We start from the raw sequence: 57,671 nt of genomic DNA, 5'->3' as shown, positions 1-57,671 counted from the left end.
CAGCCGGCTGAGGGGTGATGCTTTGCGATTGCTGTGCCGCAGCTTTCGCGATGGTAACGTCATCTACGTCATCCTCTCTTTTTCCATCCTCTGTTTCAAGTAGAGAGCTTGAATCAGGTCAATCAAGGCATGGGCCGCAACGGGAACGATCAATCCGCCAGTTGCGTCAAACAGCATGCCCAGTACATAACTGATGGCAAATACACCGATAAATAAGACCGGCTTTTTTATGTAACGAATGTGTAGCAGTGTAAAGACAGTGCTTGTCCATCCATTGCCGATTAGCGGCTGCAGTCCGCCGCGAAACAGCCATTCTTCGCAAAGTCCGACCAGAAAGCACAAAAGAACGATCTCTTTGCGAGATAACAAGGAAAAAACAAACTTGTTGATCCCGCCATCATCCATCCAATTTTCCGGCAGCAACCGCTCCAGCATCATGCTGCAAGAAGCGACCGCAATTGCGATGAGCACTGCCCAGACGATCTGTGAAAACGAGGGGATTTGAAAATAGGCAGCGTTTTGTGCGAGCCCATGTAATGAAAGGCTGAGCGAGAGCGCCACTGCCAATATGATGACCTGCGTCAAATATAAATTGAGCCGGATCATCCGACGGTCTGACCCTTGTTGATTATCAAGTGACATTGCCTTCTTCCTTCCCCGGTGGGTAAACAGGCAAAAGCAGACGCAGCGCTTCTTTCATGTCCCACGGTCGGACAACTTTTGCTTGTAACGGTTCACGCACAGATTCATAGGCGATGCGGTCAACACCGCAAATGCTGCAGCAAGGCAGCGTCCCTTCTTGCTGGCCATCCTCGTCAAAATAGCGTAGCAATCCTTGCCGCAAGCACTGTTGGGACGATAGCCATTCCGTCATCTGCTGCAATTTATGCAGCTTACTCCACTTGGCATTTTGAATAAGCCTGCTAATTTGTCGAACCGTTTCTGGCGTTACCGTTTTTCGCATCTTAAATAGGAAGCCGGCTCGGTTTGGCGCCAGCCCGTCGAGTAGACCGCATTGCTCGGCATAAAAGAAAATCAACTCGGCCTGGTTTTCTGACAGGTCAAATCCTTCGGCCAATTCCTGCAGACCGATGCTCTCACGCTGGTGTGCGCCAAGCCATGTGAGCACCTGAGAAATTCGATTTTCTTCCGGATATTCGGCTCCTAGCATATGATAGTGAATATGTACATCTTCTTCTAGCATGTACAATCTTGCATACCCCGGCTGGCCGTCGCGGCCGACGCGGCCCACTTCCTGCACATATGCTTCCAGACTTGCCGGCGCATGATAGTGAAGCACATAGCGGATATCCGGCTTGTCAATGCCCATCCCGAAGGCGTTCGTGGCGACAATCACATCAAGCTCGCCTCGCAAAAACTGCTCCTGAACCAGCATCCGGTCCAATCCGTTCATCCCGCCATGGTAGCCGTGCACCCGATCGATGCCAGAAAGCCTGCACTGCAAAACAAGCGTTTCCACTGCCTGCCGCGTCGAGCAGTAGACGATTCCCGGTCCAGTCAGCTTGCGCAAATCATCGAGCAAAAGCTCCCTTTTTTGCGCTTCATTCTCCACCGTAACCCGCTCGAATGCGATATTAGGGCGGTTCATGGACTGAACAATGCGATTGTCGGGATGAATTGAAAACAGCTCAGCAATCTCCCGTTGTGCATCCATCGTGGCGGTGGCGGTTACGGCTAATACGGGCGGACTTCCTAACTGCTCAACAATGGTGGGCAATCGCATATAGTCGGTGCGAAAATCATGGCCCCATTGCGCGATACAATGCGCTTCATCCACGGCAAACAACGAGACACCCCGCGCTTTCAGCATTGCTCGCACATACGGCTGCTGCAATTTTTCCGGCGACAGGTACAACAGCTTATATTTGCCGCCACGGATCTCCTGCAGTGTTTGTTTCATCTCGGCAGCATCGCACGTACTGTTGAGGTAGACTGCATATTGTTTGCCATTTTGCTTCAATCGCTGCACTTGGTCGATCATCAATGAAACAAGCGGAGAAATGACGACTGTCATGTGCGGCAAGGTGAGCGAAAGCAATTGGTACAAGACCGATTTGCCACCACCTGTCGGCAATACCCCCAGTGTATTTCGTCCAGAAAGAACACCGCCGATGATCTCCAGCTGTCCGGGCCGGAACGTGGAATGGCCGAAAGACTGCCGTAGAATCTCGGTCAATCGGCGCTCGTGCACTTCATCCATCATCCCGTTCCTCCTTCTGCGCGCCCCGTAAGCGCCAATCTGATTTGCAAGTAATTGTATTTGGTACCAAAATGGTCTTTGATTATCCGAAGGCGCCGTGTCTTCAATTGCTCGGTGGCTTGCATAATCGCCGCCATGTCTTCTGGCTGCAAATATTCTGACATGTCCCAATCAGGTACCCGCAAGGCAATTTCGACCAAATGATCTTCAATCGTATTCGCCCGCAGCTGCCGTGCCGCGGCAATTTCCGCGATGCCGAGGCCTTGTTCAAGCATGGCAAAGGTTGCCTCCGCGCTTGAACTGAGTAGTATGGAACCTTTTCCTGCGTTTCCGTCTTTTCGTTGCTCTACCAGGCAGGCAAGCAAAGGGAATTGCCGGGCGTCTCCTGCTTGAAGCTGCTTTTTACACAATGCCAGCGCCGACATCATCATCACGACCACAAGTGATGGCGGACATTCCTCGGATATCGCAATCTGCTGCATCGTCATACCTGTTTTCCGCGCCCCGCTCCACTGTCCGATGAGGAGCCTTTGTAGCTGAGGATCGAGTCCGTCCAATAAAAGGGTAAGTTCGTCAAACAGCCCCTGTTTCCATTCCTCCCGCTTTTCTTTATCGCGCAGCTGCAGCTTCACCCATGCTTGTATGGTACGCTGTCCGACCTGCGGAAAAAACGAAAGCTCTTCTTCAATGAGCTGGGATACGGTTTGAATCAACAAATGGAGTCGAAGCCACATTTCCTGCAGTTCGGGTCCTTGAGTACTCCCCTGCAAAGGAGCCAACCATTTTGACAATTCGTAGCGTTCCCAACCTTCCGCGCGGCTTGCCTCTCCTTCCTCCGTCAACGTAAACGTCATTTTCGGCGTTGTCCCGCTCATTTTTTCTAGTACGATTAATTTACGCTCTACACAAGTTTCAATCGTTTTTTGCCAATGCTCTCTCGAAAGGCGAGGAAATAACCGATAATACGGGTAAAGCTGAAAAATCTCCACATCCTGATAGGTTTGATTCGCCCGTCTGCCCTGAAAAATATGATAGAGCGCCTGTGTCGTACGTTCACCAGCTAAAGGAGCCAGTCCGCCCATGACAAATGTTTGAAAAAAATCAGCTTCCGCATGATCCAAATCCCACATAATTACTCCTTTGTATTCACGAAACCTGAATTTGTACGCTATACTAGAACATGATTCTTGACGCACGGATGCGTTTTATTGAGCACGGAGGTTCTTATGTCCAATCGATTAACTCGTTCTGAATACCTTGTCACGTATATGATTATCATAACACTTGCCTGCTTTGTTGGTGGATTTTTTTTAGGCGCAGGTGTGATGAAAGCCCGTATTCAATCGGATTTGCAGGCATCTGCGAAGGCCGAGCAGGAAGCGCTCGAAAAAGAACGTCTGCTGAAGGAGCAGAAGCTGTACCGCGACCAAGATTTTATCCGGTACTACTATAGCATCACCGTACATATCCAAGAGCTGAAGGACAAGCACTTCAGCACAGCAGCGCAATTTTCGGGCAAAACAAAATCGGAGCAAAAGGCGCTCATGAAAGAACTGCAAGAATTGGCTCAGACGACGCGAAAAGAATTGGAAGGTGCCAACATCGCATCGACCTCACAGCTTCTTGTGGACTCCAAATACGCATACATCAACAGCCTTGACGCGTATCGGGCAGGCCTCGATCAGCTGCTGGAAAAACTCTCGCTCGGATCGCTTACGCCAGACGACTTGTTGACGATGCGTAACCAGACCGGTTTCATCAACCAATGGAATGCAGCCACTGCTCTGCAATACCAAGCGATGGCCACATGGGAAGCCGTATATGTAACAAAGCAGCAAGCTGTGCCAAAAGTGCAGCCAGCTCAGGTGTCCCCCGCTCAATGGAAAGCGTATCCTTACCATATGCGCAATTTTTTGGCTGCGGAAGCTTTGGTGAAAAGCCAGCAATTTTATCCGTTTTATCCGGAAGATTTAACCGCGCGCATCGATAGCGTGCTGCAAGGGGAAACTGCTACTACGTTCGGATGGAAGGACATCGATCAGGCTGCGCGCATGCTTGAGGCAACCGATGCTGTTCGGCTCGGCGATTTTCAGTCGATGCGGTCGCAATTATACCCTGATTTGAAAGCTCCAGAAATTCCGACCTTTTCAAAATAAACACTTTCTTGCATTTGTGACAGATTCATTCTTGAAATCTGACTAAACAAGGAATACAATGGGATGTGCAAGGGACGTACCTTTGGATTGGGAGGTGAATTCGCAATGACTACATGGGTAGATAAAGATACCTGTATTGCATGCGGAGCTTGTGGTGCTACAGCTCCTGACGTGTTTGATTACGATGATGAAGGCTTGGCTTTCAACAAAATTGATGATAACTCCAATACAGCGGAAATTCCGGACATCCTGTTTGACGATGTTCGTGATGCTGCAGATGGTTGCCCAACCGACTCCATCAAGGTTGAAGAGTAATCTTCTAGAAAACCACTCATTGCTTTTTGCGTGAGCGGTTTTTCTCTATCGACGCTTTTCTTTCAGAAAAGTGTACATAACGGTTTTGGAAAAAACACGAGCTATTCATGCTCGTGTTTTTTCGTCTTGTCGCCCCCCCCCTATTCTCCTAGCACTTCACGTCGCATTCATGACCAAATTTTACACCTAGCAAATGTTCAAATATGGTAAAATAATTGAAAAAGATGGATTGAAAAATGGACGATAAGGCAGGGACACCAGGATGAAAAAATTGAATATCAGCGCTGTGAAGCCGGGTGATATCATTGCCAGAACCATTTTTACCGAGAGTGGAAATGTGCTGCTTGGCCATGGGATGGAATTGTCAGACCGATACATCGAGCGCTTGAAGCGGATGGGGATTGACACGGTATATGTAGAGGACAAGCATACCGGTGACATCATCCCGGAAGAAGTTCTGCGTGATGAAACGCGCAAGCTGGCAGTGGAAACCGTTTACAAAACCATGACCGGTCTCATGGATCAGCCCAAAATGGCCGGCAGGTGTTCATTGCCTGATCTCGGAACATCGTTTCGAAAAATTTTTGGCGAAATCATGGTGGATGTCAGCGCCCAAAAAAACGTCGTAATCAACCTAAGCCATCTTTACGGAATGGATGGTTACTTTTTTCACCACGCCGTCAATGTCGCTGTTTTGGCCGGTATCCTCGGCATGGCAAAAGGCTACAACCGGAATCAAATGATCGATTTGGGGGTCGGCGCCCTTTTATTTGACATCGGAATGACGCAGCTTCCCAAAGAACTCTGGAACAAACGCACTAGCCTCAATGACGAGGAACGTCAGCGGATTCGTTTTCACTCCGAAGAAGGCTTCAATATGCTACGTAACCAACCGAATATTTCGGTCGTCTCTGCCCACTGTGCACTGCAGCACCACGAACGCTATGACGGTTCAGGCTATCCCCGCAATTTGAAAAAAGACGAAATTCACGAATTTGCCCAAATTGTCGGCTTGGCTGATTTTTATGATGCACTTATCTCCCCTCGTCCATTCCGCACGGGTTATATGCCGAATGAAGCTGTCGAGTACCTGTTCGCTTGCGGAAACCAGCTATTCGAGTTGGAACTCGTGAAAAAGTTTCTTGGACACATCGCCATTTACCCGGTAGCCACGACTGTGCAGCTCAATACGGGACATGTTGGAGTCGTATCCTTTGTCGATCCTCTCTCCGTGCATCGGCCTACGATCCGCATTATTGTGGAGCCAGACGGATCACCTACCACCTCTCCCTACGAAATTGATTTGAAAAAACGCGAGAATATGAGTATGATAATCAGTAAAACATTGTGAGGCATACGCTGTGAGTGGGACACTCTATATACACCACCGTTTGCTAAAACGCAACAATACCGATGGCTACATTTGTGTCATTTATGTAAAAACCGAACAATAAATTATTTTTTTTCGAGATTGTTAAGATTTTTTGGGTTCAACTCTATTGACGCGGTAAAAACTCCGTGGTAAAGTAGGAAGCACATCAAGCAAAACAAATACAACGTAACGTTGAAGAAGAGAAGCTGGAGCAAGGAAACCCTCAGAGAGCCGATGGTCGCTGTGAATCGGTGGTTCCTCTTACAGATAAGCACTTCTGAGTTTTCAACCGAACGCGCAACTGCGTAAGTAGGCTTGAACGGGTGATCCGTTATCTCACAAGGTCTTGACCTGTTAAGGTTTTCTCTTGCGAAAGAGAAAACAAACAGAGGGTGGTACCGCGGAACTGATGATTTCCTCTCGCCCCTCACTACAGCCGTAGTGGGTGGATCGAGAGGTTATTTTATTTTCTAGACAAAAATGGAGGTTGAGAAATCATGTTTCAAGACAAATTGATTTTGCGTATTCCAGGTCCTACACCAATTCCCCATCGCGTACAACAAGCGATGAATCATCCGATGATCGGTCATCGCAGCGGCCAATTTTCCAAGCTGTTCGCTGATGTTGCCAAGCGCCTGAAGCCGTTTTTCGGCACGACGCAAGATGTGTACATCCTCGCAGGTAGCGGTACAAGCGCTTTGGAAATGGCTGTCGTCAACACGGTTGGGGCTGGCGATGAAGTCGCTGTCCTGGTAAGCGGCGCTTTCGGTGAACGATTTGCAAAAATTTGTGAACGTTATGACATTACGGCTCATCGTCTGAATGTTCCGTGGGGAGAACCAATCCGCGGCGAGCAGCTGGAAGCATTCCTGGCTGAGCATCCGCAAGTTAAAGCGGTATTCGCAACTCAATGCGAAACATCCACAGGTATTATCAACCCGATCGAAGAACTCGCACAAGTTGTTCGCGCGAAATCGGATGCGCTGTTCATCGTTGACGCGGTAAGCTGCCTTGGCGCGGTTCCAATGGAAATGGACGCATGGGGCGTCGACATCGCAGTAACTGGCTCGCAAAAAGCGTTCATGCTCCCTACCGGCCTCGCGTTCATCGCTGCGAGCGAACGTGCTTGGAACGTGATCGACAACCGCAAGCCACAAGCCTTCTATCTTGATTTGAAAGCATACCGCAAAAGCTTGGCTGAACAAACTACACCTTACACTCCAGCTGTTTCGCTGATTTTCGGCCTGGAAGAAGTTTGCAACATGCTCGAAGAAGAAGGATTGGAAAACATTTTCAAACGCCATGAGCTGATGCGTGATATGACACGCGCCGCCATGAAAGCATTGGGAATCCCGCTCATGACTGCAGACGAATTCGGTTCGGCAACCGTCACCTCGCTCGATCCGCAAGGCAAATTTGATGCTGAGGAATTGCGTAAAATTTTGCGCACCAAATACAACATGATCGTCGCAGGCGGTCAGCAACACCTGAAAGGCAAAATCTTCCGCATCGGCCATATGGGCTATTGCGAACCACTCGATGTGATCACCGTAATTTCGGCGATTGAAATGGCACTGAAAGAAATGGGCGTCGACATTCCATTCGGAGAAGGCGTTAAAAAAGCACAGGAGGTATACATCAACCATGTTTAAAGTACTCATTAGCGATCCACTCAGCGAATTCGGGATTCAAAAACTGTTAGATGCACCAGACGTTGAAGTCGTACAAAAACCAGGTCTCTCCCCTTCCGATCTGCTCGCGGAAATCGGAGACTACGATGCACTCCTCGTGCGCAGCCAAACACAAGTAACCACTGACGTTTTGGCGGCTGGCAAAAAGCTGAAAGCCATCGGCCGCGCCGGCGTAGGTGTCGACAACATCGATATCAATGCCGCAACACAAGCGGGTGTGGTTGTCATTAATGCACCAGACGGTAACACAATGTCCACTTGTGAGCATTCGTTCGCAATGCTGATGGCGGTTGCCCGCAACATCCCACAAGCTCACAAAAAGCTGACGGATGGCAAATGGGACCGCAAAAGCTTCCAAGGTGTTGAATTGAACAACAAAGTGCTTGGTATCATCGGAATGGGCCGCATCGGTACAGAAGTGGCAAAACGTGCAAAAGCGTTCAACATGACCGTCATCGGCTACGATCCATTCTTGACCGAGGAGCGCGCGCAAAAATTGGGCGTCATCCACGGTTCGGTAGAAGACATCGTTTTGCAAGCTGACTTCATCACCGTTCACACGCCATTGATTAAAGAAACCCGCCACATTCTCTCGACGCGTGAATTCGAGAAAATGAAAACAGGCGTCCGCGTCATCAACTGCGCACGCGGTGGTATCATTGATGAAAAAGCGCTTTATGAAGCGATTCTGACTGGCAAAGTAGCGGGCGCGGCCCTCGACGTATTCGAGGTAGAACCACCTGTCGACAATCCATTGATCGGTCTGCCACAAGTCGTTGTGACCCCACACCTGGGCGCATCGACATTGGAAGCACAAGAAAACGTTGCGATCGACGTTTCGGAAGAGATCATCAAAATTTTGCGTGACGAGCCTTTCAAAAACGCGGTTAATCTGCCATCGATCCCAGCGCATGTCATGGAAAAAGTGCAACCATATTTCGTCCTTGGCGAAAAGCTTGGTCATTTCATCGCACAAGTGACGGTTGGCTCGATCCAAGATGTGACGATCGCTTACAGCGGCGAGCTGGCTGAATTCGATACAGCACCATTGACCCGTACGATTCTCAAGGGCATCCTGTCCTTCCACTTGGGCGAGGAAGTGAACTACGTGAATGCGCCGCATTTGGCAAAAACCCGTGACATTCATGTAACGGAACAAAAATCGTCCAGCAACAAAGGCTTCACTAATCTGATTACCGTTAGCCTGAAAACAAATCAGCAAACCCGCCTCGTCGCAGGCACGCTGCTGAACGGCTATGGCGCACGGATCGTCAAAATCGACGATTTCGCGATCGACGTGGCACCGAACGGTCACCTGCTCTACGTGCACCACAACGACCGCCCTGGTGTAATCGGACGCGTTGGTACGATCCTGGGTACAAACGATGTCAATATCGCAACCATGCAAGTAGGACGCCGCGATGTAGGCGGAGATGCAATCATGATGCTCACGATCGACAAAGCCGTTACTGCGGAGATTCTCGATACCCTTGGCGAGATGTCCGAAATCAAAAGCGTTACCCAAATCGATCTGTAAACATGTGAAAACCCCGGACGCTGTGCCGGGGTTTTTCTTTATTGTATCGACTCTAAATGTGCTGTCTCGTTCAATTTGCTAATTGTTCGTTCTCCCCATTCGTTGATCGTCAATCGCGTAATGCTGCAATGGTCGATCTCGTACGAATCCTTGCGCACATGAAAAAGCCCTGCGGCATTAATCCACAGGGCATATCTGTACTCAGTTAAAAATTTGCATGATTTCGCTCACATCATTGAGGATGTAATCGGCTTTCTCTTTTTCCATCGTCGAACGCGCTGCCTGACCGGACAATCCGGTCAAAGTCGCAGCAAATTGACAGCCGATAGCGCGAGCGGCCAACAGATCAGCGAGTGAATCACCCACAATCAAGACCTCCCGCGGATTTTCGATGGGCAGGTTTTGCAGTAAAACCGATTTGTCATCCGAATCTAGACCCGCCAAACCTTTCAAATAACAGAATGGGTGCGGCTTCGCCAATGGCGCATACTCTGGGTACGAGGTTTCTGCATCCAGCACGTGGGAGGCAGAAATGACGCGATTGGGGTCAAATACGTCCAGCAGATGCAATTCTGCGAGCGGCACGTGCGTTTCGATCGTCGGGCGACCGGTTCCGATGCCGAGCGTAATCCCTTTTTCCTTCAGCTGCAGCAGCAGTTCACGCAGCTTCGCTGGATCCACGAGCGGAATTTCATCAGCCAGAAACCCTTTTTTGCCTTTCTGGAAGCTTTCCCGACCGATCGATGACGTCACACGCGCATCTCCCAAATACCACTCCTGGAACGTTTCTTGGCACAGCTCCCACAAGTCGCTAGTGCGCGAAAACATCTGCGTATCGACACCAATCCGCTCTTTCGCGATTTCATTCAAGTATGTCAGCATTTCGGCCTTTTGTGCGTTTCCTTTTGCAAAATCGCCGGTGAAAGCTGCGTAATCGATGACAAAATCAGCGGCCTCATGCCGAGCCCAATCGCGCAGCAGCGCAAGACCGTCCCGATCCAGCTGATTTCGCAATAACTCCTTCACCTCTGCGCCTTTTGCCGGCAGCAATCGTTCGCACAGACGAATGATCTGATAGGAGTAAGCGAGGAACACCATATCCCAGTTGCTATTGATTCCGCGCGATTTGATCAGGTCCAGCACTTTGTCCTGGTCAAATACCGTATCGCGCACACAGCGAATCACCGGCTCTTGTGGAGCAGGATCAAAATCATCGCCTGCAAGGCCCAGGTACGCATCGCTGTGAATCATTTCCCACACGGTCAATGCGGAGGCGTCAAAATAACGCTCCTCGCTCAGAATAACCCCATCCACATCAAACAGAATTGTTTTGATCATCGTCTCCACCCTATTCCATTGATTTTTCTTTCTCTATCTAGGAAGCATTATGGTAAATGTGGTTCCTTCTCCTCGTTTGCTTTGCACGTTAATCGTACCGTTGTGCGCCTCGACAATGTTTTTGGCGATCGCTAAGCCAAGTCCCGTACCCGCCCGGCCGCGCGTCCGAGCTTTGTCTGCTTTGTAAAAACGCTCGAACACGAATGGCAAATCCTCTTCCGGAATGCCGCTGCCCGTATCGCTTACTTCCAGCCACAGCTCATCCTCGCCGTACGCGCGAATTTTAACGACTCCGGCTTGCGGGGTATGACGCAGCGCATTATCAATCAAATTGGTCAGAACCTGCTCCATCCGGTCCGGATCGAGATCGAACATCTCTTGTGTCGTATCTTCCTGCAGCTGGATATGGACGCCCTGCTCTCGAGCCAAGTTCGTGAACTTGCGCAAAATGCGTTCGAGATACGGACGCAGCCGGATCGTTTCCTGATGCAGCTCGATATGCCCCGCCTCCATACGCGCTAGATCGAGCAATTCATTTACCAGCTTGGTCATGCGGACCGATTCGTCGTATATGATTTGCGCCAGTTCCTTGTGCTCTTCCGGTGTGGAAGCGATGCCGTCCACAATCGCCTCGCTGTAGCCTTGCAACATCGACAGCGGTGTACGCAGCTCATGGGAGACGTTTGCGACAAAGTCTTTTCTCAATTTATCCATTTTACGCTCTTTGGTGACATCACGCAAAATGGCCACTGCTCCACGGATTTGATCCTGATCGTAAAGCGGTGCCATGACGACGTGCCAGATGCGACCTTGGATCGGCACATCGGCCGACACCTCATGGGCGAAACGGACTACTTGTTGATACAGCTCATGCATCGGAAGGATTTGCCGTTCATATTTCCAGTCGCGAAGAAAGTGGTCCGCAGGTGGGTTAGTCACAACGATTTCGCCCTCTGCATTGATCATGATGACTCCGTCAACCATGCTTCGCAATACGCTTGATAGCTGCTCTTTTTCATTTGAAACCGCGCGAATGAGATTGTTCAGCTTGCTTGCCATCGTATTGAAAGAGGATGCCAGCTCGCCGATTTCATCCGTCGTCCGGATCGGAATCGCCGCATGGATATCCCCTTCTGCGATCCGATGAGCCGTCTCTTTCATTTTTCGCAGCGGATAGGCGATCCGCGATGACAGGAAGAATGCGAACACGGTCGTCAGCACGAATCCGATGACACCAACGACGTAAATCAGCTTCCGGACCTCTGCTACCGTGCCATCGTAATCTTCACTCGCCTGATACATGATCACGGCACCGGTTTTTCCTGACGAAAGCGGGTGCGGCACGGCAACCGCCAGCACCTGCACCCGATCTTTCGCGTTCGCATTGCTTGGAAAATTAATTCGTTCGGGATTAGGGTGCTTACCCGCAAGCGCTTCCTCGATCTTCAATCCCGAACTTTTCAACAGCTGATCCAAGGTGACATCCGGCATATTCTCATCCGGCTCCGTGCTGGCAATCAGCTGTTTCTTTTCATCTACCAAATACATTCTTGTATGATACGCCTTGCCGATCGCAGAAGCCGAATCAAGATAGCTACCCTGATTGGTCGCGTGCTGCAAATTGACCGATATTTGCTCGGTCATCGCTTTTAATCCTTCTGTCTGCTTGCGGAAATAGTAGCTGTCGAACGATTGCACCAATAGCAAGCTGAACAGCGTCAAAATAAAGGCAAACAGCGCGATGATCGTTAACCAAAGCTTGCCGACAACACTGCGGAACATCATATCCACGTTATTTCGGCACCTCTAGCTTATAACCTACGCCCCAAACGGTCGAAATCATTTGGGCGGCATCAGGCGATACTTTGTTCAGCTTTTCGCGCAGACGCTTGATATGGGTATCAACTGTACGGAGATCGCCGAAAAAGTCGTAATGCCAGACATCTTTCAGCAGCTCTTCACGGGTGAACACCTTGTCAGGCGATTGCGCCAAGTAGTGCAGCAGCTCGTATTCCTTCGGCGTCAAATTGACCTCTTGCCCGCTCGCCAGCACTTTATGCGCGTCATGGTCGATCGTCAACTCCGGGAACACCAGAATGGAATGGCTGGTAATCGTATCGGTCTTGAGGTAAGCGGTAGCTGAGGCGCGGCGCAAAATCGCCTTTACCCGATACACGACCTCACGAGGGCTGAACGGCTTGACCACATAGTCATCCACCCCGGCTTCAAAACCTTGGACACGGTTCATCTCTTCCCCTTTTGCCGTCAGCATCACGATCGGTGTTGCTTTATGCTCACGGATGCGCTGGCAGACTTCAACCCCGTCCATACCTGGCAGCATGAGATCAAGCAGAATGATATCGTAATCGGAGTTAAGCGCCATTTCCAGCGCTTGTTCCCCACGCTCCGCCTCATCGATCAAAAAGTTTTCACGTTCCAAATACATTTTCAGCAGACGGCGAATGCGTTCTTCATCATCCACCACTAAAATTTTATGCGTCTTTTCCATGTGCCACCTCTTCTTCTCCCTTACATGCTATTTCGATACGCTTATTATACACCAGCATAAGAGTGAAGGCCTACTAGAACTAGATTCACTACGACAAGCGTGATCAAAATGATAACAAAGCCGACTACGGAGAGCCATGCCGATTTGGTTCCCAGCCATCCACGCGAAAGGCGCAAGTGCAAATACGCACTATAATAAAGGAACACGATGAGTGCCCATACTTCTTTCGGGTCCCACCCCCAGAATCGTCCCCATGCTTCCGCCGCCCAAATCATCGCGAAAACTAGTGCACCAAGGGCAAAAACCGGATAACCGATCGCAATTGCACGATAGCTCATTTCATCCAGAAGCTCCGGATCAATGCTCGACAAGGAAGGTTGCATGACAGCCCCGAGTCGTTTGCGGAGAATCAGGCGTAGCAGGCCGTAAAGGACAAGGCCGGAAATAACGGACCAAATCATCGTGTTCAGCTTGCGTGCCGCATCTTTGCCTTCCATCCAGCCCGGCGCTTCGAACAGCGGCTTCATCGGACCTGGCTTTGTGATCGTCGCCTCTGTCGGAGCTACGATAGCCGGCATGGTGTATTCCACGGACAATGTTTTCTCTACCGTATTGGTTCCTTGCGCATATTGCGGGAATTCGAAGCCGGTTTTCATGTCCAGCTTGCTGAACGTGCTTTCCATGATGATGAAGCCGACCAGCATCAGGAGAACCGACATAACGAATTCTAACCAAAAGGTGCTCTTGCTCGGTTTGCTCTGGTCGATCGTACGGACCAGATACATCAAGCCTGCAGCGAAGCCGACCGCGAGAATCCCTTCGCCTAGTGCAGCGGTCGTCACGTGAATGTGCAGCCAGTAGCTTTGCAGCGCAGGGATCAATGGCGTTACCTCATGCGGGAATACATACGCATAAGCGAGCATGATCAGCCCGAGTGGCATGACGAAAGCGCCGAGCACGTTGATTTTGTAAATGCGATAAATCAGCAAATAGCCCAGAATGATACAGAAATCAAGGAAAGCCATGAACTCGAACATATTGCTGGTCGGACTGTGCCCGCCGACGATCCAGCGAGTTACGATGTAGCCCGCGTGCGCCAAAAAACCGATGATGGCAAGCACATAGGCGCGCTTTCCGATACGCATTTCCGTTTCGATCGGATCCGCTTTTGACCACTTTTTACCGGTAAGGGAGACGATGAAAAAGATTGACGACAGCAAGTATAAAATAAAGGCAATATCAAGCAGCCAGTCACTCACATGAAGCAGAGTCATAGCTCTTTGCCCCCTCTCTATTCTTTATTTTTCTTTGCTTTCAATTCGAACGAGACTGGCAAGCTTAGGTGCGCCGTCAGCGCTTCCATTTCTTTGGTGATGCCAAACCAGTTTTTATTCGTGTGGGCAGCCACGTGCAGCTGCTTATCCGTCACTTGCAGCCAAATCCGGCGATGCTGCCAGTACGAGCCCATCGCAACCCCGATGATGAAAATGACGCAACCGAAATAAATGTAAGGAATAGCGGTATCCACACGCGCATTCAGACCACTGATGTTGATCAGGTCGGGTTTGTGAAAATCAAGTGTGTACCGCCCCGCATCCGTCTGCGTGATCACTGAACCGGAAACGTACACCATTTTCTCAGGGGTAGCTCCGTTTGCAATCACTTCAAAAGCAACCATCGGGTTGTTCGGAATGCTGGTTTTCGTTGCAGGTTTTTTCGTCGTTTCATCCATAATAAAGTCAGGGTAATAATCCAGCACTCTGATGACGACGCCATTTTCGAGCTTGACTTCCTTTTGCGGATCATACAAGTCGATCTTGAACGATCCAACTCCTTTATTTCCGGCTTGCTTGTCCAACAGCTCGAAGTTAAGCGCGCCCAACATCATCTCTTGTCTACTTGATTGATAGAGTAACAGCCCCTCGTATTCCATGGGATGGTTCACGATAATCGGGCCACGCTTCACTTCTTCCAGCTCCGGCTTTGCTCCCGGCAAGCCTGCATTTTTGTTCAGGTACAAAATCGCATCGGTCTGGAAGCTTTTTGGGATGACCTGTCCCTTCAAATCCAGCTTCTGCGCCATTTCGTCCTCTGAATAATACTCGGTAGTATATTTCAGGTTTTTGACGTAGTAAGGCGTATCGGGGACCGGAACCGTCTGCCCTTCCCGCACCCAGATGAAATCGTCCAAATAAAAGCCCGGCAAATTGCGGATCAGAACCGCGCCAAGGAAAATGATCAGGCCAATATGATTGATATAAGGACCCCATCGACTAAATCTTGCTTTTTCAGCTAGCAAGGAATCGCCTTCGCGGAACACGCGGTATCCTTTTTTCTTCAAAAAAGCGCTCGCCTGAACAAACGTGTCATCAGACACGCCAGCCTCTACAGCTGCAACTTCTGCATGCATGCGCTGGCCGCGCAAAAAGGACGCGTGCTGATTCAGCCTCGGCTTGTTCAGCGCTTTGTAGAGCGGAATAATCCGGTCCAAGCTGCAAATAACCAAGGACGTCCCCAGCATCACCAGAAGCGTGACGAACCACCAGGAGGAATAAAGCTCGTGGAATCCAAGCGCATAGTATACTTTTCCAAGCCAACCGTATGTCGTTTCATAGAAATTTTGTACGTCGGTTTCAAGCGGAACCGGTACAGGTATGTACATTTTTTGCGGAAAAATCGTGCCGATCGCCGACGCGATCAAAGTGACGAGAATGATGTAGATCGCTACTTTTACGGATGAGAAAAAATTCCAGGTCTTGTCAATAAATGTGCTTGAATACGTTTGCGACCGCCGCGCCATCCCCTCATACCGCATGTCGGGGAAAGAAGGTGCGCTTTCGTTTGCCTGTTCCTGCTCGCTTTCTAACGGTCTCCCGCACGATTCGCACAGCTGGGTACCTATCGGATTCGGATGTCCGCAGGCACACTTTCGATCGTCCATGCTGTTACCTCGCTTACGGTTTGATTTTGTTGATTTTTTGGATAATCGTCGATTCGCTCATCTGGCCGATGAATTGGTCCTGGACGACCCCATCCTTATTGATGAAGAAGGTGGTGGGAATCGGGCCAATTTGGTAAATGCGCGTAATCTCGGATTGACGGTCCATTAAAATTGGGAAGCTGACGCGATATTGATCAACAAATTGCTGGATCGCCAGTGGTGTCTCACTGATATTGACGCCCACAATCTCAATGCCATCGGCTTTATACCGTTGAAACTGTTTCTCCAATTCCGGGAATTCCGCTTTACACGGTTCACACCAGCTTCCCCAGAAGTTAAGCACGACCCCTTTCCCTTTCAGATCGGACAGCTTCAATTCCTTGCCATTCGCATTCAGCTGCTCCAGACTGAAGTTGGGAGCCTGCATGCCGATCTTGATTTCTTTGTTGTCTTTGGCAAAACTTGAATAGACAGCAAATACGAGCGCCCCTAAGAGGACGCCTAAAATTGCCACCCGCATCCATAATCGTTTCCGTTTATCCATCATCTATGTCCCCAGTCAAAATGAATGTCCGATTTTATTATAGCGCTACAAATTTCCTTCTATCGTGTCATTATTTGAACAGATTTTGAACGATGTGCTAGGTTAACTATTTGGCCTGGCGTGGTTTGCGCGTTTGCAAGCTGTTTTTCAGCTGCTGCACTTCCTCCGGCGTCAAATGACGGTATTCTCCCCGCCGCAGCTTGCCAATCGTCAAAAAAGCGATGCGGATGCGCTCTAATGTGACCACCGGATGACCGATCGCTGCGCACATGCGCCGGACTTGCCGGTTGCGCCCTTCATGGATGACGATTTCGAGCAATGTTTGGTTTTTTTGCGGATCATAGTGCACGATTCGCGCCTCACCCGGCGCCGTCATGCCGTCTTCCAGCAGGATGCCTTTGGCCAGCTTCTTGACGTCTTCCGGCTCCGCTTGCCCTTTTACGCGAGCGCGATACACTTTATCCAGTTCATAGGAAGGGTGTGCAAGCCGGTTAGCCAGATCGCCATCATTCGTCAAGAGCAAAAGGCCGGAGGTATCGAAGTCAAGCCTCCCGACAGGATAAACCCTTTCTTCAATGTCTGGCAATAAATCGGTCACTACTTTACGTCCTTCCGGGTCTGCCAAGCTCGTGATCACGCCGATCGGCTTATATAAAAGCAGATAGACCAGCTTCTCCCGAGCGATCGGTTGCTGATCTACGGTAATGACATCCGATGCGGGGTCAACTTTTGTACCCAATTCGCGGATTGTTACCCCATTTACTTGTACGCGCCCTGAGACGATCAATTCCTCGCAGCTGCGGCGCGACGCCACCCCTGCTTGGGCGAGTACTTTTTGCAAGCGTTCCATAGCTGTTTCACCTCTTTACCATCATACCCATTATTGTCTAGCTGGACAAGGAAACATGAAAAAACTTCCCAATTTCGTTGGGAAGTTTTGTCGAATTATGCCACTTAGTAGAAAATCATGTAGACGACAATAAGTGAAGCGACGACCCCGAATAGGTCCGACCAGAGGCCGACCTTCAAGGCATAGGAGCTGTTGCGGATACCAACGGCGCCGAAATACACCGTCAACACATATAGCGTCGTGTCCGTACTGCCCTGGATCGTGGAGGCGAGTCTGCCAATTAGCGAATCAGGCCCATACTGGGCGATCAAATCGGTGGCCAGCGCTAGCGAGCCTGTCCCCGATAGCGGGCGCAGCAGGGCGAGCGGGACCACCTCGGCAGGTACGCGAATATAGTTCAACAGCGGTGCCATCCAACCGAGCAGCAAATCGAGCGCTCCTGATTCGCGGAAAAGCGTAATCGCCACCATCATCGCGATCAAATGAGGCATGATCCGGATCGTCGTCACCAAGCCGCCCTTTGCCCCATCGACAAATGTCTCATATACCGCTACTTTGCGCACATAGCCATATACCAATATAAACGCAATCAGAAGCGGAATACTCCAAACGGAAAGAAGCGAGACAATATTATACATGCCGCTCCCCCTTAACCCGTCTTTTGCTTATGCACCATTCGGTACCAGCGGTCCAGAACCAAGGCAAAGATCGTCGCGGCAAACGAGGCTATCAAGGTTGTCCCCACGATTTCAGCCGCATTGGCCGAGCCGAATTGAAAACGGATGGCGATCATCGTCGTGGGAATGAGCGTAATGCTTGCCGTATTGATCGCAAGCAAGGTGCACATTGCTGGTGTCGCTCGCTGCTTGTCTGGGTTGAGCTTTTGCAGCTCCTCCATCGCCTTGATACCGAATGGCGTCGCAGCGTTGCCGAGTCCAAGCAGATTGGCACTCATGTTGGACAAAATATAGCCAATCGCCGGATGCCCTTTTGGCACATCAGGAAATAGTCGCTGTACGAGCGGAGACATGGCTCTGGCGACAAGTTCAAGCAAACCGGCCTTTTCCGCGATGCGCATGATTCCCATCCAAAAGGCAAGGATGCTGAGAAGGCCAAAGCACACCGTCACGCCTGATTTGGCCCCTTCGAACATAGCCTGGCTGATGATTTCAATCCGTCCATTGAACATGGCAACTCCGATGCTTACGACGATGAGGGCGAGCCAAATGACGTTAAGCATCCCACAGGCCCCCTATCATCAGCGTCCACAGTACGCCCCAGAAGGACCCGGCTTCAACCGATTGCGCAACTGTCGCCATAGAGGTCTCCTGCTTGCTTGCCGTGAGCGGAATACGACCGATAAGCTGATCTCCCTTATAAAACTCTACGAACCCAATATGCTTGCCCACCAATTTGACAGTCAAATTCTTTTCTAGCATCTGCACCTTCGTGTGCACCTGGTCCTTTTCACCGTCCATCAGCGGGTAGGAGAAGTCGTTTAGCGCCGTTACGCGCAAATGGTCTTCGTTTTTCATCCCTGCGAACTCGCCTTGAACCGCGTCACCTTTGTGAAGGAGTGGGGTCGCTTGGAAAGTAGAGAAGCCCCAATCCATCAAGGCCATCGAGTCATCCCAATCATCCGGCGCGTTCAGCGTGATCACGGCAAGCTGTCTACCGTCGCGGGTGGCCGAGGATGCGAGGCAGCGCTTTGCCAGCTTGGTATAGCCTGTCTTGACGCCGTCAGCCCCTTTGTACAGGTTGAGCATCTTGTTTTTGTTTTGTAAACGGCGCTCCCAGCTTTCGCCTTCCCATGCGATGTTTTTAACCTTGGTCGAGACGATTTGACGGAAAACCGGATTTTTCAGTGCATAGGCCGACAAGCGAACCATGTCATCAGCGGTGGAATAGTGCATGTTGGAATCGTCCAGGCCGTGCGGATTCATGAAATTCGTGTGGGTCATGCCGATCATCGCTGCTTTTTCGTTCATCATCTGCACAAAACCCGGGACAGAGCCTCCGACGTGCGTCGCAATCGTGACCGCCGCGTCATTGCCGCTCCTCAGCATGAGTCCGTATAGCAAGTCTTCAAGTGTCAGCTTTTCGCCATTTTTCAAATAGATGGAGGAGCCCTCGACCCCTACAGCCTCCGGCGGCACCGTCACACTATCCGAGAGGTTGGACGATTCGATGGCGACGATCGCCGTCATCGTTTTGGTTAGGCTGGCGATGCGCATCTTCTGCTCGCCCTTCTTCTCATACAGGATGCGGCCAGACGCGACATCGATTAAGGCAGCCGCTTCCGCTGAAATCGATGGCGGCTTTGGACTTGCAGATACACGCTGCATTGGAACCAAGAGCTGGAGAAAAAGAAAAACGACGAGTCCGCCGGAAAAAAGCTTCGATACTTTCATAACGTCCTCCCCATTACCTGTAAACAGTGGTTTGTACAAGTATATGGGGACGAGGCTTCTGATAGTACCGAACTATTCCGGAGACTGGTCGTTTCCGTCTTTGCCAAACAGCGCGGAGGCTTCCTGGCGAATTTCTTCCATATTGAGATGCACAGGCGGTTCTGGCAGTTCGGAAAGCTCCCGCAAGCCAAAATGCTCGAGAAATTCCCGCGTCGTCCCATAAATAATCGGACGTCCGATTCCTTCCGCCCTTCCTGTTTCGCGGATCAGCTGCTTGGAGAGCAATGTTTGCAGCGCTTTTTCGCATTTCACGCCGCGTATTTCTTCAATGTCGGATCGTGTGATCGGCTGCTTGTACGCAATGATTGCGAGCGTCTCCAACGCTGCCTGGGACAAGGTGGAATGACTCGGGGAGGTTGCCAGCTTTTCAAAATAGCTGATATGTTCCGGCAGCGTCGTCAATTGATACGCTTTCGCCACCTCGACGATCTGGATGCCCCTGCCGCTTCTGCGGAAATCCGCTTTCATATCTTCCAAAATGTCGATCGCAGTTTCTTCATCCACCTCGATGATCGTGGCGATTTCCTTGGCCTCTAGCCCTTCATCACCTGATAAGAACAGCAATCCTTCGATGACGCTTTTCAATTGATCATAATCCACCCGGCTCCCCTCCTTTCCCATTGGCTTCGATGATCATGATGTCTTGGAACAATTGGTTCTGCACGCAGCTGATCTGCTTTGTTTTCATCAATTCCAGCAACGCCAAAAATGTCGTGACGATCTCGGTCCGGTTCGTCGCTTTGGTGAACAGCTGTGTAAACCGGATCATGCCGCCGCCAAATGACAAGAGCTGGCGAATTTCCTTCATCCGGTCCTTAATAGAGATCTCATCGCGAGACACTTTGGCCATCGGCTCCTTCACTTTCAGCCGGCTGACCATTTTTTCTAACGAAGCGATCAGATCGTAGAGAGTCACGTCTTTAATTGTGTTCTCTTCCTCTTTCACAAATGGGCTCAAATCTTCTGGCGGTCGCGTAAAAATCTGGTTGCGCCCGATTTCTTTTTCGCGCAATTCCTCTGCCAGCATTTTGAACCGCTTGTATTCCAACAGGCGCGCGACCAACTCGTCACGCGGGTCGATCTCATCCGCATCCATATCCAGGTGCGGCTGGAATACGTGCTCTTCTTTTTTCGGCAAAAGCATTTTGCTCTTGATCGAGAGCAACGTCGCTGCCATAACCAAAAATTCGCTCGCCACATCCAATTGCAGCTCCTGCATCTCATGAATTTTGGCCAAATACTGCTCGGTGATCTCTGCGATCGGGATGTCGTAAATATCTAACTCTGCTTTGTCGATCAGATGGAGCAAGAGATCGAGCGGTCCTTCGAATGAATCTAGTTTGATTGAATATGCCACGCTTCTATCGCCTTCCTGCGGTTATGTAAAGGCTGTTTTTCATAATCGTTCCCATCAATACCCGAGGGTACGTGCTGCCAGAGTTTGAATCACATTCAACAGCAAAACGAGCGGCGTCCCTAAAATGTAGGTACTGAGCCCCGGAATGAAAATCATTAAGAGCAACACCCAAGGTCCATACATTTCAAGCTTGTAAAAAAACGGCTCCCAGCTGCGAGGTGCGAGAAAACGGAAAATTTTAGATCCATCCAATGGTGGAATCGGGAGTAGATTGAACACGAACAAACCGCAGTTAATTGTAATGCATGCCCCTAACGTATACATGACTGCTGCTGCCCATTTATCAGATAAGCTGTAAACCCAAGCAGAATGATCTGCCGCAATGAATAGCAAACAAAACAAAAACGCCAAAACAAGGTTTACAATCGGGCCTGCAGCTGATACATACACAATCCCCAACCGCTTGTTCCCGCGAAAATGTAGCGGATTAATCGGCACCGGCTTCGCCCATCCGAATGGTCCGAACAAAATCAAAATCAATCCAAACGGGTCAATATGGGGAATCGGATTGACCGTCAGCCTCCCTTCATTTCTCGCCGTGTTGTCACCCAACCGCCAAGCGACAAAGGCATGTGCCCACTCGTGGAGCGAAAAAGCAATCACAAACGCAATCATGCGAAATGGAACGGTGCTCCAATCAAAATGAAACAGGTTGGAAAAATCCATAGAAAACCTCCTGACCAAAAACGACTACCTATTAGCATACCAAGAGTTCCGTATTGAAACAAGCAGGAACCCGTTACGTAAAACAGCGAAGGCATCCGCTGTTTATAGCAGATGCCTTCACCAATTCTCGTAACTATGATTAGAGAACTTTTACTTCTTTCATTTTGTCGCCTTGTTTGATGGCATCTACGTGCTCAATGCCTTCTCTCACTTGGCCAAATACAGTATGTACGCCATCCAGATGCGGGAATGCATCGTAGCAGATGAAGAATTGGCTTCCGCCTGTGTCTTTCCCAGCATGAGCCATGGAGAGCGCACCTTTTACGTGTTTGTTCGGGTTGCCAGCTGTTTCACATTTGATCGTGTAACCAGGGCCGCCTGTGCCTGTACCATGAGGGCATCCGCCTTGTGCGACGAAGCCTGGGATGACGCGGTGGAAAGAAAGGCCGTTATAGAAACCTTCGTTTGCCAGTTTTTCAAAGTTGGCTACGGTTCCAGGAGCCGCTTCATCGAACAGATCAAGCGTTACTTCTTTGCCGTTTTCCAACGTGATTTTTGCCGTTTTCATGGATAAACCTCCCTTTGCTTTCACATCTTCTCTATATTAGCCGACTACTCGCCTGCAAGCAAGCCCGCTTCAACGCTTCGGCGGTATTCCGGATAATCCGTGACAAAAGAAGTGCCCGGCAACTGTTTGGCCCTTTTCTTTAAAACCGCTGCCTGTTCCGCGATTTCTTCCACACTCCGATAGCGCTCCGGGTGGACGTACAGCCCTGCTAGAGAAAGGGAGAGGATTGGCAATTCGCCCGTACATTTGCGCCTGCGCTCATACAAGTCGGCCATCGATGTATCGAAGCTTTCCATCAGGTAGCTGGTGACCTCGAGCATCCGCTTGTCAGTGGTGATAATGATGAAATCATCGCCGCCGATATGGCCGATGAAATCGTCGCGATTGCCGACCGCTTGAATGGTGTTCTTCAGCAGCTGTGTTGTGCTCCGGATAATTTGGTCCCCTGTTTCAAAGCCAAATTGATCGTTGAACCATTTGAACCGGTCGAGATCACAATAAATGACGATGAACGGCTCACGCCCATACAGCCTTTTGCCCAGCTCCCGCTCAATCTGCACGTTCCCCGGCAGCCCAGTTAACGGATTCGCGAAAGTGGCGAGCTCCAGCTTGATGGATGCCATTTTATCCAGCAGGCTTTGCACGGACACGATCCCAGCATATGCCCCTTCTTGATCGGTTGCGATGACCACATCATACAGATGATACGCGTCACGCGCCATCGCGAGCTTTGCCACCTCATCGATCGCCTGCGATTGCTCCACAATCAGCGGATTATAATTCATCACCTGTGAAACGGGGCGCTCATAATACAAGGCAATCCCGTACTGCCCACCCAAAATTTGATACAGCTGGAACCTCATCAGCATCCCTACCGGCTTTTCGCCATCCAGCACCACAATGCTGTCGATTCGCTGGTTTTGTTCAAACAATTGGTGCACCTGACGCACACGCATATCCTTTTTGGCCACGACCGTCTTCGTGGTGATTTCGCCTACCGTGGCAAAATGGCCGCGATGAAAATACGTCCGGTTCTCTTCACGGCTGCTCACGGCATCAATGAAGGTCAGCGCGTCGCCCTTGATTTTGGTCATCCCCTTGGCCGGCTTTCCGAGAAAATATCCTTGACCATAAGGAACACCGATTTCCATCAGCGTGTTCAGCTCTTTTTCGGTTTCGATGCCTTCCGCAATGATCTTGCACTTCACTTTTTCAGCAAATTGCACGATTGTCTCCAAAAGCGCCTGCTTGATCGAATCCGTGTCAATGCCGCGAATTAGGGACATATCGAGCTTGATGTAATCGGGGTAAATTTCGGTGATGGATTCGAGGCTCGAATATCCTGCCCCTGCATCGTCTACTGCGATTAAATACCCTTTTTTCCGATACTCTTCAATGACCTTGCGAAAAACCTGATAGTTGGTGATCGCATGCCGCTCCGTAATTTCAAACACGATGTTACCCGGGTTTAGGTTGGATTCCTCCAACATTCTGAGCGCTTGACCTCGCAACAAAAACGGGTCGTCAATGGCACGCGGATCGAGATTGATGAACATTTTTTGATGAGGTTGCAAATAGCGCAGCTGTTCAAACGCACGCTTGCGGCACAGCTGTTCCAAACGGAAAACCGAATCAGTTTCCTCGGCGTAGGAAAACAGTGCTGCCGGCGAATAGAATTGACTGTTCTCCGGCCCTCGTGCAAGCGCTTCCCACCCGAGAGGTTCGCCGTCTTTGAGCGACGCGATCGGCATGAACAGCATCTGCACTTCTTCCTGCTTCAAAATGTGATGAAATTGCCGAATCTGGCTGTACTTATCGGTCGTTAACCCGTATTTAGCCATTTGAATCGCATGCTTCATCGACGTGTACATCTCTTTCGTCACATCGCGGCCCGCTAGCTGCGCGTAACCGATGCGGACACGCAAGTCTTCCCGATTCACCAGTTTGATCTGCTGATTCATTAAGCTTTCCACCCGATCCTGTACGCTGATGGAAAGAAGCCGATACTCTTCCTCGCTTGTTCCGTTCGGAAAAGAAGCATAGATGGCGAAATCATCGCCCCACAGCTTCACGATGCCAAGCACCAAGCCTTTTATCCCGAGAATCGACTGTGCGACCTCGGGAAGAAGCTGTTCGTACCGGGTCAAGACGCGCTTCGCGGTCATATCCCCGTATCTGTTTTCGATTTCCGTCAGCCGAACGATATCGACATAAAACAAGATTACCGCAGACTCTTTCCGCAGCTCTTGCGCGATTGCGTTCTTGAATTCAACTCTATTTTCACGTAAAAAAACGGGCCATTTTTGTAAGGATCTCATCCAGGAAAAGAACATGGGGAATCTTTCCTCCTCTAAGCCCATTATCTCAGGTCAGTTTAAACCAATTGTGAAGGTTAGGTTAAGCTTACATGAAAGAAATGGCACCAAAGTCCCATCGAAACATAAAAAACCCTTCGCCGCCATCGGCAAACGAAGGATTTTCGATTCATGTTTAACGGTTTTGTTTTTGCAGCAGCTTGTCGTTTTTGACCAGATCCTGCATCGTTTCGCGGGCAACCACTTCAGTCGCTTCCCCGTCTTTGACGAAAATGACAGCTGGGCGTGCGATCCGGTTGTAATTGTTGGACATCGCATAGCCGTATGCACCCGTGCTGGATACGGCCAAAATGTCACCGGCTTTCGGCTCGGGCAGGGATACATCCCAGATGAGCATGTCGCCCGATTCACAGCACTTTCCGGCAATTGAGACAATTTCCAATTCAGCCTCATTCATCCGGTTCGCCAGTGCGGCTTCATATTGTGCCTGATAAAGCGCTGGACGCAGATTGTCGGTCATGCCTCCGTTTACTGCCACGTATTTGCGCAATCCCGGAATGGTTTTGCTCGATCCAACGGTGTACAGTGTCGTGCCAGCATCGCCTACAATGCTGCGGCCTGGTTCGATCCACAGCTCAGGAAGCGACATATTGCGGCTTTCACATTCGGTTCTGACCGTCGAGGTGATGGCACGCACGTAATCACCCGGCTCCAATGGCGTATCCCCATCGACGTAACGAATACCAAAACCGCCGCCTACATTCAGAACGGTCGGCTCGAATCCGTCCTTTTCTTTTGCATCCGCAAGCAGCTCGATCAATAGCTTGATCGCAATGACAAAGCCGTCTGTCTCGAAAATTTGCGATCCGATATGCGAATGGACACCTAAAAGGTGGAGACCCGGCAAAGCGAGGGAGCGACTAATCGCTTCAATGGCTTGACCACTCTTAATATCGAAGCCGAACTTGGAGTCTTGCTGACCAGTCGAAATGTATTCATGCGTATGCGCTTCCACACCTGGTGTCGTGCGAAGGAGGATATCGACGCGTTTGCCGCGCTCACAAGCCAATGCATTCAAAAGCTCCAGCTCATAAAAATTGTCGACAACAAAACAGCCGATGTTCGCATCGAGAGCCTGAACAATTTCGTCCGGCGATTTGTTATTGCCGTGGAAGTGAATTTTATCCGCTGGGTACCCTGCTGACAGAGCGGTATACAATTCACCGCCGGAGACCACATCGAGCGACAGGCCTTCCTCTTCGATCAGCGCACACATCGCCATGGTACAAAAAGCCTTGCTTGCATAGGTTACCTGAAACCGGAAGCCGCTCTCCTGAAAAGCTGTTACATAGGCGCGGCATTTGTTGCGAATGAGTTCTTCATCATACACATAAAGCGGCGTTCCGTAATCCTGGGCCAGTTTAACAGCATCGCATCCGCCAATTTCCAAATGCCCCAGTTGATTAATTCGACTCGTACCATGTAAATACATCCTCTGGCTCCTCCTCTATGTCTCCCTTAACCGCAAAGAAAAACAACTGACGCAAAACAAGCGCCAGTCACAACTCTTTACTTGAGTAAATTATTTCTTAATATATCACACAAAATCTACGCTTGACAATGGGCCACGGCTATTGTCGCTGCGGATTTTGCGACTTTACAATGCTTGGTCGCTTGTTCATCGCTGGAACCGCCAAACGGACGAAAATTCCTTTGATGGCTTTGTAATTAAACGGAATCAACGGCCAGAGATAAGGGGTATTGAGCGAACGTGTGCAGGCTAAGAGCAGTAAGACCGCCCCGAAGCCGATCATCAAGCCGACTAATCCGAACAGACCTACCATGATCAAGAGGAATATCCGCACAATCCGGTTGGCAAGCGACAGTTCATAGCTTGGTGTCGCAAACGTTCCGATTGCAGCAAGTGAAAGGTATAGAATGACTTCCGGCGAGAACAGTCCTACCTGAATCGCCACCTGCCCCACCAAAATCGCAGCAACCAAGCCCATTGCAGTTGCCAGCGGTGAAGGTGTATGAATCGCTGCCATCCGCATCAGATCTAACCCAATCTCTGCCAGCAAAAACTGGAATAAAAGCGGGATACTGCCTTTTTGCTTAACCCCGAGGAAGTCAAGCGTATCTGGTGTCAATTCGGGGTGCAGCACCAGCAAGAGCCACAGCGGCAAAAGAATCAACGATGCGATAATGCCAATGAAGCGAACCCACCGCAGATACGCACCCACCACAGGCGTCTGACGGTACTCCTCGGCATGCTGCACATGGTGGAAGTAAGTGGTCGGCGTAATCATCACACTTGGAGACGTATCGACATACACGAGGACATGCCCTTCCAACAAATGGATCGCCGCCACATCCGGTCGTTCCGTATAGCGTACCATCGGGAACGGGTTCCATGTTTTGCCGATGATGAACTCTTCAACCGTTTTTTCCGCCATCGGGATCCCGTCGATATGAATGTTTTGCAACTTCTCCTTGATTGTGTCCACCAGCTTCGTATTTGCCACATCTTGCAAATACGCAACCGCCACATCCGTTTTAGACCGTTCGCCAATCTGCATGATCTCAAAACGCAGTCTCTCGTCCCGTATCCGTCTTCTCGTCAATGCTGTATTGATGACGAGGGTTTCCGTAAACCCGTCATGTGCGCCGCGAACTACCCGCTCTGTATCCGGTTCCGCAGGAGACCTTCCCGGAAACGCTTTGGCATCTATCAGAATTCCTTGCGCCTCTCCATCGATGATCAGACCAACCTGCCCAACAAGGAGCTTATCTAGAAATTCATCAATCTTTCCAACTTTTGTTAATTGGAAATACGGAATGTATTTGTGATACAAGTGTTCAAATACATTGTTCTGCATTTCCCGCTCCCGTAAATCATTCAAGTCCTTTAAAATCTCAGTGATAAGAATACTGTCAGCAAAACCATTGATATAGTAAAGAAGCACTTTGGTATGCCCGATTGAGAAGTCATGTACACCGATGTCAAAGGTGACGCCGATGCCGAGCATATCGTCGAGAACCGCTTTGTTTTCATCAAGATGGGAACCGATGAGCCGTTCCTTTTGCCTGTAACCCGTCTGTTTCTCCGCGATCATGGCGTTCACTCCTCTGCAAGATCCACTGCACGGCTTTCAATGTGACAGGGCAACCGTCCAAAAGTCGGTCTCTGCCCTCCATTTTGCCGATGTCACCTATTCCAATTACATTGGGAATGTGATAGCGATTGATGATGTCCACTGTATCTCCGTAGATGCGGTGCTGTAGCCTTTTATCGCTGTGTCCTTCTTTATCGACCGCTTCCTCCACGATCTGTCCTGCCTGGTCGATGGAATAAAGCACTCTTGCGCCATGCACCCATCTCGTGTTGGAGGCGACAGCGATCGCGCCGATCACTTCGATGTCAGGATGCTTCAGCACGTATTCGATCGCTTGCTCGCCGCGACCGCGACCGTAATTGCCGTTGTCATCACACATGACGAGCACCGGATCGTTCGCCGCCATTTTAATCAAAGCGACCATTTGCTTGCCAGACAAAGAGGTTGGGTTCCCCGCTGAAAGTGTAATGCAGCGTCCGCCAACTTCGCGGGCCACATGCTCCACCGCTTTTTGAGCGACATAGTCCCCATCCGTTATGATGATGACGCGTCTTTTTGCCTCTGCCACGCGAATTCCTCCCGCTCTAGCAGCATGCTCAGCCTTTTGGTTTGAAAACGAGGGAAGCTAGGAAGCCAAACACGATGGCTGCGGAAATACCTGCGCTCGTCACCTCAAAAATTCCGGTTATGACACCAATCAAGCCGTCCTGATCCGCTTCCTGCATGGCGCCGTGATACAGCGAATGACCAAAGCTTGTGATTGGCACCGTTGCGCCTGCACCTGCAAAATCGATAAACGGATCATAGACCCCGATAAAGTCGAGTACGACACCTGACACGACCAAAATGCTCATGACATGCGCAGGCGTCAATTTCCCCACATCGAGCAGCAGCTGACCTACGACACAGATCAAGCCGCCGACGATAAACGCGATGACATACTCCATTATGCCCCTCCTCCTTCCAATGCGACCGCATGCGCAATGCAGGGGATCGCATTTCCTTGCAACGTACTGATCGGGCTGAGCAGGGCCCCCGTTGCACATACGAGCACCCGCTTGAGAAATCCTTTTTGCAATTGGTCCAAGATGTAGCTGTATGTTACGGCCGCGCTGCAGGCACAACCGCTTCCGCCTGCAAAAACGTCCTGATCGGACGAGAAAATCATGAGGCCGCAGTCGTTATAAACGTTGCCCAGTTGGTATCCTTCCTGCTCCAACAAATTTTTGGCGATTGCATAGCCAACCGAAGCAAGGTCGCCGGTTACGATCAGATCGTAGTCCTTCGGCTGCCGATCCGTATCGTGAAAATGTGTGATCAAAGTCGAGACCGCAGCCGGTGCCATCGCCGTGCCCATGTCTTGCGGATCGTGAACCCCCATGTCGATCACCTTGCCAACTGTAGCATGTGTAACACGCGGTCCGGTGCCGCCGAGGCCAACAAGCCCTGCTCCTGCGCCTGTAACGGTCCACTGTGCTGTCGGAGGCTTTTGTCCTCCATATTCCGTCGGGTAGCGAAACTGCCGCTCTGCTGTCGCGTTATGGCTGCTGCATGCTGCGATGGCATAGTTCGCATACCCGCCATTGACCATAGCTGCGGCATTGGCAAGCGTCAGCATCGAGGTCGAGCAAGCGCCATACATTCCCATTAACGGAACTCCCATCGTTTGTGCAGAAAATGTAGCCGTGATATTTTGGTTCAGCAAATCACCTGCCAGAATAAGATCCACTTCTTGCGACGTAAGCTTCGCTTTTGAGATGGCGAGGCTGATTGCCTCCTCCAGCATGGCTCGCTCTGCCTCTTCCCACGTTTTCTGTCCGGCATACATGTCGCCATACACTTTGTCGAAGAGAGAGCCAAGCGGCCCTTCCCCTTCCTTGGGACCCACGACGACCGCAGAACCGTGAATGCGCACGTCTTGGGTAAATTGCCAGGTTTGCCGGCTCAATCGGGCCGTTGGTGCCGCTGCTGCAACTGCCACCTGTCATTCCCCCTCGCTTCTCGCTCGTTCCGATAACATTTTCGCTGTCCTTTTGTTACGTCACCATTTTATAGATGACTTTTATGATCGCAGCGACAAATGCGGCTACGACCCCAAAAACGATGACTGAGCCTGCTAGTTTGAACATGTTACCGCCAACACCAAGGACATATCCTTCGCTTTTATGCTCGATTGCAGCTGATGCGATCGAGTTGGCGAAGCCTGTGACCGGAACAGCTGAACCAGCCCCCGCGTATTGGCCGATGTTGTCGTAGATTCCAAGCCCAGTCAACAGCACGGAAATGAAAATAAGGGTAGCCACTGTCGGATTCCCAGCCGTTTTTTCGGTGAAATGAAACACACTGATATAAAAATTTTGGATCGCCTGTCCCAAAAGACAAATGGCCCCGCCTACCCAAAACGCCCGTATCGAATTGAGCAGCACATTTCGCTTCGGTTTGAACTTGTTCGCCTGCTGCTGATACAAGGCTTGCGACATCTCAAAAGAGGGACGTTGCTTTACTTTCGTCGCCATCTCTTTCCTCACACCTTTCCTTGTCACCTATCTGTAGGTTCTCAGAAAAAACTGGGTTCTATGAGTAGCGAATTTTGCCATCACAGTTGAAGCAGCCACTGAAGTAGCGAACCGATCATTTTACCGAACACCATCGCCATCAATAACCACAGCATTGACTCCTGCAGGCTAATCCGTTTGGCCAATATCGGAAAGACATTGAGAACCTCGGTCAGACCAGCGGCCAACGTCCCGACGAACAGACCGGCAAAGACCCCGAAAACGGCAGTCACTATTGCCGGAAGGTGCACCACCCAAACGAAAAAATCGATCAGCGTGAAAAAGAGGACGCCTGTGATCAGCGCCCATTCATAGGAACGTATATAGGAAGCGGAGCTGGTCAGCTGGGTGAGCCGCGGGATGATGTCCAGCACAGTAATAAACGCGACAAAGCCGCTGCCGACAGCGATCCCCCCTGATAGACCGGTGACGATGAGCGCGAAATCCTGTAGCAGTTTCATAGCTTCGTTTTTTCATTCTCCTTGTTTTCATGTTGGATGTAATATTGATCAAGGCTTTGCTGATACAAAAACAGCTCAACCTCCAGCGGGCTTGGCTCTTCATTAATCCGCTTTTTGAAAATGTGATTAAAAAACAAAATCATCCCTAGCCCGATGCCGATCGAGTACGGGATTTGCAAAACCAAAGGCTGCAAATTCGTTTCGCCAGTGAGCAAGTAATAGATGCGCTGATGCACCTGAAGCATGCTAACATCGGTATGGAAATTCATGATCGCAAGGCCTGAGCCGATGAACAGGACGAGCCAAACCAATGCGACCAAAAGCAGGTTTGGTTTTTTGCGCGGACTCAGCACCTCGACGATGATTTGTGAGGCCCCCTGCACCTCCAGCGAAAGCTCTGGATAGATCGAGCGGAGCTTTTGGATCACCTGCATCACGTCGATAATGACGAGGTTTCCGTCTGTTGGCTTCACCTGATAGATGGGGATTTTGGCCAAGTTTCGCTCTGACTCGCCATCCATGAACAATTGGCAAATGTCGCCAAGCGAGATCGTCGCCCCCGGACTGACCGATAGGCGCTTCCGCAGGCGAAAATACAACAAATCTGCCATCGCACACGCAGCCTCCCTTCCAGCCAGAATAACGCTAGTATGCGCGGTCGCGGCGTGGGGCATGCGTTTGGTTTGGTGAACAGACTTTTGCGGGCGATCTTCTGCATTCACTAAACGCAGGTTTTATCACAAAAAAACGACCAGATGAGCTTACTGCTCAATCTGGTCGCGAATGGTCTGCAAGATGCGTTTTTCCAATCGGGAGACTTGCACCTGCGATATGCTTAAGCGCTCCGCTACCTCGGACTGTGTCTGATCTTTATAGTAGCGGAGATAGACGATCAGCTTTTCGCGATCGCTCAATTTGTCGATGGCTTCGCGCAAAGCAATTTTGTCGAACCATTTGCCCAAACTGTCATCCGCAATCTGATCAATCAAGGTAATCGGATCACCGTCGTTTTCGAAGACAGTCTCATGTATGGACGACGGCGCTCGACTCGCTTCCTGGGCAAATACCACTTCCTCCGGCGTAATACCGATCGCCTCAGCCACTTCCGCGATCGTCGGCGACCGCCCGAATTGCTTATACAGCTCATCCTTGGCCCGTCTCACTTTGTTGGCGGTCTCCTTGAGCGAGCGGCTGACTTTCACAGTCCCGTCGTCGCGCAGGAATCGTTGAATCTCCCCGATGATCATCGGGACTGCATAGGTGGAAAATTTGACATCATAATTCAAATCAAACTTGTCCACTGCCTTCAACAGGCCAATGCATCCAATCTGGAAAAGGTCATCCGCTTCGTAGCCTCGATTGATGAAACGCTGAACGACGGACCACACCAAACGGATATTGCTGTTCACAAGAAGCTCTCTCGCTTGTACGTCCCCTTCTTGGCTTCTCGCGATCAACTCTTTGACCTGTACATTTGTCAAAAACGGCTGACTCGCGTTTTTCATGTCGGCTCCCATAGCACTACCCCTAGTTTTGGATTGCTGTAGAAAGTGAAAGGCATTTGCTCAAACGAATTTTGGTTCCATTGCCCGGGCTCGTGACGACCTCGATGGAATCCATGAAATTTTCCATAATCGTAAAGCCCATGCCGGAACGCTCCAATTCCGGCTTAGTCGTATAAAGCGGCTGCATTGCCTGCTCAACATCTTCGATCCCTTTTCCATTGTCTTCGATTACCAGCTCGATACGTTCTGACGTCATCGCTACGCTAATGCGGACGATCCCTTCCGGATTTTCCTCATAGCCATGAATGATCGAGTTCGTTACCGCTTCGGATACAACCGTTTTAATCTCTTCAAGCTCATCCATTGTAATATCCAGTTGGGATACGAACGATGCGACAGCAATGCGGGCAAATGCTTCATTTTGGCTCAATGCAGCAAATTCGAGGCTCATGAAATTCCCCTGTTTCATTTAGGCCACCCCCAGGATGTGTAGTGCATCCATTTCACTTTCACGAAACTTGATTACTTTAAACAAGCCTGACATCTCGAAGATTCGGTAAATAGTCGGATTGAGCGAGCAGACGACCATCTCGCCTTCGCGAGCCAGCACCTGCTTGTAGCGCCCAAGAATCACGCCGATACCCGAGCTATCCATAAAGGTGCACCCTGCCAGACTGAGCAAAATGTGGCGGATCTGATCGTTCCGCAACACCTCATCGGCACGCTTCCTGAGCTCTTCTGCTGAGTGGTGATCGAGTTCTCCCTGCAAGCGAATGACCAAAACATCCTGCTTTGTTTCCAATGTGACCTGAAGGCTCATTGTGTGTGCCACTCCTTCTCCTTGTTATGCACTATCTGTTCTCTCTCTCATTATCCAATTCCTGCCAGTCGACAAAAGAACAAAAAAATCGAGTAGCCTCCGGTTTTTTCGCGGCTGCTCGATTTCTTTCGCACTTGTTCTGATCGCTTCCTATTGGTAACTGACGATGACTTTACTTGTTGTTCGCTTGAGAAGGTCCCATGTGTTTGCCGCTTCTATTGTCTTTTCCGGATACAGATCGACTCGCGTCATTTCTTTTCCGTCCTTTGTGCGGATGAAAATGTGGCCCACCGCTTTGTCGCGGGAAACCGGTGCGTACAACGGTGGATTCAGTACGATTTGCCGTTCGAACATATCCGGCTTTTCACCTTTTTTCATCAGCATGCTGACAGCTCGGGGTGTGACCACATTCACTTTCGTCACCTTACCCTTGTCGACGGTCAGCTGATCGACCACGTCCCCTTTTTTATACAAAGGGTTCACTTGGTAGTGATTGAAAGCATAGTCGAACATGGAAGCGATCTCGCTGTTGCGCGTCTTTGTGTCTGGCTCGCCCATCACAACGGACAGGACTCGCATATTATTTCGTTTGGCAGTCGCCGTCAGGCAATACTTGGCTTCACCGGTATAGCCAGTCTTGAGCCCATCGACGCCTTCATAGAAACGCACAAGCCGATTGGTGTTCACCAGCCAGAATGGTGTCGCCGAATCTTTGCGCAAATAATCTTGATACGTTCCCGTATATTTGGTAATTATTTCGTGTTTGAGCAGCTCGCGTGACATGATGGCGATATCCATCGCAGACGAGTAGTGGTTTTGCACCGGCAGCCCGTTTGAATTGACAAAGTGGGTATTTTTCATGCCGAGCTTCTTTGCCCGCTCATTCATCTTCGCGACGAACGCTTCTTCCGTACCGCCGATATGCTCCGCCATCGCGACGGAAGCATCGTTGCCCGATGCAATCGAAATGCCTTTGATCATGTCGTCCACGGTCATCTCTTCGCCGGGCTGAAGGAAAATTTGCGATCCACCCATCGAAGCGGCCCGCTCGCTGGCCCGCACTTTATCAGTCAGCTTCAACTCGCCGCGTTCGATAGCTTCCATAATCAACAGCAGCGTCATCACCTTCGTAATGCTCGCGGGCGGCAATTTTTCATTTGCATTCTTTTCAAAAAGGATCGTACCTGTATCTACTTCCAAAAGAATGGCCGATTTTGCATGAGGCGCCATCTGTAACTGTGGCTCTGCGGCGGCAGCTGCAAGCGGCGAGGAAAGAATACTAAAACTGATGATGCATCCAGCAAGCAAGTTTCGTCTCCATTTCATAGTTGTCCCTTCCCTCCATTTCTTGACTCTATTTTTTCCAGAGTGGAGGAAAAATATAACCTCCTTTACAAAATTGCAAAGGAGGTTCGAAAGGACTAGATTGTAAATTTTTTGACGCTGTCTGTCAGCTCATCCGCCAGGTGCTTTAACTGTTCGACGCTGTCATTGATACGCGCGATTGCAGTCAGCTGCTCGTCGATCGTTTCGACGACGCCGTGAATCGAGGAGTTGATATCTTCTGAAACGGAGGCGAGCCTTTGCATGGATGAAGTGACAAGTTGGTTGCCGGCCGCCATTTCCTCTGACGTCGCAGACATCGCTTCGCTCTGCTCCGCTGCGGATTGGATATCACCCACGATATTTTCGAAGGACGCTCCGACCGACTCGACAGAAGACAGCCCGGCTGTTACCGAGGTGACAATCCCGTCCATATCAGACGACATCTCCATCGCCTCATCATTGATGGAACGAGCGATTTGGGCAATTTTGCTGGAAAACTCGTTGCTTTCCTCTGCCAATTTACGAACTTCGCTCGCGACGACGGAGAATCCGCGTCCTGCCTCGCCCGCCCGTGCCGCTTCAATTGCAGCGTTTAACGCGAGTAGATTGGTTTGCGATGCGATGGTTGTAATCATTTCGACAATGCTGGTGATTTCTTTGGCCCGATCACGCAGTTTGTGCATGCGTGTGGCTGTGAGCTTGACATCATCCACTGCGGAACGCACATTGGTGATGACCTCACCGACAAGCGATTTTCCGTCCCGAGCGCGATCGAACGTGCGGGACGTCGCCAAGGTGGTCGACTCCGCCGCAACCGCCACTTGCTCCACGGCATGAGAGATTTCGGATACGGTTGTCGCGGTCGACTGTACATCTTTAGTCTGCGCGCTCACTTTTTCGGAAATGAACGAGATGTTGCTCGTGACATCATTAATCGCTTCCTTGTTACCATTGGCATGCTTACTCAGTTCATCCGACGCCAAATTCAGCTGTACGGCCTGGGCTTGTACCATGGAAATAAGGTTCCGCAACTCTCCAACCATCTTGTTCATCGTTTTGCCGACCAGAGCGATTTCATCGTCACCTTTTACAGCGACCTGTACTTGGAAATCACCGCTGCCAATACGCTGCATGTCGTTTGCGATGGCAAACAGCGAAGTGCGAATCTTTTTCGCGAACCACCAGATCAACCAGACGGACAACGCGATGATCGGAATGCTGATCAGCGTGATGATCCATGCCATTTGGTCGATTTCGCCGTAAATGTCGGATAAGGAAGTCGTCAGTACCAAATTCCAGCCAAGCAGCGGAATCGGTGTAAATGCGGCGAACGAGCGAACGTTGCCCTCGTTATAAATCAGGCTTCCGCTCTTTTTCTCCTTCATTTTTGCCAGCATTTCCGCATACTCTGCATGCTCGGACAAATTGTAGTTGTTGGTGTTCGCTTTTACTTTATGAGCAGTAACAAGTCCGTCACCCTTTACAACAAAGGCGAAACCGTTTGTCATGAATGGAATCGTTTCTACTTTTTTGATCAACTGCTGTGCCGATACCCCGACGACCAGAATACGAGTCGTATCTTCATTCGAATCGCCGATTGGCGCTGCTATGTATATGACGCTTTTGTCTGCACCTTTGACGATTTCCTCGTCAGAGACGACTACACTTTTCGTATTTTTTGCATTATCAAAAAACTTCTTCCCTTGGAATTGCAGATGATTTTTAGCTGTCAGCGAGTACATTTCTTCGCCCGTGTTTCCATCTACCAAGTACATCTTCAAAATTTCACGATATTCTTGCTTGAGCAATCGAAATTGTTCCATGATCAATGGATCAAGATTGGTTCCCATCACCCGCTTGGCTGCAGTCAGCTTGACAGAGGTCGTTAAGTCCTCCATCCAGTCGTTGAAATTGCTGCTGTGCTGCTCGGCCAGCATGATTGCTTGCTCGGATGTAATGTTAATCAGGGTTTGCTTCGAAAGCGTTTGCGCAATCAATTGTACTGCTACCATCACAATGATAACGAGAAGAACGCCGAATGAGATCATTTTTTGTGCGATAGATCCAGTGATTGTCCGGTTTCCTTTGATCTGCTTCTGCAGCCTTTTCGGTTTGAAGCGGGCAAACCACTCTTTTGAAAAGGAAACGTTTTTCTTTAGCACCCTTGATCCCCCCATTTGTAACGTTATGTATGGAACTAATTGGATAGTAAAAGGACTCCCCGGCATGTATCGCCGGGGAAATCCATTTTTCCTGACTAGTTATACAAGTGACAAGCGGTAAAATGTCCTGGTTCCACTTCTTTCCAGACTGGTTCCGCAGCCGCGCATTCTGGCATGGCTTTTGGACATCTGGTGCGGAAATGACAACCGCTTGGAGGGTTCATCGGGCTCGGTACATCGCCTTGCAGCACGATGCGTTCGCGTTTGCGCTCCAGCTCAGGGTCCGGAATCGGAATCGCCGAGAGCAGAGCTTGAGTATATGGATGAAGCGGTTTTTCATACAAAGCATCACTTTCTGCCAGCTCCACCATTTTACCGAGATACATAACCGCCACACGGTCGGAGATGTATTTAACCATTGAAAGGTCATGGGCGATGAACATGTAGGTCAAGCCCATTTTTTCTTGCAACGATTCGAGCAGGTTCACGACTTGAGCTTGTACAGATACGTCCAACGCAGAAATCGGCTCGTCGCAGACGATGAATTTTGGTTCAACAGCCAGGGCGCGGGCAATCCCGATCCGTTGGCGCTGACCGCCCGAAAATTCGTGCGGGAATCGGTTCATATGCTCTGGGTTCAAGCTTACTAAAGATAGCAGCTCTTGGATACGTTGCTTGCGCTTTTCACCGGTCGCCAAACCATGAATGTCGAGCGCTTCCCCGATAATGTCACCAACCGTCATACGTGGGTTCAGCGATGCATACGGGTCTTGGAAAATCATTTGGATATTGCGGCGCATTGCCTTCATTTCCTGAGGGTTCAGGTTACGAATGCTTTTGCCTTCAAACAGGATGTCACCCTCAGTTGGCTCATACAGACGCAGCATAGTACGTCCAGCAGTGGATTTTCCGCAACCGGACTCCCCTACGACACCAAGAGTCTCACCGCGTTTGATATCGAAAGAAATATCGTTAACGGCCTTTAACGTATTATCACCAATTTGAAAGAATTTTTTCAAATTCTTGACTTCGATAAGTGTATCGCGCTTTTCCAATATCGTCACTCCTTCCTAAGAGGCTTAGCGGCTTTGTGCAAGTGGATGCTGCAGCCAGCACGCGGCTTGTTGGGTTTTACCTACCTGAGTCATCTCAGGATCGATTTCCTTGCAAACGCGCATCGCATTTTCGCAACGGGCGGTAAATCCACAACCGACCGGTGGGCGAAGCAGATCCGGCGGAGTGCCATAGATTGGCGTCAACGGCTCATCCCGGTTCAGGTCGAGACGCGGAACAGAGCGGAGAAGCCCTTTTGTATATGGATGCTGCGGGTTGTAGAAGATCTCGTCTACCGTACCCGTTTCAATGACTTTTCCTGCGTACATAACGATGACGCGGTCGCACATCTCAGCTACAACGCCCAGGTCATGGGTGATGAGGATGATGGATGTGCCGGTTTTCTTTTGCAGATCGCGCATCAAATCGAGAATCTGCGCCTGAATCGTTACGTCGAGCGCAGTTGTCGGCTCGTCGGCGATCAAAAGCTGTGGTGAACAAGCAAGGGCGATCGCGATCATCGCGCGCTGTCTCATACCGCCGGAGAACTCATGCGGATATTGCGTGATGCGGCGCTCCGGTTGCGGAATTCCAACCGTCGTCAGCAAATCGATTGCTTTCGCTTTCGCCTGGGCACCCGTCATGTTTTGATGCTTGAGCAGGCCCTCCATGATCTGGTTACCGATCGTCATCGTCGGGTTCAACGATGTCATCGGGTCTTGGAAGATCATTCCGATGTCTTTCCCGCGGATCGCTTCCATCTCTTTGTTGGATTTTTTCACGATATCTTGTCCGTTGAACAAGATTTCACCGCTTTTGATTTTTCCCGGTGGCATTGGAATCAGTTTCATCAAGGTTTGCGCGGTTACCGATTTACCGCAACCGGACTCCCCTACGATCGCTACTGCTTCCCCACGATTTACGTGAAAATTAACGCCGCGAACGGCCTTTACTTCACCAGCATAAGTTTGGAAGGAAACATGAAGATCTTTTACTTCGAGTATGCGTTCCATAACGTTGATCCCTCCTATTTACGAAGACGCGGGTCTACAGCATCGCGCAATCCGTCGCCTAGTAAGTTAAACGCCAACATGGTCACACTGATGAACACTGCTGGGAACATCAAGCGCCATGGGAAGTATTTCATCGCAGGCAAACCGTCATTGGCCATCGTGCCCCACGATGCGATCGGTGCGGCAACGCCAAGACCGATAAATGACAAGAACGATTCTGCGAAAATCGCAGAAGGAACAGACAAGCTGAGCGTTACGATGATTGGTCCGAGTGCGTTCGGAATCAAGTGTTTGAAGATCAGGCGTTTGCTGTCAGCGCCAAGGGAGCGCGCCGCCAAAACGAATTCCTGTGCTTTCAACTGCAAGATCTGACCACGGACAATCCGCGCCATGTTGATCCAGCCCGTTATCGTCAACGCGATGATGATCGTCGTTAAGCCAGGGCCCATAACAACCATCAACAAAATAACAACCAGCAGGTACGGAACTGCGAACAGCAAGTCCGCGATACGCATCATGATTTCATCGACTTTGCCGCCGAAGAAACCGGAGATACCGCCCCAAATGATACCGACAAGCAGGTCAATCGCGGCAGCTGCAAAACCAACCTCAAGGGAGATACGTGCACCATACCAAATACGAACAAACATGTCACGACCCAAATCGTCTGTACCAAACCAGTGTTCAGCAGAGATTTTTTTGTTTTTACCAGCCAGGTCAGTCGTAAAGTAATCGTTATGGCTGAAGATCGGGATAAAGATCGCCAATACCAGAAGTACGGCGATGAAGATCAGCGAAGCCATCGCTACTTTGTTTTGTTTCAAGCGGCGCCAAACATCTTGCCAGAAAGACAAGCTCGGTCTTTTGATTTCTTCTGCCTGACGCAGGTCCATCGAAATTGGCTCAAAATGCTCCTTGGTCAATTGCATGGTTGATTACTCCCTCCCTGTGTCAGTCAGTTTAATACGTGGATCGATGATGGTGTAGGCGATGTCGACTAGGAATACGAGAGCAATCAGGAAGATTGAGTAAAATACAGTCGTACCCATAATAACCGTATAGTCACGGTTCGTGATTGAACCTACAAATCGGCTTCCCAATCCTGGAATCCCGAAGATGCGCTCGATAACGAACGTACCTGTCAAAATACCCGCTGCCAATGGTCCAAGGTATGTGATAACCGGCAGGAGCGCATTGCGGATTGCGTGCTTGATGGTGATAGCGACAGAGCTCAAGCCTTTCGCTCTTGCTGTCTTAATGTAATCTTGTCCGAGCACTTCGAGCATGTTGGAGCGTGTCAGACGAGCGATAAATGCCAGTGGTAACGCTGCCAATGCGAACGTTGGCAAGATTGTGTGTTTAAACGTATCGAACTTCGCAATCGGGAACCAGCCCAATTTGATTGAGAAAAAGTATTGATAGAAGGAAGCAAGGATGAAGCCTGGGACGGAGAGCCCCAATACAGCGATTACTGTTGCTGTCGAATCCTGCCACTTGTTATGTTTCATTGCCGAAATTACTCCCAACGTGATTCCGCCAAAGATGGCTACAGCCAGTGCTTGTAGACCCAGGTGAGCGGATACAGGGAAACCTTGATTGATCATATCGTTAACAGTAGAGGATTTTTCCGCGAAAGACGGTCCCAAATCCCATGTAATGACACGAACCAAGTAATCCAAATATTGCTGCCATACTGGCTTATCCAAACCATAAAACGCGTTAAGCGCTTCCTTTATTTCTGGCGGTACGTTTTTCTCGGCAGTGAACGGGCCTCCAGGCACAGCCTGCATCAAGAAGAAGGTAGCCGTTACAATTAGAAACAACGTGATGATCATGTATACAATACGCTTGGCAAGATAACGGATCAACCCTTATTCCTCCTTTTTACTGATGTTGCTACTCTCACTTCCCATTTTCACACTGCGAAGTGATCGTATTTATTTGTTTAGTCACAGTGCAAAAATCGATTGTGTAATAACTTCCCCGAATAAATGTATCTCTCTATAAGTTCGTTGTATGTGTGTTTTAGTTTTGGAAGTAGCAAAGGTATATGGGTATAGTCCATATACCTTTGCACGTTTACCTATTCATTTTACCGCCGGCCATTCGGCCATCACAATGGAATTACTTCTCAATGGTAGCCCATTTGAAGTCAACTTGACCCAAACCATCCACTTGAACGCCTTTTACTTCATCCTTCTTCACCCACGAGTTGGTGTAGAAGTAAATTGGCATTACAGGCATATCGTCCATCATTACCGCTTCAGCTTCTTTCAGGATTGCTTTACGTTTTTCAGCATCGCCTTCAAGCGCCGATTTGTTCAACAGTTCTTTGAATTTTGGATTTTCCCAACGAGTATCGTTGTTTCCGCCATCTTTTTCTTTGAACAGTTCCAAGAAGTTGATTGGATCGTTAAAGTCACCCAACCAGCCCATGCGACCGATTTGGAATTTGCCTTGGTGCAAGTTTTCGATGTAAACTTTCCACTCGGTGTTATCCAATTTTACATCTACGCCGAGATTTTTCTTCCATTGGTCTTGGATTGCTTCTGCAATCTTTTTGTGTCCCTCGGACGTGTTGTAAGACAGGGAAACCGTTGGCAGTTTTGTGATGCCCAGTTCTTTCATACCTTCAGCAAGCAGCGTTTTCGCAGTTTCAACATCGTGATCTTTGAAGTAGCCGTCTGGGTTCAGGGACATCGAATCTGGCACCGCACCCATCGCTGGTTTTTGGTTCGTTTGCGTTACGTTGTCGATGATCGCTTGACGGTCAATCGCATATGCGAACGCTTTACGGATTTTCACATTGTTGAATGGAGGTTTTTCGGTGTTAAATTTATACCAGTAGGTACCAGCAATTGGTTGAATCGTCATTTTGCCAGACTCTTTCAGAGCTGGAATCGCATCTGTCGGCAAGGAGCTGAAAGGAGCACCTGCCCAATCGAGTTCACCGTTATCGAACATGGACAATTCAGTATTCTCGTCTTCTACCATCGAGAATTCGATTTTATCCAATTTCACGGTATCTTTATCCCAATAGTTGTCGTTTTTCACGAGAACCAATTTGCTCTTATGTTCCCAAGATTCCAATTTGAATGGTCCGTTACCTACGTGAGTTTTTGCTTCTGTCGCCCATTTCGGATCAGCGGAAACCACTTTTTGATCAACCGGGAAGTAAGTATAGAAAGAAGTCAATTCCAAGAAGTATGGTGTTGGGTTCTCCAGCTCAACTTGGAGCGTTTTGTCATCAAGCGCTTTTACGCCGACTTGATCGAGTCCGACTTCGCCCTTGTTTGCTTTTTCACCATTCTTGATATAGTAGAGTTGGTATGCATAGTTTGCTGCTGTTTTTGGATCGAGAACGCGCTTCCACGCATATTCGAAGTCTTTTGCAGTGACAGGGTCACCGTTGCTCCATTTTGCGTCGCGAATCTTAAATGTATATGTTTTCAGATCCTGCGATACTTCTACGCTTTCAGCAGCAGAGTTCATTGGCTTTCCATCGCCGCCGGTCCGAGTCAAACCGTCGAATGCCGCGCGAACTATAGTTCCGGAAGTAGAGTCCTCAGCCAAACCTGGGTCAGCCGTCGGTGGTTCGGAGTGCAAGTTAATTTTCAGCAATTTCGGCTCTGCTGATTTTTCTGGCGCTGGAGCTGCTGTGCCGGAATTGTTTCCTGCTGCAGGCTGTTCAGCTGGTTTCGCTGCGTCGCCGCCGCCACCGCAACCTGCGAGTGCTGTTCCGAGTACTACTACCGAACTAACTAATGCGAATACGCTCTTTTTCATCGCAATAAACCCCCACTTTTTCTTTTTTCTGAAAATACATGAGATAGCAAAATGACGATACTACCGCTCGTAACCGGATGGCATCACTCCTTTCAAGATATTGCTTCCTCACAGCCAGCTACATACGAATATGAGTCTTTGTACTGTTTCAATTCCAATGACACGTCTGCAGCAACAATTCCCTCAACGCGAGAGAGACGCTCATTTACGAATGTGATCAGATCCTCATTATCGTGGAAGCAAACCTGAATGATCAGATCGTGTTTCCCGGAAAATGCCCCGACAAAACGCACCTCGGGGAACTTACTCAATGCTTCAGCAACATGGTTTTGCATGCCGAGCTTGGTCGTGAGTCCGATGCAAGCTTGTACATGCAGCCCCAACTTTTCGGGATGCACTTGGATGACAAACTCGAAAACTCCTTCTTGCAACAAGCGAGAGATTCGCGAGCGAATCGTCCCTTCGCTCACCTTGAGCTGATGAGCTATCTCTGTATAGGGGGTTCTACCGTCCCCTTGAAGGATTTGCAGAATTTGCCGATCAACATGGTCTATTTTTTTCAAAATTACCACTCCATTTGCGTCAGCAGATTCTGTCTTTTTACGATAATGCGAATTTAACGAACTGTTTACCCGAATTTTACGAAAAACGTAAAAAACGCTTACAATGTGTTTAATACCTTAAAAATAAACGGATTTGGTAGCGGTGTCAACGAAATTTGACAAGTAGAAAAATAAAACATTATAAACTGTTTCGTATTAATCAAGTTTTTTTTACCAATAAATAATCTAAAAAGGGGAAGAATCGCGTCACTTCCCCTTTTGGTTCATTTGCGGAAATGTTTATAAAATTTTATAAATCAAATTATTGATTTTTACAACTTCCTGTGCATATTCATACGCTTGTTTTACTTCTCCAATCGCGTTTTGCAACAATTGGTTTTCATTGTCATGTATAATGGCGAGCACGTCTCCTGCTTCGACTTTATCTCCCGCCGTTTTCACGAGAACAATTCCAAATCTGTTTCTTCTATTAATGTAGCAACACGTTTGCGCGTTGGTTATTTAATGCACTGCAGAGTACATCAAGGAGCCGCACAGGTCTATTACTAGCGGCCCCTCTCTTTCTCTTCGCTTACATGTTTTTGACGATGCCGTGGATCAATGACAAAAATGCGGACTTCACTTGTTCCGTCGTCTCGATGACTTCCTCGTGGGATAGTGGCTGCGGTAAAATGCCCGCTGCCATATTGGTAATGCACGAAATGCCCAACACATCCAGATTCATGTGCCGGGCGACGATCACCTCAGGCACTGTCGACATGCCGACTGCATCAGCCCCTAGCATCCGCAGCATGCGGATTTCTGCCGGTGTCTCGTAGCTAGGGCCAAGCATCCAGGCATATACCCCTTCTTTGAGCGAAAGGCCCAAATCTGCTGCTGTGGCGTGGGCAAGAGCACGCAACAATTTGTTGTACGCCTCAGACATGTCCGGAAAACGAACGCCATATTTTTCATCGTTTGGCCCGATCAACGGGTTGCGTGCAGCCATGTTCAAATGATCACTGATCACCATGAGGTCGCCTGGCATGTAGCTTTCGTTGACTCCGCCTGCTGCATTCGTTACGATCAGCTGCTCGACACCGATCTCTTTTAATACACGGATCGGGAACACGACGGAATCCATACCATGCCCCTCATACGTATGAAAGCGACCCTGCATCGCAACCACTTGTTTCCCTTCAAGCATGCCGATCACCAGCTGCCCTTTGTGCCCTACCACCGTGGATCGGCCGAAATGTGGGATTTCCTCATACGGGATCGCCACGGAATTGGAGATTTCATCGGCTAAAACCCCCAAACCGGAACCAAGCACCAACCCAATGGTTGGCGCTTTTGCAATCCGCTCTTCAATTGCTCGTTTCGCTAGTTGAATCGCTTCAGACATTTAGTTCCCTCCTGCTTACAGTTCAGATAAAAAGCTCTTGCCAATTACAGGTGCCGTAACACCGAAGTTTTCTGCAACCGTCGCTCCGATATCCGCAAATGTGCCACGGATGCCCAAATTACGGCCGGCCTCGATGTGGCGGTGATAAGCGAGAAGTGGTACATATTCGCGCGTATGGTCTGTGCCGTGATGAACCGGGTCGTTTCCATGGTCAGCCGTAATGATAAGCAGGTCATGTTCCTGTAGATTGTCCAAAAGCTCCGAGATCCGATCGTCAAATTCCATCAGCGCGTGCCCATATCCCTCTGGATCGCGACGGTGTCCGTATTTGGCATCAAAATCGACCAAGTTGACGAAGCTTAAACCGGTAAACGATTCCTTCATGGTGCCGATCAACTGGTTCACGCCATCCATGTTGTCTTTCGTACGTATGGAGCGAGTGATGCCTTCCTCTGCATAAATATCGCTGATTTTGCCGATAGCAATTGACGCCAAACCTGCATCCGCAAGTCGATTCATCACTGTCGGCGAAAATGGTTTGACCGAATAATCATGACGGTTCGAGGTACGCTCAAACGCTCCTGGCTTTCCGATAAACGGCCGTGCGATGACCCGGGTTACCGCAAATTCGTCGCGCAACGTGAGCTCACGTGCTACTTCGCAAATATGGTATAGCTCCGAAAGCGGTACCACTTCCTCATGTGCGGCGATTTGGAACACGCTGTCCGCAGACGTATAAACAATGACGGCACCCGTCTTCAGATGCTCCTCGCCGAGCTCGTCCAAAATCTCCGTTCCCGATGCCACTTTGTTGCCAAGAACTTTGCGGCCAATCCGTGCTTCAAACTCCTCGATCAATGCAGCGGGAAATCCGTCCGGATATGTGTTAAACGGCGTGGAAACCTGCAACCCCATGATCTCCCAATGCCCAGTCGTCGTATCTTTTCCCAACGAAATTTCTTGCATTTTCCCGTAGTGCGCCAGAGGCTTAGCTTCAGCTGGCACGTTATGTAAAGGCGCGATATTACCTAAACCAAGGCGGGCAAGATGTGGAAGCGCAAACCCTTCCACACGTTGTGCAATATGTCCAAGCGTGTTCGCACCCTCATCATGAAAAGCAGGCGCATCAGGCAATTCGCCAATCCCTACGCTATCCATCACAATCAAAAAAATACGTGAAAACCGTGCCATCTTCTCATTCTCCTTTTTCGTGCGCGTAGTCTTACGCGTTATGCGCGCGGATGTGTTTTGGCATAAACGTCCTTGATTCGGGAACGTGTTACATGCGTGTAAATCTGCGTGGTGGAAATGTCGGCATGCCCGAGCATTTCCTGCACGGAACGCAAGTCGGCGCCATTTTCCAGCAAATGCGTCGCAAAAGAATGCCGCAGCGTATGCGGCGTGATTTCCGCCATGATGCCTGACTGGAGGGCATACTTTTTGATAATTTTCCAGAATCCTTGCCGCGTCATGCGTTTACCCAAATGATTGACGAATAGGGCTGATTCTCCGCCGACCTTGAGCAGGCGCGGGCGCGCAGTCTCGATGTACTGTCGAATCACGGAAATCGCGACCTTCCCGAGCGGGATCATCCGTTCCTTCGAGCCTTTTCCCATGCATTTGAGAAACCCCATCTCGAGGTTAATGTCGCCCATGTTGAGCTGGACCAGCTCGGACACACGGATGCCAGTCGCATATAACAGCTCTAGCATCGCTTTGTCACGAACACCGCTCGGCTGACCGAGATCCGGTCCCTCCAAAAGCTTCTCGACCTCTTCGAGAGACAGCACTTTCGGCAGTCGCTTCTCAATCTTTGGCGTTTCTAGGTGGATGGAAGGGTCGTGCTCCAAATGACGATCACGCACCAAAAACTGATAAAACGCCCGGATGGAGGCCAGATTGCGCGACAAGGTCGCTGTTGCTCTCCCTTTTTTCTGCAAAGTCACGAGATAACTGATAATGTGCGACCGATTCGACGCTGCGATGTCGGTTACGCCCTCGCTTTTGAGAAAATCGGTGTATGCAAACAGATCACGCTGGTATGATTCCAGCGTGTTGGCAGCCAAGCCTTTTTCAACGGAAAGAAAGTGCATAAAATGATCAATCAGTATTTCCATGAAGATGCTCTCCCTTATGGCTCCTTGCCTATCTTTTGTTAGTCCTATTGCTTTCCACGCCGAAGGAAAAACTCCTCTTTTCTCATAAACGGTCCTCACTCTCCTACCATAAAGAAGAGCTGCAGACGCGAATAGTACCAATCCATGTCATGCCTATCGGAGTTGTCGATGATCTTGACAACCTTGATGGCGTTGCCGTGCGGTTCGTGATACGGATTGGCCGGCAGAAAACGCTCGGACAAAAGCGTAATGATTCCATAGGATACAAGTGTACACGTTATGAGCACCAACAGAAAGCGTATCAGCTCTATTAAGCGGCGAACCGAGAAGATCATTCTGCTGCATCTCCCACCTTGTGATAGTGTGATCAAGCTTGAAGCGGCAAAAAGAGTTCCATTTGTTCATCTTATGCGCTCGTCCATTCCGCTATACGTCAAGCAGGCCTCTGCCCTCACCTAGTCACTATCGTTCCCCGAATGCCAAAAACAAACGAAAAACTTCTCCTATCAAATAGGAGAAGCTGCTTATTTAAAATCGTCGATATTCACCTTGTCAATGCAACGATGGCAGATCCCATAAAAGGTAAGGCGATGGTCCAAAATCGAAAAGTTGTAAACATTATGTACCCGCTCTTCGACTCCGACCAGCAGATTTTCAAAAATCTCGTCGACCGTTCCGCAATTCATGCACACGAGATGATGATGATGGCGATCAGAATTGTCGTCCCGCAAGTCATAACGGGCAACGCCATCGCCAAAATTCATTTTGTGGATGATTTTAAGCTCACTCAGCAATTCAAGTGTCCGGTATACGGTAGCAAGTCCGATTTCAGGGGATTTTTCTTTTACCAGCAAGTAAACGTCTTCCGCACTCAGATGGTCTTGCTCATTTTCCAGTAGCACCCGAACCGTGGCCTCACGCTGCGGCGTTAATTTATAGTTATGGGAATGTAATTGTTGCTTTATCTTTTCAATCTTTTCTTCCATTTTTGCCCCTCCCCACTTGCATGAAACCTGCTCCTATTATAGTGGAGGGCGATTCCAGAAGTCAAATACAAAAGTTATTAGATGAGAATAATTCTTAATTAGTTACATAGCGGATTAACGTTGGCGATACGAACGTCTCAAAAAGGGCCGCGATGGTCAACACGCTGAACATGACCAGCACCAATACCGAATAACTCAGGAAATGGGGCATGATTTGATCCCGTTTGGACAGCAGCCTTGTTTTAATCAGGCGCAAGGAAAAGGAGATGCCCCCTACCCCGATCAAGATCAATGCTGGCACCACCAGCATGTTTTGCGGCAATACGCCTGCGAGTGCATACATCACGCCTTGCCATTGCATTTGGCTCACCAAAAAGCCGACGGTGAAACCGACGACGATACCTTTGAGAAACAGAAGCAGCAAAATCATCGGGAGGCCAATGATCGACAGCCCCAAAATCCACATGATCCCGACCGTTTTCAAATAAAACGCGAACGATTGCAGAAAATGAAGCTGCGGATCTGCCAGTCCACCTCGGTTCATATTGGAAAAAAAGTATTCCAGAAAGCGCAGCAGCTCTTCTTTTTGGGACAAGCCGAGCGAATTGACAAGAACGGCGCCGAACACCACACCCATGGCAAACAGGACGATGGTGAAAACATATAAGGTTTGATGTTCGTTCAAATAAGCCTGGAACGTTTGTCCAAATCGTTTGCGCACCTGAGACTCTCCTCCTGTTCGCGGTTTACTATTACCCTATGCGAGCAGGTTCGAATCTAGTACGGCACCCTTCTCTTATTTCCCCATCGTCACTTTGCCATATGTGCCCGCACCGCCCGCATTCACGGTGAGTTCGCCTACGCGCGCACGAATGATAACATTTGCAAGCTCGCCGATTACCCGGCTCAAATCGGCTTCCCCCACTCGGTGCAAAATGTTCATTTCCGTCCCGAACTCCCGATAGAGTTGCTCGCGCCTCTTTGGCCCAATGCCTGGCAAAAATTCCAATGGAAACTGTTCGATATAAGCGGGACGATGCACAGGGTGGATGCCTGGTTCCAGATCGGCAAGCTGTCTGATTCGTTCTTCCACACCTCGAATCACCGCTTTTTTCCCGCAGGCTGCACAGCGATCCGTTGCCTCTTTTGGAAAAGGAGTACCACATGCCTGACACGATGTTTGGTGGTATTTCCCGAGCTCCGGATGCAGGCCATAGTTAGCGGCGATCATGTGTCCTTCCGCATGCGTAAGCGCGAGACGCCACTCGCGAAAATTCGGTTCCTTCATTACGATCGACTGGTATTCCCTTCCGATTTTAGAAAGCGAATGCGCATCCGAATTAGTCACGAATGGGAGGGGATGAAGTTCGCTGATTTGATCCGCCATCTCTGTGTTAGATGAAAGCCCGAGCTCCACCGCAGCAAACAGTGCCGGATTCGCCACTTCAGCTATATGATCCGTACAGCTTCCGTACAAGCCTTTGTGCGGCGTAAAAATGTGCGCTGGAATTACCAGACCTCCGAGTGATGCGACCTGCTCCTGTAACTGTACGATCGTGCAGTCGATCCGCTGCGAGCTAAGCGTGACATTGCGGCAGCGCCGCGCGAGCCAGCCGGTAAACGACTGCATCGCATCAAGCGTCGGCACGTAGCAGAGAAAATGAGCTTCTCCTCTTCCCGCTTCCTTGACCTCGACCTCTGCACCGAGGATGAGTGTCGTCTGTTTGTAACGAACCCCACCTTCCTCCAAGGGGATGGCTTGTCCTCGATCCATAAGCTCACGCAATTCTTGTTGGACCTCCGGCACATGGGAGTCGATGATTCCAATCAATTCAATGCCTTTGCGCTCTGACGCTTCTTCCAAAACAGCGGACAGCGTCATTTTGCGGGAGGCGGTAATCTTCACTGGCTTGCCGCTCATTGTGCTGCCTAGATGTATGTGTAGGTCGGCAAAAAACGCTGGAAAAGCCGTGTTACACATGGTTGAAACCGAGCATTTTGGCTTCCCAGGCGAACAGGGCGACGACGGTTTTGGCATCGCGGATGTCCCCCGCAGCGTGCAGCTGCCTCGCTTCTTCAAGTGAAAGGTGGAGCACTTCCACAAATTCATCTTCATCCGGTTGGGCTTCCCCTGCGGTTAATCCGGTAGCTACGAACAGATGAAGAATTTCATCCGCAAAGCCGGGTGATGTATAAAAGGAGCTGAGCAGTGTCAACACTTTCGCCGTGTAGCCAGTCTCCTCTAAAAGCTCCCGTCGTGCGCATTCGATCGGCTCTTCCCCACGCTCCAGTTTGCCGGCAGGTATCTCGATGATCGACCTCTCCAACGGTTTGCGGAATTGCCGGACTGCGAGAAGCTTATTGTCATCGGTCAATGCCATCACAGCAACCGCTCCTTGATGATTAACGATCTCCCGTTTGGCAGTCTTTCCGTTTGGCAGTACGACCTCATCTACTTTTACCTTGATAATGCGACCATCATAAATCGGTTGGCTACTAATTGTTTTTTCAAAGAGCGGATCTTTTTCACTCACGATTTCTCAAGCTCCTTTCCAAACACTGTCGTTCTATATGTGTACCTTATCTCATATCGTAGCACTAAGACAAGCTTGTCCGACGTCCACGTCGGCGTAAAGGAGCGATATCAATGAAAATGGAAATCACCTCCAATCAATTGCGTTTGGTAGGAAAAGCAAAAGAGATTCGGGCTACATTGCGCGATTTAGCCAGTCGGCATAATACGGTACAAGAGCTTCTGGCGGCAAATCAGACGCAAGAGAAGCATCTCCACTAGCAATAGCCTCTCCCAATCGAGCTGCACAACTCGCGGCGCAATAGGCGGCTTGGAATGGCGTCGGGTCCACCGCAATGCCGCGCCCCATCGTTTCGATTAGTAAAGGATATCGTTCTTGCAGCTGCAGCAATGCGTCAACATCCGGCGCTTTTTTCCTGACAACTGCATGCCGTCTCAGAATTCCTTCAAGGTACAGCTGCTGTTCTACCCAGCTCGACTGAAATGAGTCGGAAAACACTGGTAACGGCAGCACGACGGGTAGCAGCAAATGGCGGGATAGCATAGTAATCGTATGGTGGCTGATGCCAACATGACGGTCGCGCTGATCGGAAAAGCTGATTCGCGGAACAACAAGCGGTACGCCCCCAAGCGTCGCCGCTGCATGCATAACCTCGACGAGCTGCATGCCGGAAAAGCCAAGCCGCGTTGCTGTACCGGCCACCCCGGGCCCGAGCAAGCATACGATCACATCTGCTTGCGCTACGTGCCTCGCTGCCAGCAAACCGGTATATATGTTGATTGCCTCCAGATCGCCTCCCCACGCCTGACCTGTCGTAACCGTTGCTACAAGCATGCCTTGTTCACGTAGCTGATGGACATGTCGACTGATCGCGATGGGAAGCGATGCGCCATCCGGCATGACGAAAGCGACACGTAACGGCCGTGATTGCTGATGCTCCATGTTGTGAATAGCTAGACAAATGATAGGCAGCAGACTATGCAACTCTCCAATCACGACGGGAACATGCTGGAGCGTCTCAGTTGCCCGCTCCAGAAACAACGAATGGTGCGGACTCTCCTCTTCCTCTACAGCAGGAACCGTCAATTGCAAAGGTGAATAACGCATTTTTACAATGTGCCCCCATGCATTCGGCAGGTAATCCGCCTCCTCTGCCCCCACCTTGGATACGATGAAATGGTAGCCGCCTGTGCCCAGCCCTTGGCGAACCGCTGTCGTATTGACCAGAACCTGATCCCCAACCCGGCACGGCATCGCTCCTGCCGCGTAGTATAACGCCTGGCCAATTTCCCTATTCTCGTTTAGCTCCACACTGACAATTTGCAGTGCAGTACGCTCTTCCACGATTCCGATTACGGTTGCCTGCGTCAGTCGCTGCATGCCATCTCCCCCATTCTTCACCATGCTATGCGATGGTCGATGTGGCTAGAATTGGTATCAATTCTTATCTGTACAAAAAACAGCCGCCAAGTTCTGACCCGACGGCTGTTTTGACAAGCTTATTCCACGCATTCCGCTACAATCGCTACAACCAGTTCAGCGGCTTTGTTCAATTCCTCGATCGGCATGCGCTCGTTTGTTGTATGGATTTCCTCATAACCAATCCCCAGGTTCACGGATGGAACCCCCAAACCATTGAAGACGTTCCCGTCGCTGCCGCCACCACTCTTTTCGTAGAACGGCTCGCGCCCGATTCGTTTCAGTGCAGCTGCCGCTTTTTGCACGACAGGCGTGTCTTGGCTGAATTTATAGCCATGGTACATGAAGCGGACATCGTTTTCGCATTTTGCGCCCATTTCGGCTGCAGCGGATTCGAACGCGTCCGACATTTTTTTCACCTGTGCTTCCAGCTTATCCATGACCATGCTTCGTGCTTCCGACCATACTTCCACATAATCGGTCACGATGTTGAACGCTCGTCCGCCCTCAAAGCGGCCGACGTTTGCCGTTGTGTCTTCATCCAGACGGCCCAGCGGCATGCGGGAGATCGCCTTGCTAGCAACCGTGATCGCACTGACGCCATCTTCCGGATTTACACCAGCATGAGCTGCTTTCCCGTATAGTTTGGTGTAAATGCGATATTGTCCCGCACCTGCAACAATTACCTCACCAACCTTACCGTTGGAATCGAGGATGAAACCGAGGTCTGCTGCAAGCTTGCTCTCATCCATATGGCGCGACCCGACGAGACCCGACTCTTCCCCGGTCGTAATCACGACTTGGATATCCGGGTGCGGCAGTTTTTGCTCCTGGATGACGCGGAGCGCTTCAAAAATAGCGGAAATTCCCGCTTTATCATCCGCGCCCAAAATGGTAGTACCGTCCGAGTACACATACCCGTCCTTCACAGACGGCTTTACGCCGATACCCGGTACCACTGTGTCCATATGGCTGCTGAACAACAGTCGCGGGCCTTTTGCATTACCTTTCAGGGTAGCGAACAAGTTGCCTGCACCATGACCTGTTTTCTCGCCAGCATCGTCTTGTTCGACGGTGAGGCCAAGAGCTGTCAGCTTTTCCGTCAGCACTTTGGCGATGTTGCCTTCATTCTTCGTTTCACTATCGATTTGAACCAATTCAAGGAACTCATTGAGCAACCGTTCTTGATTGATCACGATAAACCCTCCTGTAAAAATATTTTTACTACTATTATGTAATGGTATCAGTATAACGCATGGAAGAGCTTTCACCAACCCCTTCCAACCCGAAATTTGTCCGTGGGTTACAGCGGGATGTTGCCGTGTTTTTTCCGCGGACGGTGCTCTTCCTTGTTTTTCAGCATCGCGAGCGAGCTTTTCAAATATTTGCGGGTTTCACGCGGGTCAATCACATCATCGACCATTCCGTTTTCAGCAGCTACATACGGATTGGCGAATGCACTGCGATATTCGGCGATTTTAGCTTGACGGGTCGCCGCCGGATCGTCGCTTTGTTCAATCTCCTTGGCAAAAATGATCTGTGCTGCTCCCTCTGGCCCCATGACGGCAATTTCTGCGTTCGGCCACGCATAGACGACATCCGCGCCGATCGCTTTCGAATTGAGCGCGACGTAGGCACCACCGTATGCCTTGCGGGTGATCACCGTGATTTTCGGAACGGTAGCCTCTGAATAGGCGTACAAAATTTTGGCACCGTGCCTGATAATTCCCCCGTGCTCCTGATTGATCCCGGGGAAGAAGCCTGTAACGTCGACGAATGTAACCAACGGAATATTGAACGCGTCACATGTGCGGATGAACCGAGCCAGCTTGTCGGACGAATCGATATCCAAGCCGCCTGCCATTACCTTTGGCTGGTTTGCGATAAAGCCGACGCTTTGCCCATCGATGCGACCAAAACCGACAACGATATTTCGCGCAAAATTCGGCTGCACCTCCAAAAAATCATAGTGGTCCACAATCATTTGCAGTACTTTTTTGACGTCATATACCTTTGTTGCAGCGGTGGGGACGGCATCCAGAATGTCTTCTAGCCAATCGCCCGGCTCGCCATGATACGGAACACGCGGCGTTTCTTCCTTGTGGCTTTGCGGCAAAAAACCGAGCAAACGGCGGACTTCGTCGAGCACCTCTTCTTCTCTCGGAGCCGTAAAGTGGGCAACGCCGCTAACAGACGAATGTACGCCCGCCCCGCCCAAATCTTCACTGGAAATTTTCTCACCCGTCACCGTCTCGATCACCTTCGGGCCGGTAATGAACATTTGGGACGTTTTTTCGACCATGAAGACGAAATCGGTAATGGCGGGAGAATAGACTGCTCCACCCGCACACGGGCCGAGAATGACGGAGATTTGCGGGACTACTCCGGAATAGATGGCATTTCGGTAAAAGATATGCCCATAGCCATCAAGTGAAACGACCCCTTCTTGAATCCGCGCGCCGCCCGAATCATTCAGACCGATAACAGGTGCACCGTTTTTTGCTGCCAAATCCATGATGTTGGTTATCTTCTTGGCATGCATCTCCCCGAGCGCGCCGCCGAACACGGTAAAATCTTGCGCAAACACATACACGAGCCTGCCGTTGATGGTACCATAGCCGGTCACGACACCCTCACCAGGCGCTTCCAGTTTATCCATGCCAAAATTGGTCGCACGATGTTTAACGAACGGCTGCAATTCCACAAAGCTGTGGCGGTCAAGCAAAATGTCGAGCCGCTCGCGAGCGGTCAATTTCCCCCGCTTATGCTGCGCATCGATACGATTGTCCCCGCCGCCGAGCTCCACCTTGCGTTTTCGCTCGTACATCTCGTCTATTTTTTGGTACATCTGATCGCTCAATGCGATTCCTCCTCGTTCCCCTTCGGATACTGGCACAGCTCATACAAAACGCCCTGTGCAGCTTTCGGATGTAAAAATCCGATTTGCGCCCCATGCGCGCCTGCTTTTGGCTGTTCGTTCAAAAGAGCTACGCCATCCGCCTTCAGCTTCGCAAGCCGCTCGGCAACGTCATCCACATCAAGGGCAATGTGATGGATCCCTTCTCCCCGCTTGGCGATGAATTTTGCAATCGGGCTCTCCTCGCTCGTCGGCTCTAAAAGTTCAAAGCGCGATTCGCCAATTGCCAAAAATGCTACTCGCACCTGCTCGCTCGCCACTACTTCCATTCCGACAAGCTGCAGCCCCAAATGCTGCGTATAAAAAGGTAATGTTGCTTCAATGCTGTTCACCGCGATACCGATATGCGCGATCTTGTTTGGCGATTGAATGACGCTGTTTGTCTGGTCCATGAATTTTCCCCCTTATGGTGTCCCTTCCATCCATCCACATTCTTTGCGGTTCTCATCCGCTGTACTTGGTATGATTAGAAGAATTTCGGTTCCTTTTCACATCTTCTGTCATTGTAGCATAGCGTCACGCTCTCGCGCGTACTTGAATAGGCTTGATCAGCCAATTTGCCCGGAGGCACCGGCCGCCATGAATAAAGAAAACTCCCTGACATTGGTCAGGGAGCCGTTTGCTTCTTATTTGTAAATGTACACGCTGTTGGTTGCAGTATCCCAACCGGTTTTGTATTTCAAATTGTCCGCAATCATACGAATTGGCAACATCGGCATGCCGTTTTTCAGCTGTACAGCTACAGGCAAGGTTACTTCCGTGCTTCCCACTTTCGCTTTGTTGGAACCGATCGTGAATTTGATCACAGTCGTTCCGCTGATGATTGCGCAAGTCGTATTGTTCCACTGAGTGGTCAACGAGAGTGCTTCTTTGAAAAATTGAGCTGGAACCAGAGTGTTACCGTTCAGTGTGTATGGTGCGACAGACAATGGATAGGTTTTATTGTTCAGTGTGAACGCTGCTACGTCTAACTTCACCCGAGCAGCGGTTGCCGGGATTGTACTAGGCAGCTGCGGTTGTTGGGTTTGCGGCTGTTGCGTTGGAGGAATCACAGCGCCACCCACGCTTACCGGACGAGCGAACAGCAGATTTTTCTCTTTCGATGTATAGACACCGATGCTGTAAACGTTCTTAGTCGCCGGGTTCGCAATGCCTGCGCTCTCTGCGATCAGCAGCGATACCGGCGCATTTACCGGCAAGTTTTGCGCTGGATAAATCAGCAGGTTTTGGCCGCGTGTAGCGACATAGCTTGGTTGTACCCCATTTACTTTCACCGCTGCGGCATTCATGATGGTTGGAACACGGAACCCGACCGGCAACACCACTTCGATAAAATCGGTGTTCGCTGCAACCGGCAATCCGAATGCTTTGATACCGATGTTGATGCCTGTCGTTGTGTTCAACGCCGATTTCGTCAACCCAATCGTTGCTGTGCTGTTGTTTGCCACAACTGGCGTGGTTGGCGTCGTCGGAGTGGTTGGCGTTGTTGGTGTTGTTGGGTCAGTTACAACGCTGCCGGAAATCGAGAATTTTTCTGATTTGATGTTTTTGCTGCCTGTTCTTGCAACCAATACATAATCGGATCCTGGCATTTTTGGGTTACTGATGTATGCATCGTAATCAAAAATGATATTGACGGTGCTCGACGATTTGAAGCTGGATGCTGTTTTCAAGTACAGTTTGCTGCCGTACGAAGTAACCGAGCTTACTTTGTCACCGTTTATCATCACGCTTGAAGCGGACATAATCGGTGGGATCATATCTGCCGAAGGGAATTCGATCTCGATCGATCCGCCGGACGACAATTTCTCTTTCCCCAAATCTAGGGAAATATTGTAGCTGGAACGAGCGCCAGGACTGTTGTCAGCCAGCTTCACAGTAAAATCAGAGCTGCTGGAGCTGCTTCCGCTACTGCTGCCAGAACCGCTTTTCACTTCAAAACTTTTCGACTCGTATGTAGTGCTTTTGTATTTCACTTTGATATAGTAGCTGCTTTTTGCTTTCGATGGCAGAGTGATTTTGGCGGAATCATAGAAGACGATTTCCAAATCTTTTGTGCTTGCCGCTTTTTTTGGAACTTGGATTTTTACTTGATTGCTGCTTTTCACAACGGAAACGGATTTTGGTTCTTCCCCGTTGATTTCTACATCGCTTTCATCGATGCTGCTCGGCAGCATGTCATCGGTCGGGAATGTTACATAAACGTAATCGCCATCGACGAGTTTGTCACTCAATGTGAATTCGCCCAATGTGATTTTGGTTTTATCCTCGGTGTATTTTCCGGAAACCGAAAGGTCGAACGATTTGCTGCTGCTTTTGCCGCCGCTGCTGCTGGAACTGTCTTTAATTTTAACGGTTTTCGATTTGGCTGATTCGTTATCCGTTTCGATTTTGATAGTATAGCTAGCTGCATCTTCTGGATTGGTGATGATGTCATCGACATCAATAGTGATATCGCCTTTCGATACATCTTTGTTTAAGGTAATAACGATCTCTTTGTTGTCGTCATCGATTTCCACTTTTTTCGGGGCATATCCGTCGACAGTGATGTCATTCTCATCGCCATCTTCATTCAATGTGAACTCATCGTCGAATTTAATTGTAATCTGATCGCCTTTGGACAGCTTGCTGCCGATATTAACATCGAAGCTATAGTCCGCATCTTCGTCAGTTCCGTAATCAGTAGCATCGATGCCATCAAATGTAAGTGCATATGCTTTCGGCACGGCCGTTAAGAACGGTGATGTAGCCAATACTGCTACCATTGCCAACGGTATCAATTTGGTTTGCTTTTTCATAGGTACCTCCTACAGTTTATCTTTTCAAATCTAATTCAAAGAAATGATCGTGTCCAGTTTACCATAAAATAGTGAACTGTGGTATAATTGCGCAATTTTTATCCTTTTTTGTCTCTTGCTTCCTGCCAGCTCCTCGAAAATCATATTCTTCCAGTAAGACGTACAACTCGGATGAATGTTTCAGCTTTATTTCAAGAAAAGAAAAAAAGAGGCTTTCGGCCTCTTCAGGCTGTCGATAAAGTCGG

Annotated in this window: 58 protein-coding genes, 1 pseudogene and 1 other annotated feature (1 of these 60 running past the window's edge); of the genes and pseudogenes, 6 read left to right on the top strand and 53 right to left on the bottom strand. The window is 49.8% G+C overall.

Features of this window, described 5'->3' with window-relative positions:
* The 4 genes in view from EDM56_RS25070 to EDM56_RS25055 are tightly spaced (each overlapping or abutting the next) and all read right to left on the bottom strand, a layout consistent with a single transcriptional unit that may run on beyond the window.
* Window positions 1–63: the 5' end (the start) of a LysM peptidoglycan-binding domain-containing protein gene (locus EDM56_RS25070; RefSeq protein ID WP_122920682.1), read on the bottom strand. Its footprint begins 603 nt before the window's first position; the window shows 63 of its 666 coding nt (coding positions 1–63); it begins with the start codon at window positions 61–63; the stop codon falls past the left edge of the window.
* Window positions 64–642 carry a CPBP family intramembrane glutamic endopeptidase gene (locus EDM56_RS25065; RefSeq protein ID WP_122920681.1) on the bottom strand — a complete coding sequence of 193 codons (579 nt, stop codon included), beginning with the start codon at window positions 640–642 and terminating at the stop codon, window positions 64–66.
* Entirely contained in the window at window positions 632–2,224 is a 1,593-nt protein-coding gene (locus tag EDM56_RS25060; RefSeq protein ID WP_246009526.1) for a RecQ family ATP-dependent DNA helicase, read from the bottom strand. Before EDM56_RS25060 ends, EDM56_RS25065 begins: the two co-directional genes overlap by 11 nt.
* Window positions 2,221–3,351, bottom strand: coding sequence for a YpbB family protein (locus EDM56_RS25055; RefSeq protein ID WP_122920680.1), 1,131 nt, complete (start codon window positions 3,349–3,351; stop codon window positions 2,221–2,223). Before EDM56_RS25055 ends, EDM56_RS25060 begins: the two co-directional genes overlap by 4 nt.
* A 96-nt stretch (window positions 3,352–3,447) precedes the next feature.
* Between EDM56_RS25055 and EDM56_RS25050 the strand changes: the two genes are divergently transcribed.
* The 5 genes from EDM56_RS25050 (at window position 3,448) to serA (ending at window position 9,292) form a co-directional block, all read left to right on the top strand.
* Window positions 3,448–4,377: a hypothetical protein gene (locus tag EDM56_RS25050; protein ID WP_122920679.1), complete on the top strand. Its 930-nt coding sequence runs from the start codon at window positions 3,448–3,450 to the stop codon at window positions 4,375–4,377.
* A 105-nt stretch (window positions 4,378–4,482) separates the two neighbouring features.
* Window positions 4,483–4,692 (top strand): ferredoxin, encoded by a 210-nt coding sequence (locus EDM56_RS25045; RefSeq protein WP_122920678.1) that lies wholly within the window; start codon window positions 4,483–4,485, stop codon window positions 4,690–4,692.
* Between the two features lie 262 nt (window positions 4,693–4,954).
* Window positions 4,955–6,043: an HD-GYP domain-containing protein gene (locus EDM56_RS25040; RefSeq protein ID WP_122920677.1), complete on the top strand. Its 1,089-nt coding sequence runs from the start codon at window positions 4,955–4,957 to the stop codon at window positions 6,041–6,043.
* A 204-nt stretch (window positions 6,044–6,247) separates the two neighbouring features.
* Window positions 6,248–6,495, top strand: a binding site (T-box leader).
* Window positions 6,496–6,561: 66 nt separating this feature from the next.
* A complete protein-coding gene (locus tag EDM56_RS25035) occupies window positions 6,562–7,716 on the top strand; it encodes a pyridoxal-phosphate-dependent aminotransferase family protein (RefSeq protein ID WP_122920676.1) in 1,155 nt (384 codons plus the stop codon).
* Window positions 7,709–9,292: a phosphoglycerate dehydrogenase gene (gene serA / locus EDM56_RS25030; RefSeq protein WP_122920675.1), complete on the top strand. Its 1,584-nt coding sequence runs from the start codon at window positions 7,709–7,711 to the stop codon at window positions 9,290–9,292. Before EDM56_RS25035 ends, serA begins: the two co-directional genes overlap by 8 nt.
* Before the next feature lie 201 nt (window positions 9,293–9,493).
* Here the strand turns inward: serA and EDM56_RS25025 are convergent, their stop codons facing one another.
* From EDM56_RS25025 to EDM56_RS24815, 43 genes are all read right to left on the bottom strand, one after another.
* Window positions 9,494–10,630, bottom strand: a complete 1,137-nt coding sequence (locus tag EDM56_RS25025; RefSeq protein WP_122920674.1) for an HAD family hydrolase — start codon at window positions 10,628–10,630, stop codon at window positions 9,494–9,496.
* A 33-nt stretch (window positions 10,631–10,663) separates the two neighbouring features.
* Window positions 10,664–12,421, bottom strand: coding sequence for a sensor histidine kinase (locus tag EDM56_RS25020; protein ID WP_122920673.1), 1,758 nt, complete (start codon window positions 12,419–12,421; stop codon window positions 10,664–10,666).
* Window position 12,422: 1 nt separating this feature from the next.
* A complete protein-coding gene (locus EDM56_RS25015; protein ID WP_122920672.1) occupies window positions 12,423–13,139 on the bottom strand; it encodes a response regulator transcription factor in 717 nt (238 codons plus the stop codon).
* Window positions 13,140–13,183: 44 nt separating this feature from the next.
* Entirely contained in the window at window positions 13,184–14,413 is a 1,230-nt protein-coding gene (gene ccsB, locus EDM56_RS25010; protein WP_122920671.1) for a c-type cytochrome biogenesis protein CcsB, read from the bottom strand.
* Between the two features lie 17 nt (window positions 14,414–14,430).
* Window positions 14,431–16,080, bottom strand: a complete 1,650-nt coding sequence (gene resB, locus EDM56_RS25005) for a cytochrome c biogenesis protein ResB (RefSeq protein ID WP_122920670.1) — start codon at window positions 16,078–16,080, stop codon at window positions 14,431–14,433.
* 13 nt (window positions 16,081–16,093) lie between these two features.
* On the bottom strand, window positions 16,094–16,624 hold the full coding sequence (gene resA, locus EDM56_RS25000) for a thiol-disulfide oxidoreductase ResA (protein WP_122920669.1): 531 nt from the start codon (window positions 16,622–16,624) through the stop codon (window positions 16,094–16,096).
* 106 nt (window positions 16,625–16,730) lie between these two features.
* Window positions 16,731–17,474, bottom strand: a complete 744-nt coding sequence (locus tag EDM56_RS24995) for a pseudouridine synthase (RefSeq protein ID WP_122920668.1) — start codon at window positions 17,472–17,474, stop codon at window positions 16,731–16,733.
* 104 nt (window positions 17,475–17,578) lie between these two features.
* A complete protein-coding gene (locus EDM56_RS24990; RefSeq protein WP_122920667.1) occupies window positions 17,579–18,112 on the bottom strand; it encodes a spore maturation protein in 534 nt (177 codons plus the stop codon).
* An 11-nt stretch (window positions 18,113–18,123) separates the two neighbouring features.
* Window positions 18,124–18,714 carry a nucleoside recognition domain-containing protein gene (locus tag EDM56_RS24985; RefSeq protein ID WP_122920666.1) on the bottom strand — a complete coding sequence of 197 codons (591 nt, stop codon included), beginning with the start codon at window positions 18,712–18,714 and terminating at the stop codon, window positions 18,124–18,126.
* Window positions 18,707–19,885: a D-alanyl-D-alanine carboxypeptidase family protein gene (locus tag EDM56_RS24980; protein WP_122920665.1), complete on the bottom strand. Its 1,179-nt coding sequence runs from the start codon at window positions 19,883–19,885 to the stop codon at window positions 18,707–18,709. The genes EDM56_RS24985 and EDM56_RS24980 overlap by 8 nt, the downstream gene beginning before the upstream one ends.
* Window positions 19,886–19,957: 72 nt before the next feature.
* A complete protein-coding gene (scpB, locus tag EDM56_RS24975) occupies window positions 19,958–20,545 on the bottom strand; it encodes an SMC-Scp complex subunit ScpB (protein ID WP_122920664.1) in 588 nt (195 codons plus the stop codon).
* Window positions 20,535–21,302 (bottom strand): segregation/condensation protein A, encoded by a 768-nt coding sequence (locus EDM56_RS24970; protein ID WP_122920663.1) that lies wholly within the window; start codon window positions 21,300–21,302, stop codon window positions 20,535–20,537. The genes scpB and EDM56_RS24970 overlap by 11 nt, the downstream gene beginning before the upstream one ends.
* A 54-nt stretch (window positions 21,303–21,356) precedes the next feature.
* Entirely contained in the window at window positions 21,357–22,028 is a 672-nt protein-coding gene (locus EDM56_RS24965; RefSeq protein ID WP_122920662.1) for a site-2 protease family protein, read from the bottom strand.
* Between the two features lie 139 nt (window positions 22,029–22,167).
* Window positions 22,168–22,596, bottom strand: coding sequence for a peptidylprolyl isomerase (locus EDM56_RS24960; RefSeq protein WP_122920661.1), 429 nt, complete (start codon window positions 22,594–22,596; stop codon window positions 22,168–22,170).
* A 44-nt stretch (window positions 22,597–22,640) separates the two neighbouring features.
* Complete coding sequence (locus tag EDM56_RS24955) at window positions 22,641–24,929, bottom strand: GGDEF domain-containing protein (protein ID WP_122920660.1); 2,289 nt, start codon at window positions 24,927–24,929, stop codon at window positions 22,641–22,643.
* A gap of 157 nt (window positions 24,930–25,086) precedes the next feature.
* Window positions 25,087–26,403, bottom strand: coding sequence for a diaminopimelate decarboxylase (gene lysA, locus EDM56_RS24950; protein ID WP_122920659.1), 1,317 nt, complete (start codon window positions 26,401–26,403; stop codon window positions 25,087–25,089).
* A 139-nt stretch (window positions 26,404–26,542) separates the two neighbouring features.
* Entirely contained in the window at window positions 26,543–28,027 is a 1,485-nt protein-coding gene (locus tag EDM56_RS24945) for a spore germination protein (protein WP_122920658.1), read from the bottom strand.
* On the bottom strand, window positions 27,966–28,595 hold the full coding sequence (spoVAEA, locus tag EDM56_RS24940; protein WP_122920657.1) for a stage V sporulation protein SpoVABEA: 630 nt from the start codon (window positions 28,593–28,595) through the stop codon (window positions 27,966–27,968). The genes EDM56_RS24945 and spoVAEA overlap by 62 nt, the downstream gene beginning before the upstream one ends.
* 28 nt (window positions 28,596–28,623) lie before the next feature.
* Window positions 28,624–28,974: a stage V sporulation protein AE gene (gene spoVAE, locus EDM56_RS24935; RefSeq protein WP_122920656.1), complete on the bottom strand. Its 351-nt coding sequence runs from the start codon at window positions 28,972–28,974 to the stop codon at window positions 28,624–28,626.
* A complete protein-coding gene (gene spoVAD / locus EDM56_RS24930) occupies window positions 28,974–30,008 on the bottom strand; it encodes a stage V sporulation protein AD (protein WP_122920655.1) in 1,035 nt (344 codons plus the stop codon). The genes spoVAE and spoVAD overlap by 1 nt, the downstream gene beginning before the upstream one ends.
* Before the next feature lie 55 nt (window positions 30,009–30,063).
* A complete protein-coding gene (gene spoVAC, locus EDM56_RS24925) occupies window positions 30,064–30,543 on the bottom strand; it encodes a stage V sporulation protein AC (RefSeq protein ID WP_122920654.1) in 480 nt (159 codons plus the stop codon).
* An 80-nt stretch (window positions 30,544–30,623) separates the two neighbouring features.
* Complete coding sequence (locus EDM56_RS24920; RefSeq protein WP_122920653.1) at window positions 30,624–31,043, bottom strand: stage V sporulation protein AB; 420 nt, start codon at window positions 31,041–31,043, stop codon at window positions 30,624–30,626.
* On the bottom strand, window positions 31,040–31,654 hold the full coding sequence (locus tag EDM56_RS24915) for a stage V sporulation protein AA (RefSeq protein WP_122920652.1): 615 nt from the start codon (window positions 31,652–31,654) through the stop codon (window positions 31,040–31,042). The genes EDM56_RS24920 and EDM56_RS24915 overlap by 4 nt, the downstream gene beginning before the upstream one ends.
* A gap of 150 nt (window positions 31,655–31,804) precedes the next feature.
* Window positions 31,805–32,560, bottom strand: a complete 756-nt coding sequence (gene sigF, locus EDM56_RS24910) for an RNA polymerase sporulation sigma factor SigF (RefSeq protein ID WP_122920651.1) — start codon at window positions 32,558–32,560, stop codon at window positions 31,805–31,807.
* A 10-nt stretch (window positions 32,561–32,570) separates the two neighbouring features.
* A complete protein-coding gene (gene spoIIAB, locus EDM56_RS24905; protein ID WP_122920650.1) occupies window positions 32,571–33,017 on the bottom strand; it encodes an anti-sigma F factor in 447 nt (148 codons plus the stop codon).
* Window positions 33,018–33,368 (bottom strand): anti-sigma F factor antagonist, encoded by a 351-nt coding sequence (gene spoIIAA / locus EDM56_RS24900; RefSeq protein ID WP_122920649.1) that lies wholly within the window; start codon window positions 33,366–33,368, stop codon window positions 33,018–33,020.
* A gap of 150 nt (window positions 33,369–33,518) precedes the next feature.
* Window positions 33,519–34,694, bottom strand: a complete 1,176-nt coding sequence (locus EDM56_RS24895) for a D-alanyl-D-alanine carboxypeptidase family protein (RefSeq protein WP_122920648.1) — start codon at window positions 34,692–34,694, stop codon at window positions 33,519–33,521.
* Window positions 34,695–34,789: 95 nt separating this feature from the next.
* Window positions 34,790–36,856: a methyl-accepting chemotaxis protein gene (locus EDM56_RS24890; RefSeq protein WP_246009525.1), complete on the bottom strand. Its 2,067-nt coding sequence runs from the start codon at window positions 36,854–36,856 to the stop codon at window positions 34,790–34,792.
* 95 nt (window positions 36,857–36,951) lie between these two features.
* Window positions 36,952–37,911, bottom strand: a complete 960-nt coding sequence (locus EDM56_RS24885) for an ABC transporter ATP-binding protein (RefSeq protein ID WP_122920646.1) — start codon at window positions 37,909–37,911, stop codon at window positions 36,952–36,954.
* 24 nt (window positions 37,912–37,935) lie between these two features.
* The gene (locus tag EDM56_RS24880) at window positions 37,936–38,922 is read right to left on the bottom strand and encodes an ABC transporter ATP-binding protein (protein ID WP_122920645.1); all 987 of its coding nucleotides are present in this window, start codon (window positions 38,920–38,922) and stop codon (window positions 37,936–37,938) included.
* Between the two features lie 14 nt (window positions 38,923–38,936).
* Window positions 38,937–39,851 carry an ABC transporter permease gene (locus EDM56_RS24875; RefSeq protein ID WP_122920644.1) on the bottom strand — a complete coding sequence of 305 codons (915 nt, stop codon included), beginning with the start codon at window positions 39,849–39,851 and terminating at the stop codon, window positions 38,937–38,939.
* 6 nt (window positions 39,852–39,857) lie between these two features.
* Entirely contained in the window at window positions 39,858–40,790 is a 933-nt protein-coding gene (locus EDM56_RS24870) for an ABC transporter permease (RefSeq protein WP_122920643.1), read from the bottom strand.
* A 256-nt stretch (window positions 40,791–41,046) separates the two neighbouring features.
* A complete protein-coding gene (locus EDM56_RS24865; protein WP_122920642.1) occupies window positions 41,047–42,708 on the bottom strand; it encodes a peptide ABC transporter substrate-binding protein in 1,662 nt (553 codons plus the stop codon).
* A 92-nt stretch (window positions 42,709–42,800) separates the two neighbouring features.
* Window positions 42,801–43,271 carry an Lrp/AsnC family transcriptional regulator gene (locus tag EDM56_RS24860; protein WP_122920641.1) on the bottom strand — a complete coding sequence of 157 codons (471 nt, stop codon included), beginning with the start codon at window positions 43,269–43,271 and terminating at the stop codon, window positions 42,801–42,803.
* Window positions 43,272–43,550: 279 nt separating this feature from the next.
* Window positions 43,551–43,712, bottom strand: coding sequence for a hypothetical protein (locus EDM56_RS24855; RefSeq protein ID WP_183192582.1), 162 nt, complete (start codon window positions 43,710–43,712; stop codon window positions 43,551–43,553).
* A gap of 130 nt (window positions 43,713–43,842) precedes the next feature.
* Window positions 43,843–44,655 (bottom strand): purine-nucleoside phosphorylase, encoded by an 813-nt coding sequence (locus tag EDM56_RS24850; RefSeq protein ID WP_122920639.1) that lies wholly within the window; start codon window positions 44,653–44,655, stop codon window positions 43,843–43,845.
* 15 nt (window positions 44,656–44,670) lie between these two features.
* Window positions 44,671–45,846, bottom strand: coding sequence for a phosphopentomutase (gene deoB / locus EDM56_RS24845; protein ID WP_122920638.1), 1,176 nt, complete (start codon window positions 45,844–45,846; stop codon window positions 44,671–44,673).
* Between the two features lie 38 nt (window positions 45,847–45,884).
* Window positions 45,885–46,772, bottom strand: coding sequence for a site-specific tyrosine recombinase XerD (gene xerD, locus EDM56_RS24840; protein WP_122920637.1), 888 nt, complete (start codon window positions 46,770–46,772; stop codon window positions 45,885–45,887).
* 95 nt (window positions 46,773–46,867) lie between these two features.
* Window positions 46,868–47,107, bottom strand: coding sequence for a DUF4227 family protein (locus EDM56_RS24835; protein WP_122920636.1), 240 nt, complete (start codon window positions 47,105–47,107; stop codon window positions 46,868–46,870).
* A 189-nt stretch (window positions 47,108–47,296) separates the two neighbouring features.
* Complete coding sequence (gene fur / locus EDM56_RS24830) at window positions 47,297–47,758, bottom strand: ferric iron uptake transcriptional regulator (RefSeq protein WP_122920635.1); 462 nt, start codon at window positions 47,756–47,758, stop codon at window positions 47,297–47,299.
* 94 nt (window positions 47,759–47,852) lie between these two features.
* Complete coding sequence (spoIIM, locus tag EDM56_RS24825; protein ID WP_122920634.1) at window positions 47,853–48,479, bottom strand: stage II sporulation protein M; 627 nt, start codon at window positions 48,477–48,479, stop codon at window positions 47,853–47,855.
* A gap of 75 nt (window positions 48,480–48,554) precedes the next feature.
* The gene (locus tag EDM56_RS24820) at window positions 48,555–49,679 is read right to left on the bottom strand and encodes an endonuclease Q family protein (protein WP_246009524.1); all 1,125 of its coding nucleotides are present in this window, start codon (window positions 49,677–49,679) and stop codon (window positions 48,555–48,557) included.
* A gap of 52 nt (window positions 49,680–49,731) precedes the next feature.
* Window positions 49,732–50,292 carry an NUDIX domain-containing protein gene (locus EDM56_RS24815; protein WP_122920632.1) on the bottom strand — a complete coding sequence of 187 codons (561 nt, stop codon included), beginning with the start codon at window positions 50,290–50,292 and terminating at the stop codon, window positions 49,732–49,734.
* A 113-nt stretch (window positions 50,293–50,405) separates the two neighbouring features.
* On the opposite strand from EDM56_RS24815, the pseudogene EDM56_RS32275 reads away from it, so the two are divergent.
* A pseudogene (locus EDM56_RS32275) lies at window positions 50,406–50,462 on the top strand (hypothetical protein); the annotation flags it as partial.
* A gap of 4 nt (window positions 50,463–50,466) precedes the next feature.
* Here EDM56_RS32275 and EDM56_RS24805 read toward each other — a convergent pair.
* The 6 genes from EDM56_RS24805 to EDM56_RS31710 all read right to left on the bottom strand — a co-directional run.
* Window positions 50,467–51,672: a DUF3866 family protein gene (locus EDM56_RS24805; protein ID WP_183192581.1), complete on the bottom strand. Its 1,206-nt coding sequence runs from the start codon at window positions 51,670–51,672 to the stop codon at window positions 50,467–50,469.
* 119 nt (window positions 51,673–51,791) lie between these two features.
* Window positions 51,792–52,907 (bottom strand): M20/M25/M40 family metallo-hydrolase, encoded by a 1,116-nt coding sequence (locus tag EDM56_RS24800; protein ID WP_122920629.1) that lies wholly within the window; start codon window positions 52,905–52,907, stop codon window positions 51,792–51,794.
* A 107-nt stretch (window positions 52,908–53,014) separates the two neighbouring features.
* Entirely contained in the window at window positions 53,015–54,559 is a 1,545-nt protein-coding gene (locus tag EDM56_RS24795; protein ID WP_122920778.1) for an acyl-CoA carboxylase subunit beta, read from the bottom strand.
* 8 nt (window positions 54,560–54,567) lie between these two features.
* The gene (gene mce / locus EDM56_RS24790) at window positions 54,568–55,020 is read right to left on the bottom strand and encodes a methylmalonyl-CoA epimerase (RefSeq protein ID WP_246009523.1); all 453 of its coding nucleotides are present in this window, start codon (window positions 55,018–55,020) and stop codon (window positions 54,568–54,570) included.
* Between the two features lie 234 nt (window positions 55,021–55,254).
* A complete protein-coding gene (locus EDM56_RS24785) occupies window positions 55,255–57,426 on the bottom strand; it encodes a copper amine oxidase N-terminal domain-containing protein (protein ID WP_122920628.1) in 2,172 nt (723 codons plus the stop codon).
* A 58-nt stretch (window positions 57,427–57,484) separates the two neighbouring features.
* Window positions 57,485–57,671: hypothetical protein (locus tag EDM56_RS31710; RefSeq protein ID WP_221176003.1), on the bottom strand; the 187-nt coding region annotated here is incomplete at its 5' end.

Origin of the sequence: Brevibacillus fluminis (genome assembly GCF_003710825.1) — a bacterium.
Classification (GTDB): Bacteria; Bacillota; Bacilli; order Brevibacillales; family Brevibacillaceae; genus Brevibacillus_D; species Brevibacillus_D fluminis.
This window is presented reverse-complemented; position numbering and strand designations above follow the sequence as displayed.

Coding starts and splice junctions, on each gene's coding strand:
- EDM56_RS25065 (WP_122920681.1), bottom strand. CDS start 642: ATGTCACTTGATAATCAACAAGGGTCAGACCGTCGGATGATCCGGCTC.
- EDM56_RS25060 (WP_246009526.1), bottom strand. CDS start 2,224: ATGATGGATGAAGTGCACGAGCGCCGATTGACCGAGATTCTACGGCAG.
- EDM56_RS25055 (WP_122920680.1), bottom strand. CDS start 3,351: ATGTGGGATTTGGATCATGCGGAAGCTGATTTTTTTCAAACATTTGTC.
- EDM56_RS25050 (WP_122920679.1), top strand. CDS start 3,448: ATGTCCAATCGATTAACTCGTTCTGAATACCTTGTCACGTATATGATT.
- EDM56_RS25045 (WP_122920678.1), top strand. CDS start 4,483: ATGACTACATGGGTAGATAAAGATACCTGTATTGCATGCGGAGCTTGT.
- EDM56_RS25040 (WP_122920677.1), top strand. CDS start 4,955: ATGAAAAAATTGAATATCAGCGCTGTGAAGCCGGGTGATATCATTGCC.
- EDM56_RS25035 (WP_122920676.1), top strand. CDS start 6,562: ATGTTTCAAGACAAATTGATTTTGCGTATTCCAGGTCCTACACCAATT.
- serA (WP_122920675.1), top strand. CDS start 7,709: ATGTTTAAAGTACTCATTAGCGATCCACTCAGCGAATTCGGGATTCAA.
- EDM56_RS25025 (WP_122920674.1), bottom strand. CDS start 10,630: ATGATCAAAACAATTCTGTTTGATGTGGATGGGGTTATTCTGAGCGAG.
- EDM56_RS25015 (WP_122920672.1), bottom strand. CDS start 13,139: ATGGAAAAGACGCATAAAATTTTAGTGGTGGATGATGAAGAACGCATT.
- ccsB (WP_122920671.1), bottom strand. CDS start 14,413: ATGACTCTGCTTCATGTGAGTGACTGGCTGCTTGATATTGCCTTTATT.
- resB (WP_122920670.1), bottom strand. CDS start 16,080: ATGGACGATCGAAAGTGTGCCTGCGGACATCCGAATCCGATAGGTACC.
- resA (WP_122920669.1), bottom strand. CDS start 16,624: ATGGATAAACGGAAACGATTATGGATGCGGGTGGCAATTTTAGGCGTC.
- EDM56_RS24995 (WP_122920668.1), bottom strand. CDS start 17,474: ATGGAACGCTTGCAAAAAGTACTCGCCCAAGCAGGGGTGGCGTCGCGC.
- EDM56_RS24990 (WP_122920667.1), bottom strand. CDS start 18,112: ATGTATAATATTGTCTCGCTTCTTTCCGTTTGGAGTATTCCGCTTCTG.
- EDM56_RS24985 (WP_122920666.1), bottom strand. CDS start 18,714: ATGCTTAACGTCATTTGGCTCGCCCTCATCGTCGTAAGCATCGGAGTT.
- EDM56_RS24980 (WP_122920665.1), bottom strand. CDS start 19,885: ATGAAAGTATCGAAGCTTTTTTCCGGCGGACTCGTCGTTTTTCTTTTT.
- EDM56_RS24965 (WP_122920662.1), bottom strand. CDS start 22,028: ATGGATTTTTCCAACCTGTTTCATTTTGATTGGAGCACCGTTCCATTT.
- EDM56_RS24960 (WP_122920661.1), bottom strand. CDS start 22,596: ATGAAAACGGCAAAAATCACGTTGGAAAACGGCAAAGAAGTAACGCTT.
- EDM56_RS24955 (WP_122920660.1), bottom strand. CDS start 24,929: ATGTTCTTTTCCTGGATGAGATCCTTACAAAAATGGCCCGTTTTTTTA.
- lysA (WP_122920659.1), bottom strand. CDS start 26,403: ATGTATTTACATGGTACGAGTCGAATTAATCAACTGGGGCATTTGGAA.
- EDM56_RS24945 (WP_122920658.1), bottom strand. CDS start 28,027: ATGATCGCGGAGAAACAGACGGGTTACAGGCAAAAGGAACGGCTCATC.
- spoVAE (WP_122920656.1), bottom strand. CDS start 28,974: ATGGAGTATGTCATCGCGTTTATCGTCGGCGGCTTGATCTGTGTCGTA.
- spoVAC (WP_122920654.1), bottom strand. CDS start 30,543: ATGGCGACGAAAGTAAAGCAACGTCCCTCTTTTGAGATGTCGCAAGCC.
- EDM56_RS24920 (WP_122920653.1), bottom strand. CDS start 31,043: ATGAAACTGCTACAGGATTTCGCGCTCATCGTCACCGGTCTATCAGGG.
- EDM56_RS24915 (WP_122920652.1), bottom strand. CDS start 31,654: ATGGCAGATTTGTTGTATTTTCGCCTGCGGAAGCGCCTATCGGTCAGT.
- sigF (WP_122920651.1), bottom strand. CDS start 32,560: ATGGGAGCCGACATGAAAAACGCGAGTCAGCCGTTTTTGACAAATGTA.
- spoIIAB (WP_122920650.1), bottom strand. CDS start 33,017: ATGAAACAGGGGAATTTCATGAGCCTCGAATTTGCTGCATTGAGCCAA.
- spoIIAA (WP_122920649.1), bottom strand. CDS start 33,368: ATGAGCCTTCAGGTCACATTGGAAACAAAGCAGGATGTTTTGGTCATT.
- EDM56_RS24895 (WP_122920648.1), bottom strand. CDS start 34,694: ATGAAATGGAGACGAAACTTGCTTGCTGGATGCATCATCAGTTTTAGT.
- EDM56_RS24880 (WP_122920645.1), bottom strand. CDS start 38,922: ATGGAACGCATACTCGAAGTAAAAGATCTTCATGTTTCCTTCCAAACT.
- EDM56_RS24875 (WP_122920644.1), bottom strand. CDS start 39,851: ATGCAATTGACCAAGGAGCATTTTGAGCCAATTTCGATGGACCTGCGT.
- EDM56_RS24865 (WP_122920642.1), bottom strand. CDS start 42,708: ATGAAAAAGAGCGTATTCGCATTAGTTAGTTCGGTAGTAGTACTCGGA.
- EDM56_RS24850 (WP_122920639.1), bottom strand. CDS start 44,655: ATGTCTGAAGCGATTCAACTAGCGAAACGAGCAATTGAAGAGCGGATT.
- deoB (WP_122920638.1), bottom strand. CDS start 45,846: ATGGCACGGTTTTCACGTATTTTTTTGATTGTGATGGATAGCGTAGGG.
- xerD (WP_122920637.1), bottom strand. CDS start 46,772: ATGGAAATACTGATTGATCATTTTATGCACTTTCTTTCCGTTGAAAAA.
- EDM56_RS24835 (WP_122920636.1), bottom strand. CDS start 47,107: ATGATCTTCTCGGTTCGCCGCTTAATAGAGCTGATACGCTTTCTGTTG.
- fur (WP_122920635.1), bottom strand. CDS start 47,758: ATGGAAGAAAAGATTGAAAAGATAAAGCAACAATTACATTCCCATAAC.
- EDM56_RS24820 (WP_246009524.1), bottom strand. CDS start 49,679: ATGAGCGGCAAGCCAGTGAAGATTACCGCCTCCCGCAAAATGACGCTG.
- EDM56_RS24805 (WP_183192581.1), bottom strand. CDS start 51,672: ATGCAGCGACTGACGCAGGCAACCGTAATCGGAATCGTGGAAGAGCGT.
- EDM56_RS24795 (WP_122920778.1), bottom strand. CDS start 54,559: ATGTACCAAAAAATAGACGAGATGTACGAGCGAAAACGCAAGGTGGAG.
- mce (WP_246009523.1), bottom strand. CDS start 55,020: ATGGACCAGACAAACAGCGTCATTCAATCGCCAAACAAGATCGCGCAT.
- EDM56_RS24785 (WP_122920628.1), bottom strand. CDS start 57,426: ATGAAAAAGCAAACCAAATTGATACCGTTGGCAATGGTAGCAGTATTG.